This window comes from Rhodococcus sp. NJ-530 (assembly GCF_003860625.1).
GTDB lineage: Bacteria > Actinomycetota > Actinomycetes > Mycobacteriales > Mycobacteriaceae > Rhodococcus_F > Rhodococcus_F qingshengii.
Map to the genome: position 1 here is coordinate 2259231 of NZ_CP034152.1, position 57671 is coordinate 2316901.

The window sequence follows — 57671 nt, forward strand, 5'->3', positions numbered from 1 at the left end:
TCTTGAGATGCGCTCGGAGGTCTTCGGTCGAATCGAATTTCAGAGGTTCCGAAGTCTCGATGTGTGTGCCGTCTGGATCGAGTCCCATTCGGGTGGTGGTGAACTCGCCCACCTCGAATCCTGTGTGCAGAGTGTCATGGCGACTGATGAACAGGCGCAGCGCGAGATCGAGTGCAGGCCGATTCAGTTCTCCGGGAAGGTCGAATGCGGCTGCCATCCACACACTCCGGCCCATGCCGTGTGTTCGCGCAGTCTCGAGGTGAAAATGCTGGTTGTACGACGGTGGTACTTCCGACTCGGTGACGGCGCCGTCCGCGGGCTGAAGCGACCATTCGGTGACGATTCCGGGGTCGAGTCCGTATCGATCGATCGAGGTGACATGCATCAGGCCACTCCCTCTGGTGCCACGAACGAGTAGTCGCCTTGAGCTGCAACAGTTTTGATGATCTTCGAGACATGCTCGGCGAAGCGGGTGGCCGATTCGTGGGCAATGGGGGTGTCGGGGTGAGACACGGCGATCCAGGTTCCGGTGTGCATCCGGTTGATCCACATCGACGCGATTTGAGTCTCTTTGCCGCCGACGATTCCCGTTGCCTTCGTCTCGGCGTAACTGTATGGATCCGGCATGCGTCGGCCGTCGATGTACGAGACGATCGGCGGCGGGGTGAGCGTCTTCGACAGTCCGCCGGGTGGGGAATCCGACTCGGCCAAGCTCGACAGAACCAGATCGATGACCTGCTGCACAGAGACATCGAGGAGTGCCTTGCCGTCGTGGTACCCCTGCTGCCCGAGCTTTGCCAACTCGGTGAAGCGTCGCTTGTCGTCGACGTCGATGCCGACCGGGATCAGGTTGATGTACCAGCCCTGTGCAAACGAGTCGGCCTCGGTTCGTGTGCTGACCGGCGAGAGGGCGATGTACTTGTCGCGCCCGGCCAGTTCGAATTCCGCAATCGCGAGCGCGGTGAACATTCCGCCGATGAAGTTGGCGCCGTTGGCTTTACAAACCGCACCGAACTTCTCGCACTCGATGTCGTCGGCCAGGTCGAAGCGTGAACCGATAGCCGGTTTGGGCGCGTCTTCGGCCCCGAGCGGGAGCGGAAATCCGGGGAACGAGCCGCCGCTGCGCATGAGGTAACCGAGCCACTGGTGCACTTCGGGTGACTGCATCGTCAGTTCGGTTGTCCGTGCGCGCTCGACGCGACCGAACTGTGCGTAACTTCCGGCCGGCCCGAGCTCGGGATGCGATCCGGTCGTTTCCGCGGCGTAGAGCTGACGCAATTCTGCGTACATCAGCACCATCGAGTTCATGTCCGAATGGGCGTGGTCGACTGCATGGAACAGGGTGAAGCTCGGATCGGCTTCGAGGTCGGCATGGTGGTGCTCGACGGCGCCGAAAACGAATGCCGGCCACTGCAGCGCGCTGGTTTCGGTGGCGAACTTGGTCGCGACGAGTGCGCGGATCGCCTCGGATTCGGAGACGTCGTCGCCGACGCGGTACTCGAGTTCGATGCTTTCGACCGGCACCACGTGTCGACGGACCTCGAACGAGGTGTCCGCAGCGTCGGTGGTTGCTTCGTCGAACGAGAACCAGCTGTGCAGCGTGTCGTGGCGACGGATGTAGCGCTGAAGGGCTCGCGTCATGGCGTCGCGGTCCAGTGTTCCTGCGAAATCGAAGGCGATACCGATCCACGGAGACTGCGGATCGCCCTTCTCTGCGGTGACGCGGGCGCGTCGCAGGTGGCGATCCTGCATCGTGGTCGGGGGTAGTTCTCGGTCGATCTCGGCTTCGGCGGCTCGTTGAGCGGAAGCATGCGTGACGCCCCATTCGATTACCCGCCCAGGAAGCGGGTGCCAATGGGTGATCAAGTTCAGATCCATCGAGTAGAACTCCTGCGTGTGTCGTCGAGAAGCCTGCTCTGAAAATGGGCAGACGACGAACTATCCCATCTGGGGGACTGAATTGTCCGAAATACTACAATCTAAACAAGAACAGGTTCTAGAAGCGTTGTGTTCGATTAGGATCATTCGGTGCTTCCGGACCCTTTAGGTGACGCTGTCGGCGCCGACCACAAGGGCGGGCGGCGAGCTGGTTCTCTGACGCCCTGGCTCGGGTTGGCGACGAGTCTGGCGGCGGCATTCATGCAATTGCTCGACGCGACCATCGTCAACGTCGCGCTTCCGAGTATCGCCGTCGATCTTCAAGCAGGCGTATCGGCGCAGTTGCTCATGGTCAGCGTGTACATCCTGGCTTTCGCGTGTTCGTTGATCACTGCAGCGCGGCTGGGGGACCTGTTCGGCCGTAGAGTTGTTTTTCTGACCGCCTTGTCCGTATTCGTGGTTGCCTCGTTGCTGTGCGGGCTCGCGCAGAGCGCGACGATGTTGATCGTCTTCCGGGGTCTGCAAGGATTGGCGGCCGGTTCGATGTCCGCCCAGACGTTCGCCATCATCTCGGGTCTGTTTCCGAAGGCCAGGCATCCGCGAGTCTTCGGGATCTACGGTGCGACCATCGGGCTCGCAACGGTCAGCGGGCCTCTGATCGGCGGGCTGCTGATCGAGTGGAATCTGTTCGACTGGGGCTGGCGCCTGATCTTCTTCGTCAACATCCCGATCGGCATCGCCGCCTTGATTCTCGGATATTTCCATCTCGTCGATGCTCGCGCTGAGCATGTGCGCTCACTGGACCTCATCGGCGCCGCACTGTCATCACTGGCGCTGTTCCTGCTGATCCTTCCCCTGGCCGAGGGAAGGGCGCGCGGATGGCCCACAGGTCTTGTCGTAATGCTCGCGATGTCGGCGCCGGTGGCAGTGGCGTTTGTGCTCTACGAATCGCGTTTGGCGAAACGAGGCGGCGATCCGGTCCTTCGTCTCGAGCTTTTCCGCGACCGAGCCTTCACAATCGGCGCGGTTCTTGCGTTCGTTTTCTTCGGAACTCTGACTTCCTTGATCTTCACCATCAGTCTCACCCTTCAGTTCGGCTTCGGGTTCTCCGCATTGCGAGCGGGCGTCATGACGCTGCCGTGGGCCGTCGGAATGGGCGTGGCGGCGGTTCTCTCATCGGCGGTGTACCGGATGCTCGGAAACCGTGTTCTGATCCTGGGGATGGTCGTCTTTGCCGGCTCGCTGATCGCGCTGTCGATCATCCTCGAACGCGAAGGAACCGATCCACGCTGGCTCGCGCTCGCCGGTCCGCTGCTTCTCGGGGGCGCAGGTCTCGGACTGTTCGTGGCACCACTGCAAACCGCGATCCTTGCGACGGTCGAACCCGCGCACGCGGGTTCGGTGTCGGGACTGCTTCCTACCGTTCAGCAGGTTGGCAGCTCCATCGGACTGGCCTTGATCGGAGTGGTGTTCTTCTCGCTCGTCGCGGGGCAAGCTCCGCAAGCAGTGCAGGGGGAGCGGCCCGAGTACGTTGCGAACCTTGAAGCTGCCGGCGTTGGTCCCGGCCTGATCGACATCGCCGAAAAGGCCTTTGTCGATTGCGCAACAAGCCAATTGGCATCCGGAACACCGATGGAGGTGGCGCCGGAATGTCGCCGGGACGGCTCCGCCGGTGCCGGGGGTCAATCCGTTCAGGTGGCAGTTGATGCCGCGTACGCATCGACTCGCGCGGCGGCCGGCGAAGCATTTCTCCAAGCGCAGCGCCGTGTGCTCGCGATCATCGCAGCAATTGCGCTCGGTATCGGATTGGCGTCGACTGCTCTGCCGCGGGTCAATTCGCCGGTCTGAAAATTGCCCTTGACTCGAACGGGTGTTCGAGTACCCTGTATGCAGGGGATCGGGGGATTCAATGAGTGTCTTGTTGTCGGATGTGGTGTCTGGTTCTGCGGTGGGGTTACGTGGACGTCTGTGGCAGTTGTCGGCTGCTGAGTTACGTGCGGCTGCGGTGTCGGCGAGCGCGGAGATTCTTCGTCTCGAGGCTGTGCGGGTGGCTGTGGTCGACGAACTCTCGTTGCGGCCGGATGATCAGGTGATCGCCAGTCGCGGGGTGGGGTCCTGGTTGGCGGCTAACACGATGTTGCAGGTTCGGGACGGGAAGAAGATCGCCGCGTTGGGTGCGCCTTTGCGGCCGTTTCCGGCGGTGGCGGCTCGGTTCGATGGCGGGGATTGCTCCTTCGATCATGCCGTGTTGATCGTGGCGTTCTGTGAATCACCACCGAAGGGGATGCCGGAGGACGCGCTACCGAAGTGCATCGATTTGTTGCTCGCTGCTGCGTCGGGTGTGGAGGCGACGACGACGAAAGTGCGGAACGTGATCGCGACCTTGGAGCGGTTGTTCGAATCGGATGAGATCCCGCCCGCTGAAGATGTCGATCTCAATGAGTTGCGGATCGCGTCGACGCTCAATGGTCGGGTGGTGGTGCGTGGGGATTTCGATGCCCTCACCGGGGAAATGTTGCTGTCGGCGTTGTCGAATCTGACGATGCCGACCCCGGCACCGGACGGGACTCCCGATGCTCGGTCGGCGGCGAAGCGGACTGCGGATGGGTTCACCGAACTGATCCGGCGTTATCTCGATTGCGCCAAGACTGGTACCGATGGTGGTCAGCGTCCGCATGTGAACGTGCACATCAATGCTCGTGATTTGGCTGAGCATCGGGATTGTGCCGCACAGTCTTCGGATTCGGGTGATGACGGCTCACTGGAGCTGTCCGATCTTGATGTCGGGCACATGCCCTGGCTCGGGCCACTCTCGGTCTCGCAGACCCGACTCCTCGGGTGTGATTGTTTCCTCTCCACCGTCCTGCTCGACGATCACGGCGCGCCGCTCGATGCGAAACCAGGGAAGAGGTTGGTCACCGCCGAACAACGAGTGGCGTTGATTGCCCGAGACAGAGGCTGTGCGTTCCCGGGTTGCACATGTGTACCGGCGTGGACCGATGCGCACCATATCCGGCACTGGGCGAACGGCGGCCCGACGGTGATGAACAACCTGGTCCTGCTGTGCCGTTCGCACCACCGGTTGATGCACCGGAAATCAGGGTTCGTCGGGAAGTGGGCGATTCGGATCGGTGTCGACAACAAACCGTGGTTCATTCCGCCGCCCTCGATCGACCCGCAGCAGCAACCGAGGCCGGCGAACACCACCTTCAAAACCTGAAAGGTCAAACCTTTTCGGTGACAACAAAAACGACCAGCTTCGCATCGGCATGGACCCGATGCGGGGCTGGTCAGTGGTGCTTGGAGAAAACGTGCTTGGAGAAAACGTGCTTGGAGAAAACGCGTCAGAAGATGCTCTGCGTGCGCCAGAGATCCGAGACGGAAACCCCGACACGCTCGAGAAGTGTTCGTACCAAAGGTAATCCGATACCGATAACACTCGAGGGATCACCCTCGATCCTCTCCACGAACCAGCCGCCGAGACTGTCGAGCGTGAATGCTCCGGCGACTTGGAGCGGCTCGCCCGTTGCCAGGTATGCCTCGAGATCCTCGGTGGACGGTTGCGCGAAATGAACCACTGTTGCGCTGTGATCCGAGGCCATGCGGACGATGCGGCCGTCGGCGACGCGTAGGACACAGTGCCCGGTCAAGAGAGTGGCGCTGCGTCCGGCCATTGCGGCCCATCGCTTTCGGGCGATCTCGACGCTGCCCGGCTTGCCTTGAAGTTGCCCGTCGATCAGGAGCATCGAATCGCACCCGACAACGACTACGTCGGTGAGATTGTCGGCGGCGAGGCCGGGGACGATTTCGGCGGCCTTGGCCTCCGCCAGCACCGTCACGACTTTTTCGGGGGCGGCGTCGGGTCCGAGGTTGTCGGCGATCTTGTCCTCGTCGACGCCGGAGACACGCACAAGCGGCGAAACCCCGGCCGCCCGCAGAACTGCGAGGCGAGCCGGGGACGCTGAAGCTAGAACCAGTTGAGTCACGTCAGCAGAGTGATCGTCAGCTGCGACGGATCGCGGGGTTCAGGTACGCGTACGGCGAGAACGGCGCACGCGTGCGGTGGAACTGAGTCGGATCGCCCCAGGTCTCCGCGGGAACGTTCGACTCGGGAGCTTGACCGCTGCCGGCAGCCGCAGCAAGCACGCTGACCAGTGCCGCGATCTCGACGTCCGTGGGCGAACCCTTGACGATCTTGATGACCGACGCGTCGGAGGTCGACGTCTCGGTCAGCTCCGTGAGCGAAGCATCCGTCGCGGTTCCCTCGACGACCGCACCGTTGGTCGGTGCGGTCTCCGCCAGTGCGACATCTTCGCTGAGAATGTCCTCGGTGGTTGCGGTCATAGGGGAATGTTCCCATGCTTCTTGGGCGGAAGGGAAACGGCCTTGCGCTCTAGCAGTCGCAATGCGGAAACGATTTGTCCGCGGGTGTGCGACGGAGGAATGACAGCGTCGACGTATCCGCGCTCAGCGGCGACGTACGGGTTGACGAGTGTGTCCTCGTACTCGTTCTGCAGCTTGAGGCGCAGTGCATCGACGTCTTCGCCGTTCTTCGCGGCTTCGAGAAGCTGCTTGCGGTAGACGAATCCGACTGCTCCGGATGCACCCATGACGGCGATCTGAGCGGTCGGCCATGCCAGGTTCACATCGGCGCCCATGTGCTTGGAGCCCATGACGTCGTACGCTCCGCCGTAAGCCTTGCGGGTGATGACCGTGATCTTGCCGACCGTTGCCTCGCCGTACGCGTAGAGGAGCTTCGCGCCGCGACGGATGATGCCGTTGTATTCCTGCTCGGTTCCGGGGAGGAAACCGGGAACGTCGACGAGGGTGATGATCGGGACGTTGAACGCGTCGCAGGTACGCACGAAGCGAGCGGCCTTCTCCGAGGCGTCGATGTCGAGGCAGCCCGCGAACTGGGTGGGCTGGTTGGCGACGATGCCGACCGAGCGTCCGTCGACGCGACCGAAACCGACGATGATGTTCATCGCGCGCTCGGCCTGGACCTCGAGGAACTCGTCGTCGTCGAGGATGCGACGGATGACCTCGTGCATGTCGTACGGCTGGTTGGCCGAGTCCGGGATGAGGGTGTCGAGTTCGATGTCCTCGGCGGTCAGGCTGTCTTCGATCGAACCGACGATGGGGTCGGTGATCTCGCCGCGGGGAGCCGCTGCCTGGTTGTTGGACGGCAGGTAGCTGAGCAGGTCCTTGACGTAGTCGAGTGCGTCCTGCTCGCCGGAAGCGACGTAGTGGGCGACGCCGGACTTGACCATGTGGGTGCGAGCACCGCCGAGGTCTTCCATCGTGACGTCTTCACCGGTGACCGTCTTGATGACGTCGGGGCCGGTGACGAACATCTGGGAAGTCTCGTCGACCATCACGACGAAGTCGGTCAGTGCGGGGGAGTACACGTGGCCGCCGGCGGCGGGTCCCATGATCAGTGAGATCTGGGGGATGACACCCGAGGCCTGGACGTTGCGGTGGAAGATCTCGCCGTAGAGGCCGAGCGAGACGACGCCTTCCTGAATGCGCGCGCCTGCACCTTCGTTGATGCCGACGAGGGGCCGTCCGGTGCGGATCGCGAGGTCCATGACCTTGACGATCTTCTCACCGTAGATTTCGCCGAGCGATCCGCCGAAAACGGTGGCGTCCTGTGAGAAGACACAGACGTCGCGGCCGTCGATGGTGCCGTAACCGGTGACGACGCCGTCGCCGACCGGGCGGTTGTCAGCGAGACCGAAGTTCACACTTCGGTGCCGTGCCAGTGCGTCGAGTTCGACGAAGGAGCCCTCGTCGAGGAGGGCGGTGATGCGCTCGCGGGCGGTCAGCTTGCCTTTGGCGTGCACCTTGTCGATGGCGGCTTCGCCGCTCGGTGCCTGCGCCTGGGCTTGGCGATTCCGCAGGTCCGCGAGCTTTCCCGCGGTCGTGTGGATATCGGGTGCGGCCGCCGCCTCCGGCGCGTTCGGCTCTTGGACAGTGGTCATGGACGTGAGCTTAACGAGAGTGCGTGGGGGGCTTCGAAGGCAGGTCCGATTGTCGCTGTCTTGCAGGCTCAAGCTACTGACCAGTACATTCTTGCCGTCGTCATAGGCTGGGGCTATGTGGACCGACTTGAACCGACCGCCCCTCGACGGCAATGCCCTGCGACGCGCACTCGTGCGCAGTGACAACGACGACGCGCGCGTTTTCTGGAACCGCCTCGACGTTGTCGAGGAGACCGGTTCGACGAACGCGGATCTCCTTGCGCGAGCGGCAGATCCGGATGCCGACCGTCACGTTCTGATCGCCGAATATCAGGCGAGTGCCCGTGGCCGTCATTCGCGCACGTGGGTGAGTCCGCCGCAAGCGCAGATCTCGATGTCGGTTCTGCTGTCGATGCCCGGAATGAATCTCGCGGACATGGGTTGGCTCCCGCTACTGTCGGGAATCGCGGTCGTCGACGCGCTGCGCAACGTGGCCGAAGTACCCGCAGAACTCAAGTGGCCGAACGACGTTCTCATCGGTGACAAGAAGGTCGCCGGCATTCTGGCCGAGGTGGCGAGGACGGCGCCCGATCCCGCGGTGGTGGTGGGGATCGGGCTGAACGTGAGCCTCGGCGTCGAGGAGCTGCCCGTCCCGACCGCTACGTCACTGCTGATCGAAGAAGCATCGACTGTCGACCGCGACACTCTCGTTCGCGCAATCGCCCGTGAATTGGCGACGCAATTCCGTGCTTGGGAATCGTCGAAATGGGATACATCTGTGTTGGCTGCCGAATACCGGCAGCGCTGCGGGACGCTGGGCAAACGAGTCCGCGCGGTTTTGCCGGGCGACAAGGAGGTGTTCGGTATCGCGACCGACGTCGACACTTCCGGACGCGTCGTCATCGAAATCGAGGGAACAGATGGGGAGACCTTTGCGGTCGCAGCGGGTGATATCACGCACCTTCGCGCCGCCCCGGTCACCGAATCGTGAACGTTGCCGGATTTTCTGGCACCAAAGTGCTAATTTTTGGCCCGGACCGGTTTTCGAACCAACCGTCCGTCCTTCATTTCACTCAACTGCGGGATTTACCGAGCTGCCTAGGGGCGTCATGACCACACCGATCGTTGTTCCGACCGAAGCCGAGACGGCCGAGAGCGCTCGCCGCGTACTCACCGGCGTGACGGTGCTGCTCGGTGTCCTCACATTGGGACTGGGTATCGCGGTACTCGCGTGGCCGGATGCCACGCTGTTCGTGGTCGCGGTTGTCATTGCGATCCAGTTGTTCGGATTCGGAATCGTTCAGATCATCCGTTCGTTTGCGGACGTGACGGCTTCGGGTGGAACTCGCACGCTCGTCGCGATCTCCGGCGCGTTGGCAGTGCTCCTCGGATTCCTGGTTCTCCGTAGCCCTTTGCAGACGGTGGTTCTGATCGCGTTGGTGATCGGTGCCTGGTGGGTATTCCGTGGCGTTCTCGATCTGGTCGACGCGGCGTCCGGGCACACCGTCGATCGCGGTCTGTCGATCGTGCTCGGAGTCATCAGCATCGTCGCGGGTGCAATCGTCCTTCTGCAGCCCGAACTTTCGCTCGACGTCTTCCGCATCGTGGTCGGCGTGTGGATGGTGCTGTACGGCATCATCATCGTCGTGACCCCGTTGGTGCTGCGAAAGATCGCGCAGCCCTGAGCGTTGCCCTGAAGACGGGTGTGCCTGAAAGTCGGTGTGCCTGAAAGTCGGTGCGGGGTGGCAGACTTCCCGTCATGGGATATCCCGAAGACGCCCTCGCTCAGGACGAGGAACTGATACTGCATCGCCATCCTCATTGGAAGATGTTGGTGCTTCCGGCGCTGACGTTCGTACTTGCGACGGCCGTCGCCGGGTTCTTGCTGGGCCTCGCACAGACGAGATTGGACGGCACGGCTCGCACCGTGTCGTCCATTGCCGTCGGAATCATCTGGCTCGGTGTCGTGGCCTGGCGGTCGGTTGCGCCCTTCACGGTTTGGAAGTTCACGCATTTCATCGTCACCGATCGGCGAGTGCTCATCCGCCACGGAGTGCTCACGCACACGGGTATCGACATTCCCATGGGGCGGATCAGCAATGTTCAGTTTCGTCACGGCCTGATCGATCGAATGCTCAAGACCGGAACTCTGGTCATCGCATCTGCCAGTGACGATCCGCTCGAGTTCGACGACATTCCTGACGTCGAGCACGTTCACGCCCTGCTGTATCACCAGGTTTTCGATTCCATGCAGCAGCCACCCTCGCAGGCACCGCAGTGGCCGTCAGGTGAAAACGACGACCCGAACGATCGAAATGGCTGGTAATCAACGTGCAAAGGCGTGTTGTCCGTAGTCTGTTCGTGTGACTGCCGTATTGCTAGCCGAAGACGACGAGGCCATTGCTGCACCCCTTTCCCGCGCCTTGGGGCGTGAAGGGTATTCGGTGACGGTCGAACCGACCGGACCCGCTGCGTTGCAGCAGGCGCTCGAAGGTGATTTCGACCTGTTGATTCTCGATCTCGGCCTTCCGGGCATGGACGGCCTCGAGGTCTGCCGACAGATTCGTGCGCATCGCACCTCGCTCGCCGTGCTGATGTTGACCGCCAGGACCGACGAAGTCGACTTCGTGGTCGGGTTGGACGCGGGCGCCGACGACTACGTCAGCAAGCCGTTTCGTCTCGCCGAGTTGATGGCACGTGTGCGAGCACTCCTGCGTCGCCACGGTGGCCGCGAGGACACGATCGTCGAGGTCGGTGGCATCAGGCTCGAGCCCGCGGCACGACGCGTACTCGTCAACGGCTCCGAAATCGCCTTGGCCAACAAGGAATACGAGCTTCTGCGGGTCCTCCTCGAGCACGCCGGGGAAGTGGTCTCGCGCGATACGATCCTTCGTGAGGTGTGGGGCGACGTCGAGCTTCGTGGATCGAAGACGCTCGACATGCACATGTCGTGGCTGCGCCGCAAGATCGGCGACGAGGGCCCCGCAGTGGAACGCAGGATTGCCACCGTCCGCGGTGTCGGTTTCCGAATCAACACCGACTAACTTCTCGAGAATCAGGAACTGCCGGCATGCGGCGTCGCATATTGCAGTCGATTCTCGCTGTCGTGATCATGACGGCGTTGCTGCTGGGGGTTCCGCTGATCTACACGGCGTGGCTCTGGGTGGAGGACGTGACGCGAAGTGATCTCCGGGTGCGCCTCGACCGGATGGCCGCTGAGGTCATCGCGCAAGAGGGGACGAACGGACTCGTCGAAGGTGCGTTGAACACAGATTCGCTCAAGGTTCTCACCCCGAACGACGGGCGCCTCGTCGTCGTGTATCCGACCGTCGTCGACGGCGCTGCACGCGTCGACGTCGGTGAGGCGACGGTCAAGAACGCACTCGTCGAATCGCTCGCGATGGGAACGTCCGGCTCGTTGCGCCTCGAGGTGCCGTCGGAGAACCTGCGCACCCAGCAGAAACAGGCGGTGATGGCTGTCGGCGTGCTCGTGCTTCTGTCCATCACGGCAGGCACCGTGGTTGCTGTGGTCACTGCGCGTCGGCTTGCCGATCCGCTGCAGGATGTGGCCGACCGGGCGGCGCGCCTCGCCGAAGGCGACTTCCGGCCGGATCCTCGTCGGCACGACATCCCCGAACTCGACCGCGTGTCCGACGTCCTCGATGCGGCAACCGTGGAGATTTCGGTGCGGCTGCAACGAGAGCGCGCGCTGGTTGCGGACGTCTCGCATCAACTGCGCAGTCGACTGACTGCAGTGCGGCTGCGCCTGGACGAGTTGTCCGTTCACGAAGATCCTGACGTCGTGAACGAGGCCGAGGAAGCCATGGCGCAAGTGGACAGGCTCACCGACGGAATCGACGACCTGATTCGCTCGTCGCGCACCAGTGGGTCATCGGCGAGTCTGGTGTCGGTAGTCGGCGAGCTGGAACAGGTGACTCGCGACTGGCAGGCTCAGTTCGACGGAGAGGGACGCAGGCTGCGCCTACGCGGCGATCGCACGGTGATGGCTGCGACCACAGGTTCGCGTCTGCGTGAAGCTGTTTCCGTTCTGGTCGACAATTCGTTCGAACACGGTGAAGGCACGTGCACGGTGTCGGTGCGATTGATCGACGGTACGGGTCGCAGTTCGTCTCGCCGTGACTCGATGGTGTGCGTCGAGGTCACCGACGAAGGCTCCGGTGTGGAGAACGATCTGGCGCCGCACATCTTCGACAGAGGATTTTCGGGGGCGGGGTCCACCGGCGTCGGGTTGGCGCTCGCACGTGCACTGATCGAAGCCGACGGGGGCCGCCTGGAACTGCAGAGGCGTAAGCCTGCCTTGTTCGCCGTCTTCCTGCCGGTGGCCAACACGGCGCCGACCGCGGACGTCGTTCCGCACCGCGAACCGCGCTGACCGAAAGGTCGGCGCAGACGGAAAACTCAGGAGTGCCCGAGCTCCTCTTCGGCATCAGGAATTACCGGGTCAGGCGCCGTGGTTTCGGATAACGCTGTGGTTTCGGACAATCCTGTGGTGTCGGACAGCTCGAGCGGTTCCGGATTCTCGTCGGGAAACACGAACTTGCGGAAGGCCCAGAATCGGAACGCCATCTGCAGCAGGTTGCCGATGACATATGCACTGATGAAGTCGGCGATGTTCTCCGTCGCCAGGCTGACTTCGGGTACGCGCAGGTTGAAGACGTAACTGGAGATGTACAGCGGGATGAAGCTGATGACGACACCGATGGCGCTGATGATGAAGAACAGCGCAGCTTCGTGCGCTGGTTCACGGCCACCACGGTTCTTGAACGACCACTCGCGGTTGAGAATGTACGACGCGATCACCGCGACGACGCCGGCGATGATCTTGGCCGTGATCGGCTTGGATTCGAGGATCGACAGCTTGAGTGTGTAGAAGATGCCCGAGTCGATGAGGAAGGTCGTTCCGCCGACGATCGCGAATTTGATCAGCTCGCTGTGACGCAGAGCGATGTCACGAAACGGTTGGGGTATGCGGGCAATGACCCCGTCGACAAATGGCACAACAGATGAGTTTACGAAACGAAACCGCGTTACCACCAATTTGCCGCGGATTCATCAGCAGAATCACAGATTGGGAACGCTGAATGAACGGGCGAACGCGGCACATGACAACATAGAGAGCCGTGACCGGCAACAACGATCCCGCGCAGATCCCCGCCCGCCCGACCACCCCTCGACCGGCAAAAGCATCCATGCCCGTCGTCACCATGATCGGTGGCGGACAGTTGGCCAGGATGACTCACCAGGCGGCGGTGGCCCTGGGCCAGACGCTCCGAGTGCTCTCCGGGACTTCGGACGAGCCGGCAGCTCAGGTCAGCCCCGACGTCGTGCTCGGCAGCCACACCGACCTCGACGCTCTCCGCCGTGCAGCGGTCGGTTCCAATGCACTGACCTTCGACCACGAGCACGTGCCGACCGAGCACCTCGAGGTTCTTGTTGCCGAAGGCGTGAACGTTCAGCCGCCGCCGCAGGCTCTGATCTTCGCTCAGGACAAACTGCTGATGCGTCGCAAACTTGCCGAACTGGGCGCACCCGTACCCGCGTACGCCGAAGTAACGTGGGCGGAAGACGTCGTGCGTTTCGGCTCCGAACACGGTTGGCCGCTCGTCATCAAGGCAACACGCGGAGGCTACGACGGCCGCGGCGTCTGGATCACCGACGATCAGGACGAAGCAGAAGCCATCGTCACCGAGCAGCTGAACAAGGGTGTTCCGCTGATCGTCGAGGAAATGGTCTCGATGCGTCGGGAGCTGTCCGCCATGGTGGCGCGGTCGCCGTTCGGACAGGGCGCTACGTGGCCGGTCGTGGAAACGGTTCAGCGCAACGGCCAGTGTGCCGTCGTGATCGCACCTGCCCCCGAGCTTTCGAGTGCCGTTGCCGAGGAAGCTGAACAGTTGGCGCTGCGCATCGCGTCGGAGCTCGGTGTGGTCGGCTCCATGGCCGTCGAACTGTTCGAGACGACCGACGGCACTCTCGTGGTCAACGAGTTGGCGATGCGCCCGCACAACTCCGGTCACTGGACGATGGACGGCGCCCGCACCTCTCAGTTCGAGCAGCACCTGCGCGCGGTTCTCGACTACCCGCTCGGAGATACGTCGCCGATCGCGCCGGTCACCGTGATGGCCAACGTTCTCGGTGCGCCGGAAGCTCCCGAGATGACGATGGACGAGCGCGTCCATCACCTGTTCGCGCGGATGCCTGACGCGAAGATCCACCTGTACGGCAAGGGTGAGCGCAAGGATCGCAAGATCGGACACGTCAACATCGTGGGCGGCGCCGGATCCATCGACGATCCGAATTACGTTGCCGCAGTTCGGGAACGCGCCGAGCGCGCAGCACATTGGCTTTCGTACGCAGTTTGGACCGACGGATGGGATGTACACGGTGAGTGAGAGCGCGCAGGTCGGCCTGATCATGGGCAGCGATTCGGATTGGCCGACCATGGAAGCTGCAGCCGAAGCTTTGGCCGAGTTCGGTATCCGCTTCGAGGTCGGTGTCGTCTCGGCGCACCGCACGCCTCAGCGGATGCTCGACTACGCCAAGGAAGCTTCCGGCCGCGGAATCAAGGTCATCATCGCCGGTGCCGGTGGCGCCGCGCATCTTCCGGGCATGGTTGCCTCGGCCACGCCGTTGCCCGTCATCGGTGTTCCGGTGCCGCTCAAGTACCTCGACGGTATGGATTCGCTGCTTTCGATCGTCCAGATGCCGGCCGGCGTCCCGGTGGCGACAGTGTCGATCGGTGGCGCTCGCAACGCCGGTCTGCTGGCTGCTCGGATTCTCGGTGCTTCGGATCCCGCACTGCAGCAGCGGATGGTGGCGTTCCAGGAGAGCCTCGAGTCGATGGTGCTCGACAAGGACAAGGCGCTCCGCGAAAAACTGCTGGGCTGATCTTCTCGTGTGTGCACGACGCGGGCTGCCGCTGATCCGAGCGAGTCGGGGCAGCGCGCAGTCCGCGTTCGTCACCCGCGTCTCCCTGCTGTACGCCAGGATTCTCGGCGCGGACATCCGCTTCGACGACGAGTTCGGAATCTTTGTCGCCTCCGGACTGCGCTGCGGGTTCGCCAGAGGCGGAACAACTCTCGGTGGTGTATATCTCACGCGGCGGAACACGACTCGATCCGTCCTTCGTCACGAGGCCGTTCATGCAGACCAATGGGCCAGGTACGGAATCATATTCGGGTTGTTGTACCTGCGTGAGGAACTGCGTCATCGCGGGCCGCGCAACCGCTTCGAAATCGAGGCCGGTCTCGAAGACGGCGGTTACCGCACCTGAGTGAAAGCTCGTCAGTAAAAGCTACTCTTGGCGGCATGGCTCGTTTTCCGACTAGTGAACGCTTCGTCCGCTGGAGCGCGGAACATGCTCGCGGTGTGGACATCTGCATTGCGACGGTTGCTGCACTGTTCAGCGTTGTCGTTGCGGTCGAGGCGAGTCCGCTGGCGGTGTTCATCTCGCTGGGTATGACCGTTCCGTTGGCGTGGCGACGCTCGCGCCCCGAACTCTCCGGCATGGTGATCGCAGGGTTCGCAGTTCTACACGTGATCTTCATCGGCAACACACTGCTCGCATCGGCCGTTGTCGTCCCCATCTCCCTGTACGCGCTGGCCGCTTACGGCGCTCGGTGGAGTTCACTCACCGGGCTGGTGCTCGCGTTGCTCGGCTCGATTGCCGGGACTGTTCGATACTTCGGCTACGACGGAATCCCGGTGTCCTCGCAGGTCATGCAGTCCGTGGCCGTCATGATCTTCATGCTCGCGGTCTGGGCGTTCGGTGATTTGCGTCGAGTTCGCACCAAACAATTGGAAGGTCTGACCGAGCGCGCACGGTTGCTCGAACTCGAGCGTGCGCAGGAAGCGGAAATCGCGACGATCAGCGAACGCTCGAGGATTGCGCGCGAGATGCACGACATCGTCGCGCATTCGTTGACCGTTGTCATCGCTCAGGCCGACGGTGGACGCTACAGCGCGGCCAAGGATCCTCAGGCTGCAATTCAGGCACTCGAAACAATTGCCTCCACCGGCCGCCAGGCGTTGACCGACATGCGATCGCTGCTGTCCGTCCTGCGTGAGGACACGCCCCGTGATTTCTCGGTGATCCCGGGCGCCGGCGACATCGACAGTCTCTTCCACGAGTTACGCAGCAGCGGACTCGACATCGCCGTCAGTGTGACCGGGGAACCACGCGAACTCTCTGCGGGTGCGGGGTTGACGGCGTATCGCATCGTGCAGGAATCGCTGACGAACGTTCTCAAACATGCGGGGCCTGGAGCACAGGCGAGCGTCGAGATGACATGGGCTGAAACCGAACTCGTTCTCGGTATCGCCGACGACGGACGAGGTGGCAGCGCCGCGCTGGTCGAATCGTCACCAGGCGGACAGGGACTGATCGGAATGGCCGAGCGAGCCAAGCTGCACGGAGGCAAAGTGACCGCCGGACCGAAATCAGGCGGCGGATACAGCGTCCGGGCCGTCTTGCCGTACGAACGAACGTCTGGGTAGGTCTTGAAACGTCCGAAGGTCTTAAGGTGAGTGGCATGGACGAACACGTGGCTCCGATCGCAGTGGCACTGATCGACGATCAGCAGCTGGTCCGCGCAGGTTTTCGAATGGTCATCGACTCACAGCCGGATCTGTCGGTGGTTGTCGAGGCTTCGGACGGTCAGCAGGCGCTGACCGAGTTGGCCGCCCGTCATGTCGACGTCGTTCTGATGGATGTCCAGATGCCGAAGATGGACGGCATCGAGGCGACTCGTCGGCTCCTGGCCGACCCCGATGCGCCGAAGGTCGTGGTGCTCACCACCTTCGACAACGACGAGTACGTGATGTCGGCTATCCGGGCGGGCGCCAGTGGTTTCCTGCTCAAGGACGTGCCACCGGAGCAGTTGCTCGACGCCATCCGCACCGTGCACCGCGGGGACGCGGTGATCGAAGCCCGGGCCACTCGGCGACTGCTTCAGCACGTCGGGCCACTCCTGGAAGGCTCGGCGCCCGAAGCGCAGTTGCCCGAAGAGTTGACGCCGCGCGAGGTCGAGGTGCTCGAAGCCATGGCGTACGGGCTGTCGAATTCGGAGATCGCTGCGAAATTCCACGTCTCCGAGACGACAGTGAAAACCCATGTCGGACGGGTTCTTTCAAAGACTCATTCTCGTGATCGTGTACAGGCAGTCGTCTTCGCCTTCCAGATCGGACTTGTCCGGCGCGCAGATCTCCTCGGCACCGAGGGCTGACACGCCGCCCTGTCCAGTCCTACCCCGGGATGACACCGGGCTCTCCAAGATCGCCCCGCACTCCGACGCGGAGACCACTTGCGCTGCAATAACGTCGATTCCGTCATAGCGAGAAGCTTTACGGAGGGCAAAAAATGCATGCGCACACCACGACGGAACCAGCCGCAGTGCCGGCGATCACTGCCCGCGGTGTCACCAAGGTGTACGGCACCGGTGAGACCACGGTTCACGCGCTCGGCGGAGTCGACGTGGACTTCGGTCGCGAGCGGTTCACCGCGATCATGGGCCCGTCCGGCTCCGGAAAGTCGACGCTCATGCACTGCCTGGCCGGACTCGACACGGTCTCGGGTGGGCAGGTTTTCCTGGGCGACACCGAAGTCACGAAACTCGGCGACACGGAGCTCACCGAACTGCGACGCGAGCGGATCGGATTCGTCTTCCAAGCGTTCAACCTGCTACCGGTGCTCACTGCTCGGGAGAACATGCTGCTGCCGATGAAGCTGGCAGGTAGTGAACCCTCGTCCGAGTGGATGGACGAGGTGATCGGAAAGCTGGGCCTGTCGCAGCGCCTCGACCACCTGCCGCACGAGTTGTCCGGCGGTCAGCAGCAACGTGTAGCTGTCGCCCGTGCATTACTGCCCCAGCCCGACGTGATCTTTGCCGACGAGCCTACCGGCAACCTGGATTCCCGTTCCGGGACAGAGGTTCTGGGACTCTTGCGCACCAGTGTCCGGGAGACCGGTCAGACGGTCGTGATGGTGACACACGATCCGGTGGCGGCGTCGTACGCGGATCGAGTCGTGTTGATCGCGGACGGGCGTATTGCCGGAGAGATCGACCATCCCACCGTCGACTCGGTGATCGGTGCCATGCGAGCTCTCGGTGCCGACGACCTGGCCGATGTTCCTGCAGTTTCGGGTGCACTGCGATGAGAGGTCTGGCCTTTGCGCAGGCGCGGGCACATGCCGGGCGCTATGTGGCGTCGATACTCGCGGTGGTGATCGCCGTCGGATACATCGTCGCGACTTTGACCTTGAGCTCGACGGTCGACGCGAGTGTGAGCAAATCACTTGCGACGCAATACGAAACCACAGATGTCGTCGCGTCCGGTCCAGGCGTGACAGAAGCACTGCTGAGCGCGGTGCCGGGCGTCTCGGCGGTGGCCGACGACGTGTCGACCTATGTTCGTGTCGACTCCGAGGCAAAGGGCGCGTCCTACGGGGATGCGCTCTCGATTGCCGACAATCCCGAATTGCGTTGGGAGAAGGTGTCGGAGGGATCGATTCCGGCCGGTCTGGGGCAGGTGTTGGTGAGCGCGGACTCCGGGATACCGATCGGTGCCCGAATCACAGTCACGGCACGGGATTCGACGGTCGGCGCCGCCGCACCCACCGCGGAGGTAGTCGGACTGGTCGACCTCTCCGGTTCGGCGCAACGACTGGGCGGGATCAAGATATTCACCACCGCCGAGCAGGTGAGCGCGTGGGCCGGTGACAGTGCCGAACGTGAGTTCCGTGTCGCCGGTGACGGTTCACGCTCTCAGCAACAACTCGTGGATTCGATCGCGAGCGCGTTGCCCGCGGACTCCACCGTGCTGACCGGCGAAGAAGCCACAGACAACGCCGCAGCCGAATACATGGGCGGCACCAAGATCCTCAGCACGGTGTTGCTCGCCTTCGGCGCCATCGCCGTTGTTGTTGCCGCGCTGGTGATCGCCAATACATTTGCCGTGCTGCTCGCGGCGCGCACTCAGGAACTTGCGTTGCTGCGATGCGTCGGCGCCACGGCCAAACAGGTTCGCCGGAGCATTCGCAGTGAAGCCGCGGCGGTCGGCGTGATCGCCTCGGTGATCGGCGTCGGACTCGGTGTCGGACTTGCCTGGGCAATCGGTCGCGTAGCAACGGCCGCAGATGTGCCGGTTCCTCTTTCGTCACTGAGCGTCACCCCGGTGACCGTGCTCGTCGGTCTTGCCGTCGGCATCGTGATGACGATGCTCGCTGCATCTGCGCCCGGGCGGGCGGCAACGAGGCTCTCCCCGCTGGCAGCACTGCAGCCGATGGAGTCCAAGCCTGAGAGCGTTCAGGTATCGGTGGTGCGCCGGGTTCTCGGCGTCGTGACCCTGCTCGCGGGCATAGCGATGACCGTCCTGGGAGTGACGAATCAGCAGGTGCCGGCGGCAACCGCCGGTGGACTGTTCTCGTTCCTGGGGATCGCGGCACTGTCCGGTCGAATCGTGCCTGCACTGATCAATGCGGCCGGCGGAGTGTTGGCGAGACTGATCGGTCCGGTGGGAAGCCTGGCAGCAGGCAACGCCGGTAGGAACCCACGCCGCACCTCGGCGACGGCCACCGCATTGTTGATCGGTGTTGCCTTGACGAGCACGCTCGTCGTGGGAATCGCGACGGTCAAGGAAGCCGCACCCGCGGCGATGGACAGTCAATTCCCCGTCGACGTCATGGTGAGCAGTTCAGGTTCGGCACCGCTTCCCGCAGGGTTGGGCACAGACATCGCCGCGGTCAACGGTGTCGGCGCGGTGAGCGGTCTGGACAAGGCCGAACTGACGATCGACGGGCGCGGTTCGTTGGCCGGATTCGGCGTCGACGCTGCTCGGGTGAAAGATGTTCTGCGTACCGAGATCTCGGTACCCGCGGCCGGTCAGTTGGTGCTCTCGCCCGCTGACCTGACCGAATACAAGCTCTCGGCGGGCGATACGGCGACGGTGCGTGGGGATCGCGGCGTCGTGAACGTCAGCGTGGTCGAGGGCGTGAAAGGTCAACCAGCACTACTGGATCGAGGCGATCTCGGTGCAGCGGCCACCGTGCCGACCACCGATTCGTACTGGGTAAGGCTGGGGACGGATACTGACGAACAGGCTTTGGCCGCCACCGACCGCATCACCGAACTGGCACGCCAGGAAGCGCCGGGCAGCGATGTTCAGGGCATGACCGAGATGCGTTCAGCTCTCGATTCGATCCTCGACACCATGCTCATGGTGGTTGCCGGATTGCTGTCGGTAGCGGTGTTGATCGCTTTGATCGGCGTCGGAAACACCATGGCACTGTCCGTTCTCGAACGGCGCCGCGAATCCGGACTGCTTCGCGCACTCGGTCTGACCAAGAAGGGAATTCGAGCCATGTTGATCTGGGAAGCGCTGCTCGTCGCAGGAGTCGCATCGGTGATCGGAGTGCTGTTCGGGATGGTGTTCGGTGTAGCCGGTACCGCATCGGTTTTCGGGATCGAGGACGTCGCCCTCAGCGCAGTGCCGTGGGTGCAGTTGGTAGCCATCGTGTTGATCGGCGGAATCTGCGGTGTGATCGCGTCACTGCTCCCCGCTAGGCGGGCGGGGCTGGTGTCACCGGTGACAGCTCTCGCGAGCTAGCGTTCAGAACTGTTTCGTGACCTTCTCGGTGCCCACTCGGCGCGCGGTAGCTTCCGCGTCCGGGTGGGCCACCTGCACGAGTGAGGCACCCGCGGCGAGAACTGCCAGAAGCCCGTCGATCAATTCGTCTGCCGTGTCCCACGTGCGACTGGAGAGGACACGATCCGTCGACACCAATTCGACGTTCTTCGCCGATGCCCGTGCCGCGTCGATCGTGTCCGCTACGGACCGGCCTTCCAGCGCCGAACCGGCTCCGGCGCTACGGAACTGGTCGCCGTGCACACGGATGGAGGTTGCGTAGTCGGCGACGCCGAGCGGAAGATCGCTCAAACCTTTGCCGAACGCGTCGAGGGAGAGTGCGGCTACCTCCGGTACGTCCGCAACATCGTCCAGTCGGTCGGCAGTGACAAAAGCCAGTTCGGCGTCGGCGTCGGGGGAGAGGACCACCTCACCGCCTGCCCACCACACACCCAGCAAGACGGCGACGCTCTGCCAGTGCGCGGGAAGCAGCACGGCAACTTTGCCGCCCGGCTCGAGAGCGAACTCGTCGCGAACCATGTTCGCTGTCTTTGCCGCCCAGTTGGCCAGAGTGCTCGCAGACAATTCGATGCGCTCGCCGGTGGCGTCGTCGTAGTAGGTCACGCGAGGGCCGGCCGGGTCGGCAGCCAGGATCGGTCCGAGGAGGGCGTCGGTCAGGTTGTCTACAGGCGAAGGCACCTAATCAGCTTACGCAGCGGTTCAGTTCACACAATTTTTCAGTTGACACAGCGCGGGCCGTTGGAGGCCGCGTCGATCGGCGGACCGGGAGGGGCGGGAGTGGGGCTGGTCTCGGTGGTGCTCGACGATTCAGTCGTGCTTGTCGCTCCTTCGGGCGGGGATACCGCGTCCGCGGACTGCGGGCCGCTGTAGTCCTCGGCAATGACAACCCGAACCTTGCCCGAGGACAATGACGAATCCGCCTTGACCGTCAGACCGCCGAGTGCCTCGGCCACCGCGAGTGCTGCGTCGTCGTCCGCGGACTTTGCGAACACCGTCGATTCGGTGACGTCGGAGCCGGTGTTGTTGCCGACCTGACCCTGCTTGTATCCGAGGGCACTCAACGCTTCGGAAACCCCGCTGGCCAACCCTGCGATGTCACTGGCGTTTGCGACGTCGACAGTGATCGAGGACGCATTCACCGTGGTCGGTGCTTCGGAGGTCTCCTCCGAGTCCTCGCTGTTGGCGCCGACCAATCCCGCGATGTACTTCTTGACGGCCTTGGGATCGACCTTGACGATGGACTCGCCGTAATCGGTCATGCCGTTGATGTCGAGAACGGGAATTGTCTCGAATTGCACCTTGCCGCCGGCCAGATTCTGCAACTGCTTGGCGAACTCGATGATGTCCCAGTCGTCGTCGATCACGACGGAACGCTGGACAGCCGAGGTCAGCTGACTGAGCTTGCCGGGGTCACTGAGGGTTTTTGCGCTGAGTACCTTGCTGACGAGAGAAGCCATGAACACCTGCTGGCGAACGATCCGGTCCAGGTCGCCGCGAGGAAGATCGTGTCGTTGTCGCACGAAGCTCAGCGCGTCGGCACCGTCGAGTGTCTGTTTCCCGGCCGCGAAATTGGCTCCGGACATCGGTTCGTCTACCGGCGCGTTGAGGCACACGTCGACTCCGCCCACTGCGTTGGTCAGCAGGACGAATCCGAGTAGTCCGACTTCGGCGTAGTGATCGACGGTGATGCCGGTCAGATTCGCCACCGCTCCGATGAGCGCGGTCCGGCCGGCTTCCGTCGACTTCTTGTCTGCGTCGCTGTCGGACGACCCGTTGTTGACCAACTTCAGCCGCTCGGTTTCCTTGGTGGCACCGAACGCGGCGTTGATCTTCGACATACCGATACCCGGGACGTTGACGTACGCGTCGCGGGGAATCGAGATCGCGGTCGCGGAACTCCCGTCGTTGGGGACGCGGATCAAGATGATGGTGTCGGTATTGGACGCAACTTCCTCACCTGCGCGCAACGAGTCGAGCTCGCTTTGTGAGAGCGGGTTGCCGTGCGCGTCGGTTCGACTGTCCGTTCCCACCATCAGAATGTCGATTGCTCCGTCCTTGCCGCCACCGAGGCCGAGTCCGCTGGCAGTGGCAAGGCTGTTTCTCAACGAGTCCACACCCCGCCATGCGAACCCGGTGACCAGCAGTACGAGCACGGACAGCACCGCGACCGCTATGCGAGCCGGGCTCGTCTTGGTCCGAATCGGCGCAGGTCGTGGACGCGCGCGGCGCTGCGGTTGCTGGTGGGACACCCCTTCAGGTTACTGGTCCGATGCTCGGCCGCGGGTACCTCGACGCGGCGTGCCAGACTCAACCGTGTGACGAATATCCTGCTCACCGGCGCCCGAGGGCAGCTCGGAACACGTATCGATGCTCTCGCAACGTCGGCGGGTCACACTGTGACGGCCGTCGGTTCCCGCGAGCTCGACATCACCGACAGCCGCGCGGTTGACGACTTCGTCTCGCCTGGTTCGGTGCTGATCAACTGCGCTGCGTACACGGCCGTCGATGCTGCCGAGACCGACCAGGAGGCGGCGAGGGCGGTCAACGAGATCGGACCGCGGAATCTCGCGCAAGCCTGTGCGCGGGCGGGTTCGCGGTTGATCCACGTTTCGACGGACTACGTCTTTCCGGGCGATGCAAGCTCGCCATACGACGTCGATGCACCGACCGGTCCCGCGACGGTCTACGGCCGAACCAAACTGGACGGCGAGATCGCTGTTCGAGAGTCGGGGGCTGACGCGGCCGTTGTCCGCACCGCGTGGGTGTATTCCGGTGTCGGCACGGATTTTGTCGCCACGATGAGAAGGCTCGAAGCCGAACGCGAATTCGTGAACGTCGTGGACGACCAGATCGGGTCACCCACGTACAGCGTCGATCTGGCCGGCGGCATCGTCGAACTCGCGCTGCTGGACTTCGCGGGTGCGTCGACATTCCACGTGACGAACGGCGGGCAAGCAAGTTGGTACGAGTTGGCGCGAGCTGTTTTCGAGGAGATCGGAGCAGACCCTGCTCGGGTGCGCCCGTGCAGTAGTGCGGAGTTCGTACGCCCTGCCCCGCGCCCGGCATATTCGGTCTTGTCCGAGCGGGCGTGGGTTACCGCGGGAATGACGCCGCTGCGTCCGTGGCGAGAGGCTCTGCACGCCGCTCTGGCGTGAGCATTGTTCGGGACAGTGGCCGCGGACGGCTAGGCTGACCGGCGTGAGTCCCAAGCTGGCCGTGGTAACGGTGACCTACTCGCCAGGCGAGCATCTCGAGAATTTCTTGAGCACGCTCGCTGTGGCGACGACAGAAAAACCCCAGGTCATCATGGCCGACAATGGGTCGACCGATGGTGCCCCCGAGGCCGCCGATGCCAAGTACGAGCATGTCCGTCTGCTTCGAACCGGCGGAAACATCGGGTACGGGGGAGCGATAAATCGGGCTGTAGCGGAGATCGATTCGTCGATCGAATTCGTCGTGATTTCCAACCCGGACGTCCAATGGGCACCCGGTTCACTCGACGAATTGGTGGCTGCGGCAAATCGGTGGCCAAGGGCCGGTGCACTGGGGCCGAAGGTCCTCGAACCGGACGGCAGTGTCTATCCGTCGGCGCGAACGGTGCCCGACATCACCTCGGGCGTCGGGCACGCGTTGCTCGGTACCGTATGGCCGAAGAACCCGTGGACTGCTCGTTACCGTCAGGAGAACGAGGCCGTCACCGAGCGTGCAGTGGGGTGGCTTTCCGGGTCGTGCCTGCTGGTGCGACGCGACGCCTTCGACACCATCTCCGGTTTCGACTCTCGTTACTTCATGTACATGGAGGACGTGGACTTCGGTGACCGCCTCGGAAAAGCCGGGTGGCTCAACGTATTCGTCCCCTCGGCCGTCGTCACCCATGCCAAAGGCCATGCGGCAGGACGTCATCCGGAACTGATGTTGCCTGCCCATCATCGCAGTGCGTACCAGTTCCAGGCTGATCGCCATCCGCACTGGTGGCAGGCTCCGCTACGACTTGCCTTGCGCGGTGGCCTCGCGGTGCGATCCAAGATCGCCGTAGCTTCTGCAGTTCGCGAGCGCGCTCGCACCGACAACTCGACCGACAACCCATCAGTTTCGAACCACGGGGGAAAATGATGTCCGATCCGAATCCGACCGACGCCGTAATCCTGGTAGGCGGCAAAGGCACTCGGCTGCGTCCGTTGACGCTGTCGGCGCCCAAGCCGATGCTTCCGACAGCCGGCCTTCCGTTCCTGACGCACCTGCTCGCCCGCATCGAGGCAGCCGGAATCAAGCACGTCGTGCTCGGAACGTCCTTCAAGGCAGAGGTATTCGAGGACTACTTCGGCGACGGCTCCAAGATGGGCCTCGAGATCGACTACGTCTTCGAGACCGAACCGCTGGGCACCGGTGGCGGAATCCGCAACGTGCTGCCGAAGTTGCGCGGTGACAACGTCATGGTGTTCAACGGCGACGTGCTCGGTGGCACCGATCTGAACGGCATTCTCGAGACCCACGAGAAGACGGACGCCGACGTGACCCTGCATCTGGTTCGTGTGGGAGACCCGCGAGCATTCGGTTGTGTTCCGACCGACGAGGACGGACGAGTCTCGGCATTCCTGGAGAAGACCCAGGATCCGCCGACGGATCAGATCAACGCCGGCTGCTACGTCTTCAAGCGCGAAATCATCGAACAGATCCCCGAAGGACGACCGGTATCGGTCGAGCGCGAGGTGTTCCCGAATCTCCTGGCCGAGGGCAAGCGGGTGTTCGGCCACGTCGACTCGTCGTACTGGCGTGACATGGGAACCCCCGAGGACTTCGTTCGCGGTTCCGCCGACCTGGTGCGAGGTATCGCACCTTCGCCGGCTCTCGAAGGTCCGCGCGGCGAGTCGCTGATTCACCCCGGAGCCGGAATCGCGCCGGGCGCTGTCCTGATCGGCGGCACGGTTGTCGGTCGAGGCGCAGAAGTTGGTGCAGGCGCTCGCCTCGACGGTGCAATTCTCTTCGACGGCGCCGTTGTGGAAGCCGGGGCGGTGGTCGAACGATCGATCCTCGGATTCGGCGTCCGTATCGGACCCCGAGCGCTGGTCCGCGACGCTGTCATCGGAGACGGCGCGGACATCGGTGCGCGGTGTGAATTGTTGCGCGGCGCACGCGTGTGGCCGGGGGTGACGCTGCCGGACGGTGGCGTGCGCTTCAGCACAGATGTGTGATCGTTAGCTGACCTACTGGAATACTGGCGGGTATGACTTCTCTTCCGAGCCGTTACGTTGCCCTCGGTGACTCGTTCACCGAGGGCGTCGGCGACGCCGACGAACGATTCCCCAACGGTCTGCGCGGGTGGGCAGACCGAGTGGCCGAGCAGCTGGCGGTGAACAATCCCGACTTCCGCTACGCCAACCTGGCGATTCGTGGTCGCCTACTCGGACCGATCATCGACGAGCAGTTGGAACCCGCTCTGGCGTTGAAGCCCGATCTGGTGACCATCTACGCCGGCGGAAACGACATGATGCGTCCGAAGCTCGACATCGATGCGATGGTCGCCCGCTACGATTCGGCAATCGGTCAGCTCACTGCATCCGGCGCTCGGGTTCTGATGTTCACCGCGTACGACACCGGATGGTCCGCCTTCTTCGGCAAGCTCCGCGGACGTCTGGCGATCTACAACGAGCTTGTTCGCGAGGTGGCGGACCGCCACGACGCGACCCTCGTCGACTTCTGGCGATTCTCCGAATATCAGGACCTTCGGATGTGGGACTGGGATCGCCTCCACATGTCGCCCTCCGGGCACGAGAACATGGCGACGCGTGTGCTCGACGTGCTCGGCGTCGAACACGGATTGACCCCGCCCGATCTCGGGCCTGCGCCGGTCCTCACGAAAGCCGAAACTCGTCGCGAGGATCGTCAATGGGCGCGAGAGTTCTTGGTGCCGTGGGTAGCTCGGCGCGTGAAGGGAACATCGTCGGGCGACGGCGTGAGCGCCAAGCAGCCCCAGCTTTCTCCGATTCAGTCCTGATTCTTGCGCTGACGGGCGAGCGCGACCAGGTGGTCGATGGTCTCGCGTTCCGCTGTAGGTGGGAGCGCGTCCACCGGCCACCATCTGAGGTCGGTGGACTCTGCGCTGCGGACGATATGTGAATTGTCCGGCGCCACAACAAGAAACCGTAGATCGAGATGGCGAGTCGGTACTCCGAGTGAGCACGTGATCGGATGCGTGTGGGCGGAGAGTAGGTCCGCGTCTATCTGAACGTCGTGAATTCCGGACTCCTCGCGAGCTTCCCGCAATGCCGCATCTACCACCGTCTCGTCGTCGGGCTCACAGTGGCCGCCGAGCTGAATCCACCTGCCCACCTTGGGATGCAGGGTCAGCAAGACGTGGCAGCCACTCTCGTCGAGAACGAGAGACGACGCGGTGATGTGTCCCGGTGCGTGGCGACGAAGGCAGCCGTCCGGAGCCGAATCGAGGAACGCGAGCATCGTGTGCCGCAATGATTCGTCCGCTTCGGAGGACGTCTCCCAGCCCTCCAGGACGCCCTTGGCGGAGGCGTGCAGCGATTCGGCTGACATGGGACCTACAGCTCCACCAACGCGTCCCCGGGGGCGGAGACAGAGCGCGGAGTCAGTGGTTCGAGGGGGTGCCCGATTGCGATGGCACCGAGTGGCTGCCAATCCGCCGGGAGATCGAGTTGTTCGCGTACGAGATCGGCGGCGAAGATCGTCGATCCGATCCAGCAGCTTCCCACGCCGCGGGTGGCCAACGAGACCAGCAGTCCCTGCACTGCCGCGCCGGCGGCGACCGTGAACATCGTCGACTCCGCCGCGGTTCGTCTGGCATCCGGATAACTGTGTGCGCCATCGGGCACGCAGAAGGGAATGACGACCTCGGGGGCGTCGAACAGGATGTTTCCGCGGGCAACCCGGGCCTCGACGGATTCGTCACTGCGACCGTCGGCGCGAAGATCGGCGGCCCACTTCTCGCGCATCTGCTCGAGAAGAGCCGTGCGGACCGACTCCGTGCGTAGCCACACGAATCGAACCGGTCTCGTGTGGTGCGGTGCGGGAGCGGTGAGTGCCTCGGCGATCGAGCTGCGAATGATCTCCGCGTCGACGGGATCACTTGCGAACTGTCGGACCGATCGACGCAACAGCAGCGCCTGGCCACGGCCCATCGCCGTAGCTTCCTCGGTGCCCAGCCAGAACAGATCGTCCGGGCCGCGGCGAATCAGATCCTGGCCACTCGAACCGTCGTCCTCGAACCGAAGCCCACGAACGACGGCGACGGGAACGCCGCCCAGCTTTCCCTTGACCAAGTCGCCCGCAGCGGCGATTTCGTCCGCGATCGCGATCTCGGTGACGATCAGATCGTTGCCCTGACTGTCCTGTGCTCCGAGGTAGCCGTGCAGGACCGGAATGCCGGAGGAACCGATTGCGGCGTCTGTCTGCCCGTTGCGCCACGCACGACCCATCGTGTCGGTGACGACGACGGCGACGGACTTGCCCGTGCTCTCGAGAATTCGGGCGCGCAGACCCGCAGCGCTCGCATCCGGATCCACGGGGAGCAGCGCCAATTCGGCACCGTCGACGTTGGAGCCGTCGATGCCCGATGCGGCCTGCACGATTCCGAGTTTGTTCTCGGTGATCAGAGTGCGGCCCTTGCGTGCCACGACGCGGACGGCTTCCTGATCCACCAGGAGGCGTCGTGCCGCGTCGCGCTCTTCCGGATCGGTCGGTGAGGAAACGATGCGACCCTCGACTTTGGAGAACACCTTGCTCGTGACGACAACGACGTCGCCGCTCTCGAGCCACGGCGTCGCGTCGACGACAGCGGTGGCCAAGTCGTCTCCGGGCCGGAACTCGGGAAGCCCGAGCACGGGAATGACTTCGATTGCGGCGCCGGGGGAGTGATCACCGGGAGAGTGATTTCTGTCGCGGCTTGCTTCGGTTCCGGGCTCGGTCACAGTTCGACTCCGGCGATCTCGAAAGCCGTGCGAACCATTTTCGCGGTCTCTTCGGGGGACGTCATCAAAAGTGGGATGCTTCGCACGTCCACCCCGTCGATGTCGGCCGTGTCACCTTCGTCGACGAGCCAGCCGTCGAGAATGCCGTTGATCGAACGAGCTCCGTAGTGGCGACCGATCGCCTCCGAAGTCGTCTCGACCCCGATCACCTCGAGGCACTCGTCAGCCATGCCGCGCAACGGTTTTCCGCCGATGACGGGGGAGAGGCCGACAACCTTGGCCGCGGTTGTTCGCAGGGCACCGCGAATGCCGGGCACCGCGAGGATCGCGCCGACGCTCACGACGGGATTGGACGGTGCGATCAGCACGATGTCGGCACCGTCGATCGCCTCGACCACCCCTGGCGCGGGCTTGGCCTGCTCGGCGCCGACGTGAGCGAAGCTGTGCGTTTCCACCTGTGCCCGATGGCGTACCCACCACTCCTGGAAATGAATCGCCTTCTGCTCACCGTCTTCCGGATCGGTGATCACGACGTGTGTTTCGCTGCGGTCGTCGCTCACGGGAAGCAGTGCGACACCGGGATTCCAGCGATTGCACAACGCTTCGGTGATCGCGGACAACGGATATCCCGTGCGGAGCATCTGGCTGCGAATCAAATGCGTTGCGATATCGCGATCTCCGAGGCCGAACCAGTCCGGCTTCGCTCCGTATGCCGCGAGTTCTTCTTTCGCATTCCAGGTTTCGCCGGCGTGCCCCCACCCGCGTTCGGTGTCGATACCGCCGCCGAGTGTGTACATACAAGTGTCCAGATCGGGGCAGATGCGCAGACCGTGCATCCACACGTCGTCCCCGACGTTGACGACGGCCGTGATGCGATGTGGGCCTTCGTATTTCTCGAGGGATTCACCACCGGCGATTCCGAGCGCGTTTTGAACACCTTGAAGGAAACGGGCCCCGCCGACGCCGCCAACCAATACAGTCACGTTCACGACAACAGAGCCTAGGCGGTCGGCGCGTCGTCGTGTCTGGCGGGCAGAAGGTCCCGTCAATTGAGGGCCGGAATACTAATGGATTCATCTCGTTTAGCTTGACCGCGACACGCTGGACGTGTGTAATCTCAAATGTGTCATTCCAACCGCTACTTGTGAGTTCACTTGCAGCGGGGCCGGTTTCGAACACAGTTTCGAACGGTCGACGGGGTGGGGTTGAAGATGGAGTGAAAATTCTGCGCTATTACAGGTGAGGAGGCGGAACGATGCCCAATGAAAATGTCGAGATCAGTTCTCTCGCAATGACAGTAAGCGACGAACCGCAGACCGATTCCCGAGCAGGCGCAGCAGAAGGTGCCTGCAGCAGTGAGTTCGACGGTATGAGTACTCGGCCAGTGCTGAGTCTCGTCACCGGCTTCGAAGAATTGTTCGACACCATCGAGGATCAGTGGCAGGAGCGTGCTCTCTGCGCGCAGACCGATCCCGAAGCGTTCTTTCCTGAAAAGGGAGGATCGACGAGGGAAGCAAAACGGATCTGCCTCGGTTGTGAAGTTCGTGACGAGTGCCTCGAGTACGCGCTCGCGAACGACGAACGGTTCGGAATCTGGGGAGGGTTGTCCGAGCGCGAGCGTCGGCGACTCAAGCGGGGGATCATCTGATCTGCTGCTGAATCGGTTCTGTCAGCGTCGGGGCTGACGGGCGGTCTTCGAAAGTCTGACCTGCAACGGGGAATTGCAGGTCAAGCAACGACTGTTTTGTTCTTCGTGTGGATTTACTTCTTCGTGTGACATCAGTTTTTTCGTCTGACAGTGCGTCAGTCCTCGTCGGGCAGTATCAGTCCTCGTCGGGCAGCGTGGGGTCGATGACCTGTGGGTCGACGCCCAGATACGTGCCGACTTGATGGACCAACACGTCGTGCACCAGATCCGTGAGTTCTTCCGGATCCTTCGCTCGCTGCTCCAATGGGCGGCGAAACAGCACAATTCTTGCGCGAGTCGTATTTCCGTGACGGTCGATTCCGGCCGGAATCAGTCGTGACAGTGGAACCGGGCCGTCTGCGATGACCTCCGGCGGCCATGTGACGGACTCCGGATCGTGCGCGTGAATCTTCGGAACTTCGTCCACTGCGATGTCGAGTTTCGTCAGCCGGTCGTGCCATGCGAGGTCGACGGGAGAGAAGGCGTCGAGCACCAGGAGATCGAACTTCTCCGCGCGGGTACGCCTGGCGGGCACCTCCGGGGGAAGTAGCGGTCCGCGCAGGCCACGGCCGTGTCGCTCGATGGAACGAGTAGTGACCGAGCGTCGGCGGCGGGCTTGTGGCATGGCGCCAGATTACGACAGGAGAAACTGCTCGGTGTGTCCGAGTAGGTTCCGGACGTGGGGAGGGCTAGGCTCCGTACCTGTGAGATCTCTGCGTCGCTGCTGCCGCCCCGGGTGCAAGAACCCCGCCGTCGCGACGCTTACGTATGTCTACTCGGACTCCACTGCGGTTGTCGGGCCGCTGGCAACCGTCGCCGAGCCCCATTCATGGGATTTGTGTGACACTCACGGCTCTCGAATCACCGCCCCCAAGGGGTGGGAACTCGTCCGCCACGAAGGCGGATTCGCGTCGAGTACTCCCGACGAAGACGATCTGACCGCTTTGGCTGAAGCTGTACGTGAGGCCGGTCTCGGAGATCGCAGCAAGTCCAACGTCGATGCAGATGAGGACATACGTCCCGCAGCTCCGAGTACTGCCCGTACAGGGCGTCGTGGACACCTACGCGTTCTGCCCGACCCGTCCAACTGACGCGAGATTCGTCGCCGTAGACGCTAGGCTCGACCGAGTACTTCCACACCCGAGTACTGCGAATCTCCGGACGCCATGCGCCCGGACGTTCCCGTCTGTGAGGGTGCATGCACAAGGAGAGTTTTCAGTGGGGCGAACAGCCGAGTCGGTTGCTGCAATCATCAAGGCGTACGACGTACGCGGTGTGGTCGGTGAGCAGATCGACGAAGATTTTGTCCGCGACGTCGGTGCGTCGTTCGCCCGCCTGGTCCGCGACGAGGCCGGCGCCGCCACGACGGTTGTGATCGGCTACGACATGCGCGCATCGTCGCCCACACTGTCTTCGGCTTTCGGTGACGGCGTGCTTGCTCAAGGGCTCGACGTCGTCTACATCGGATTGGCGTCGACCGACGAGCTCTACTTTGCATCCGGTTTGCTGAACTGCCCGGGCGCGATGTTCACGGCGAGCCACAATCCCGCCAAGTACAACGGCATCAAGATGTGTCGGGCCGGCGCCAAGCCGGTCGGTCAGGACACCGGCCTCGCAGTCATCTCCGCCGAGGTCGTCTCGGGTGTTCCCGCGTACGACGGACCGGCAGGCACCGCCAGCACCAAGGACGTCCTCGAGGAATACGCGAGCTACCTCCGCGGATTGGTCGACCTGGCTGCGTTGCGCCCGCTGAAGGTCGCAGTCGATGCAGGCAACGGTATGGGCGGCCATACCGCGCCGGCCGTATTCGGGCCGATGCCCCTCGACGTCCTGCCGCTGTACTTCGAGCTCGACGGCACGTTCCCCAACCACGAAGCCAATCCGCTCGATCCGGCCAACCTCGTCGACCTGCAGGCCTACGTGCGCGAAACCGGAGCGGACATCGGCTTGGCGTTCGACGGTGACGCGGACCGTTGCTTCGTCGTAGACGAGAAGGGCGACCCGGTCTCGCCGTCCGCGGTGACGGCACTTGTCGCCAAGCGCGAACTCGCGAAGGAACCGGGCGCGTCGATCATCCACAACCTGATCACGTCACGGGCAGTGCCCGAACTGGTCGAAGAACTCGGCGGCGTCGCTATTCGTACCCGAGTCGGCCACTCGTTCATCAAGCAGGAGATGGCCGAGACCGGTGCGGTGTTCGGCGGCGAGCACTCCGCTCACTACTACTTCCGCGACTTCTGGGGCGCCGACTCCGGCATGCTCGCGGCGCTGCACGTACTCGCCGCACTGGGCGAGCAGGATCGTCCGCTCTCCGAGTTGATGGCGGAGTACACCCGCTACGCGGCCTCGGGCGAGATCAACTCCACCGTGGCTGACGCGGCAGATCGTACGGCCGCTGTACTGGCGGCATTTGCCGACCGCACCGAGTCGGTGGATCGCCTCGACGGTGTCACGGTCAGTCTCGAGGGAAATGCCTGGTTCAACTTGCGCGCGTCCAACACCGAACCACTGCTGCGACTCAACGTCGAAGCACCCACGTCCGCCGATGTCGACGCATTGGTGAACGAAATTCTGGCGATCGTCCGGGCTTGAATCCGAGTCTGATCGGTTTGTCGGTGAGCCGAAGCCCTGGGATAGTTGGGGGACTATCTCAGGAACGACGGCCTCGGGAACGAGGGCTTTGCCACCACGGACCGCGTGGAGCTGGAATGCTGGATGGTGCGGGAACTGCTAACGGAGAAGGGGGTGCGGTGAGATGACAGCGCCGATGCCGCTTCTCGACCTCGACGACAGCGAGGGTTTGTCAGCTGCCGATTCGGAGGGGCTACTGCGGTCTGTAGCCATGGGCGGCGCACAGATTCGGGCCACCGCGTCGGCCGTCGGTGAGGGTGTGATCTCCCGATTGGCCGGTCTGCGTCCGCGCAGCGTCGTACTGATCGCCGGCGCGGGTGGCGCCCGGCACGGAGCCAGGATCGCGCTTGCTCTCGTCGGAGATTCGGTCGGTTGCCCGCTCCTCGTTCTCGACCGGACGCCGTCGTGGGCCGGGCCGTTGGACGTGATCGTCGTCGCCGGTGACGATGCCGGTGATCCACGCCTCGTCGAATCCGTTGACAGTGCCGTACGCCGCGGCGCCGAGGTTGTTGTCGCCGTTCCCGACGAGGGGCCCATGCGAGCCGTGGCGGCCGGGCGCACCATGCCCTTGCCACCGCGGCTCTACGCCTCGCCCCGGCACACGATGACGCGGTTCCTCGCCGTCTTCCTCGCGGTTGCCGCCGAAATCGAGGGCAAGGGATCGATCGAGGACCGTTCGGCGGTGCTCGGTCGAATCGCCGACGCAGTTGATGCGGAGGCGCTGCGGGACGGACCGGCCAACGAGGTATTCCACAACCCGGCCAAGTCGTTGGCCACCAGGATGAGCGGCCGACGAGTCGTTCTGTGTGGAAGTGGTTCCGTGACAACAGCACTCGCAGAGTTCTCGAGCGTTGCGCTGATGAGCTCCGGCCTGAACGCCGCTGCCGCCGAGATGTCCGAGGTGATTCGTTCGGCGCGGGCACTGTTCGCGCCGGACGCAGCTTCACGTGATTCGGTGTTCCACGACCCCTTCTTTCACGATCCGCAACTCGACGGCGCGCTGCCGACCCCGCCGGCGCGGGCGTTCGTCTTCGCGACCGAATCCACGCGCGGGGAGGCGAGGCGCCGGATGGACGCACTGGCTGACGCCGACCTGGTGGTCGCGGCAGACGAAGACCAGACCAACGTGGTCATATCGGAGATGGAGCAGGTATTCGTGTTGGCGTCTCGAGTAGACATGGCCGCGGCGTACGTGCAGTTGACGGGCGGTGCGAAGTAAGTGCGTGAACTCGAAGGTGCACTTCGTTCTTACGCGTGGGGCTCGCGAACGGCAATTGCCGAACTACGCGGTCTTTCGACTCCGTCGAATCATCCCGAAGCGGAATTGTGGTTGGGCGCGCACCCGGGTGACCCGGCGCGCGTGATCACCGAATCCGGAAGCGAGTCGTTGCTCGAGGTCCTGCACCGCGAACCCGAACGCGAACTCGGCCGCGAGAACCTCGAGACATTCGGTGAGCGACTCCCATTCCTGCTCAAGCTGCTTGCGGCGGAAGAACCGCTGTCGCTTCAAGCGCACCCCAGCGCCGTTCAAGCCGACGAGGGTTTTCGTCGTGAGAACGCAATCGGCGTTCCCATGGAATCGCCGATTCGCAACTACAAGGACGGCAGCCACAAGCCCGAACTCGTTGTCGCGCTGAGCAGATTCGAAGCGCTTGCCGGATTCCGCGAGCCGACGCGGACTGTCAAACTGCTGCGCGCTCTGGCCGTCGACGAGTTGGAGCCGTACATCGGTCTGCTCGAAGGCCAACCCGATTCCGACGGACTGCGGGCGTTGTTCACGACATGGATCACGCTGCCGTCCACGGTGCTCGGGACCTTGCTCCCTGCCGTACTTGCCGGGTGCATCACCTACGTCGCGCACCACGACGCCGAATTCGTGACCGAGATCCGCACCGCGCTGGAATTGAGCGAGGCGTACCCCGGCGACGCCGGTGTTCTGGCGGCACTGCTGCTCAACCGCGTCACCCTCGAGCCCGGCCAAGGACTGTTTCTCGCTGCCGGCAATCTCCACGCGTATCTCCATGGACTCGCGGTCGAGATCATGGCCAACTCCGACAACGTGCTGCGCGGTGGGCTGACACCGAAGCACGTCGACGTGCCCGAATTGCTGAGGGTTCTGGACTTCGTCGGGGCCGATATCGAAGTGCTCGATCCGGCCCCGTCATCTGGATCAGGTCAGTCAGGATCAGGTAGATACGAGTACGTCACGCCGGCGCCCGAATTTCGTTTGACGCGTCTGGAGTTCGACGCGAATTCCACGGACATCGTCGTCGACGCTTCAGGCCCGCGGATTCTGATCTGCACCGACGGCGCGGTCACTGCGACGTGCGGCACTGACACTCTCGACCTCGATCGAGGCCGAGCGGCGTGGATCGCTGCCGACGAGCCCGCGATACACCTGAGCACACGGACCCCGACTGCGCAGGTTTTCAGTGCCGTAGTCGGAAACTAGGAGACATTGTGTCGGCTCATGGTGGCAAGAAGGCAATTCTGGCGGCCCTCGGAGCCAATGCCGGAATTGCCGTAGCCAAGTTCGCCGGATTCTTGATCACCGGATCGTCGTCGATGCTCGCCGAATCGGTGCACTCGGTGGCCGACACGTCCAATCAGGGTTTGCTGCTCCTGGGGCAGAAGAAGGCAGAACGTGACGCGGATCAACTGCACCCGTTCGGCTACGGGCGCAACCGATACTTCTATTCGTTCGTCGTTGCACTGGTGCTCTTCACCCTCGGTTCGCTGTTCGCGATCTACGAAGGTATTCACAAGATTCAACATCCGGAAGAACTCAATTCGGCTTTCGTGGCAATCGCTATTCTTGTCATAGCGATTTGTCTGGAGGGCTACAGCTTCCGGACCGCAGCGAAGGAATCACGACCGCTCAAGGGAAATGCGTCGTGGTGGAACTTCATCCGAACCTCTCGTAGCCCGGAACTCCCGGTTGTGCTGCTCGAGGACACCGGCGCATTGATCGGTCTCGTCCTTGCACTCGGCGGCGTCGGTCTCACGATGGTGACCGGAAATCCGGTCTTCGACGGCATCGGAACTCTGTGCATCGGTGTCCTGCTCGGCATCATCGCGGTCATTCTGATCATCGAAATGCAGTCGCTGCTGATCGGTGAGGGCGCAACGGCGGTGGAGACCGAACTGATCCTCAACGCCCTGGTCGACGGAACTCGTATCGAACGCGTCATTCATTGCAAGACGCAGTACCTCGGTCCCGAGGAGATCCTTGTTGCTGCCAAGGTTGCGGTGCCGATCGGATCGACGATCTCGGACGTGGCGACGGCGATCGACGAGGCCGAGTCTCGCGTGCGCGCTGCAGTGCCTGCGGCGCGGGTGATCTACCTCGAGCCGGACCTGGATCGTCTCAGCGCAGGAGATCGCCCTGAAACAGATCTACAGGCTCCCGACAAACCCTGAACAAAGCTGCGCCTGCGGGCTTAGGCTGATGCCATCTCTCTACTTGCCCATGGTGGGACCTGCTGGTCCCCAGCAAGGAGGCGGCAATGGCTGTCAAGGACGAGCAGGCCGGATCTGGACGGTCGAAGCTGTTTCGAACCAAATCGATCGAGCAGTCCATCAAGGACACCGACGAGCCGGAAACCAAACTCCGGAAAGAACTGAACTCGTGGGATCTCACGGTGTTCGGTGTCGCAGTCGTCATCGGTGCGGGCATCTTCACACTCACGGCTCGGACGGCGGGAAATGTCGCCGGGCCGTCGGTCTCGCTCGCGTTCGTCATTGCCGCCATCGCCTGCGGACTGGCAGCGCTGTGTTACGCCGAATTCGCGTCGACGGTCCCGGTTGCCGGAAGCGCGTACACGTTCTCGTACGCGACGTTCGGCGAATTCGTCGCCTGGATCATCGGCTGGGATCTCATCCTCGAATTCGCCTTGGCGTCTTCGGTGGTCGCCAAAGGCTGGTCGCTGTACCTCGGCGAAGTGATGGGCTCACGCAGCCCGATCGTCGAGTTGGGGCCGATATCGTTCGACTGGGGTGCGGTGCTGGTGATCGCTGTCATCACGATCCTGCTCGCGACCGGCACAAAACTCTCGTCGAGGGTGTCACTGGTGATCACGGCGATCAAGGTCGCGGTGGTGTTGCTGGTGATCATCGTCGGTCTGTTCTACATCGACACCGACAACTACTCGCCGTACATTCCGCCGTCGGAGCCGGGCTCGACGGGAGAGGGCATCCACCAGTCGTTGTTCTCGTACGTGACCGGGGCCGGTGGCAGCACGTTCGGGTGGTACGGATTGCTCGCGGCAGCCAGTCTGGTGTTCTTCGCGTTCATCGGCTTCGACGTCGTCGCCACGACGGCGGAGGAGGCGAAGGAGCCGCAGAAGGCGCTGCCACGCGGCATCCTGGGTTCTCTCCTGATCGTCACGGTTCTGTACGTGGCGGTGACACTGGTGCTGACGGGGATGGTGAAATACACCGAGCTCGAGGGCGATACCTCCAACCTGGCAACGGCATTCGCTTTCCACGACATCACGTGGGCGAAAAACGTCATCTCGTTCGGCGCTTTGGCCGGTCTCACGACAGTGGTGATGGTGCTGATGCTCGGGCAGACCAGGGTGCTCTTCGCGATGGCACGCGACGGTCTGATGCCACGACGCCTGGCACCGACCGGCAAGCACGGAACCCCTGTGCGGATCACGATCTTGGTCGGCGTCGTGGTCGCGGTGCTCGCCGGCGTTTTTCCGATCGGCACCCTCGAGGAAATGGTCAACATCGGCACACTGTTCGCTTTTGTTCTCGTGTCGTTGGGGGTTCTCGTGCTTCGTCGGACGCGGCCGGACCTACCTCGCGGGTTCAGGGTGCCACTGGTCCCGCTGATCCCGATCCTGGCTGTCCTCGCGTGTCTCTGGTTGATGTTCAACCTGTCGGTGGAGACCTGGATGAGGTTCGTGGTCTGGATGGCCCTCGGCGTTGTCATCTACTTCGCCTACAGCAGGCAGCACTCGTTGATCGGGAAGCGTGAACGCGGCGAAATCGAGTAAATGTACAAAGATTGTAATTTGTCTATCAATTGTACAAAATCAGTAGTACTGTCTACCTCATAGTGAACTGACTCACAGTTTTCGGGTCGGTCCGAATCGAGGAGGTAGACCGTGTCGACGCACGTGGACTCGCAATCCGGCCAGACGCTCCCGCCCGAGCAGTGGCGTGACAAGAAGAGATACCTCTGGCTGCTCGGCCTCGTGCCGCCGACGGCGGTCTTCATCGCCGTCGGATTGGTCGCGTTGTTCAACAGTCTCGGATGGAATGCGGTCTCGCCGGTGTGGTGGTGGATCGGGCCGCTTCTCGTCTACATCCTGCTCCCGATCCTCGACATCTTCTTCGGCCCGGACGGCGAGAATCCGCCGGACGAAGTGATGGAGCGCCTCGAGAACGACAAGTACTACCGGTATTGCACCTACATCTACATACCGTTCCAGTTGGTCAGCCTGGTCCTGGCCTGCTACCTCTGGTCGGCGACCGATCTGTCCTGGCTCGGAATCGACGGGGGACTTGGGCTGATCTCCAAGATCGGTCTGGCGATCAGTATCGGTTGTGTCGCAGGAATCGGGATCAACACCGCACACGAGCTCGGTCACAAGAAGGACGATCTCGAACGCTGGTTGTCGAAGATCACTCTGGCGCAGTCGTTTTACGGCCACTTCTACATCGAGCACAATCGTGGACACCACGTGCGCGTCGCCACGCCCGAGGATCCGGCGTCGTCTCGCTTCGGTGAGAGCTTCTGGACCTTCCTGCCGCGCAGTGTGTGGGGATCTCTGCGCTCGTCGTGGTCCCTGGAAAAGGCCAGACTCGATCGACTGGGTAAGAAGCCGTGGACAATTCGCAACGACGTCCTGCATTCGTGGTTGATGTCCGTCGTACTGTTCGGTGTCCTCGTCGCCGTCTTCGGCCTTTCGGTACTGCCGTTCCTGGTGCTGCAGGCCGTGTTCGGATTCTGTCTGCTCGAAACCGTCAACTACCTCGAACATTACGGACTGAAGCGTCGTCGTCTGGACAGCGGGCGGTACGAGCGTGCAGCACCGGAGCACAGTTGGAACAGTGATCACATCTGCACCAACATCTTCCTGTATCACCTCCAGCGTCACAGCGATCATCACGCGAACCCGACGCGTCGTTATCAGACGCTTCGAAGCATGGACGGTGCGCCCAACCTGCCCAGTGGGTACGCGAGCATGATCATCCTCGCCTACGTTCCACCGCTGTGGCGAAAAGTGATGGATCCCAAAGTCCTTGCGCACTACGGCGGCGACATCACCCGCGTCAACGTTCAGCCGTCCAAGCGTGATCGCATCCTTGCTCGGTACGGAGCAGCGTGATGAGCAGGTATCGATGCCCGGTCTGTGAATACGTCTACGACGAATCGAAGGGTGCACCACGAGAAGGGTTTCCGGCGGGCACGCCGTGGGATGCCGTGCCGGACGACTGGTGCTGTCCGGACTGCGGCGTGAGGGAAAAGCTGGACTTCGAGCCGATGCCGGCAACGGCGGGGAGTGAATCATGAACGACTACAAGCTGTATCAGTGCGCGCAATGCGGCTTCGAGTACGACGAGGCAGTCGGCTGGCCGGAGGACGGTATCGAACCGGGCACTCGCTGGGACGACATTCCCGAAGACTGGAGTTGCCCGGACTGCGGGGCGGCGAAGAGCGACTTCTTCATGGTTGAGGTCGAACGACGGTGAGATGCGTCGGCGTCGAACGGACCTAGGTGCGGCGGTAGTGTCGTCACCATGACTTCGACGCCCACTCGTCTGCCGCAGAAAGAAGCGTCGCGCCTGCTGCTGCGTACGTCGGTGCTCGATTCGATGCGTGAGTTGTTGACCGAGCGCGACTGGTCCGAGGTGACGCTGACGGTTCTGGCCAAGCATGCCGGTGTGAGTCGTCAGACGCTCTACAACGAGTTCGGCTCGAGGCAAGGGCTTGCCGAGGCGTACGCGCTTCGCCTTGCTGACGGCTTCGTCGACGCGGTGGACGAGGCCATGGTGGCGAACGACGGACGTGCAGTCGAGGCGTTGACGGCGGGTTTCGGATCGTTTTTCGCCTCCAGTGCAACCGACCCGTTGGTGATCTCTCTGCTCACCGGTGAGGCCAAGCCGGACCTGCTTCGCCTGATCACCACCGACAGTGCGGTCATCATCGAGCGCGCGTCGTCGCGGCTTGCGGAGAGTTTCCAGCGAGGGTGGATTCAGGCGTCACCCGCCGACGCCGGAATTCTGGCCAGGGCGATTGCGCGTCTCGGGCTGAGCTACATTTCGATGCCGCCGGAGTCCGAGGCTTCGGTGGCGGAGGATCTGGGCATACTGCTCGGGCCGTTCATCGACGTGGCGCGCGAGGGCCGCGCAGTAGAGGGGCGGGCGGGAGAGGGCGTCTAACCGATAGCCTGGTACACCGATAGGCTTGTGCAGAGTATGCACGTCAACCAGGAGAGGCAGATGACGACCTCAGTTTCAACAACGCCCGTGGCCGAGAGCCGTAACGGCATCGACTTCAAAGTTGCAGATCTTTCGCTCGCGGAGTTCGGTCGCAAGGAAATCCGTCTGGCAGAGCACGAGATGCCCGGCCTCATGGCGCTTCGTCGCGAATACGCAGAGGTGTTGCCGCTCAAGGGCGCTCGCGTTTCCGGCTCGCTGCACATGACCATTCAGACCGCGGTGCTGATCGAGACGCTGACCGCGCTCGGCGCCGAGGTCCGCTGGGCTTCATGCAACATCTTCTCCACGCAGGATCACGCTGCCGCCGCCATCGTCGTCGGTCCGCACGGCACCCCGGAAGAGCCCAAGGGCGTTCCGGTTTTCGCCTGGAAGGGTGAAACCCTCGAAGAGTACTGGTGGGCAGCCGAGCAGATGCTGACCTGGCCGGGTGAGCCTGCCAACATGATTCTCGACGATGGCGGCGACGCCACCATGCTGGTGCTCAAGGGCGCACAGTTCGAGAAGGCCGGCGTCGTCCCGCCGACGGACGACGACCAGGATTCCGACGAGTACAAGGTCTTCCTTGCACTTCTGCGTCAGTCCCTCGAGTCCGACAAGGGAAAGTGGACGGCAATCGCCGAGTCCGTCCAGGGCGTCACCGAGGAGACCACCACGGGCGTTCTGCGCCTGTACCAGGTTGCCGCTGCCGGTGAACTCACGTTCCCCGCTATCAACGTCAACGACTCGGTCACCAAGAGCAAGTTCGACAACAAGTACGGCACGCGCCACTCGCTGCTCGACGGCATCAACCGCGGCACCGACGTTCTGATCGGCGGCAAGGCTGCGCTGGTCTGCGGTTACGGAGACGTCGGCAAGGGTTGTGCCGAGGCACTTCGCGGCCAGGGCGCTCGCGTCGCGGTCACCGAGGTCGACCCCATCAACGCCCTGCAGGCGCTCATGGACGGCTTCGAGGTCAAGACAGTCGAGCAGGCCATCGGCTGGGCCGACATCGTGATCACGTCCACCGGTAACAAGGACATCATCACGTTCGAGCACATGAAGGCCATGAAGCATCAGGCCATCCTGGGCAACATCGGTCACTTCGACAACGAGATCGACATGGCCGGCCTCGAGAAGTCCGGCGACGTCACGCGGATCAACATCAAGCCGCAGGTCGACGAGTTCACGTTCGCCGACGGCCACTCGATCATCGTGCTGTCCGAAGGCCGCCTGCTCAACCTCGGCAACGCGACGGGCCACCCGTCGTTCGTGATGAGCAACAGCTTCTCCAACCAGGTCATCGCGCAGATCGAACTGTGGACGAAGCCGGACGAGTACGACAACGAGGTCTACCGCCTCCCGAAGCACCTCGACGAGAAGGTCGCCAAGATCCACGTCGAGGCACTCGGTGGCACGCTGACCAAGCTCACGAAGGATCAGGCAGAGTACATCGGCGTCGACGTCGAAGGCCCGTACAAGCCCGAGCACTACCGCTACTGACCCGGTGATTCGTCGCTGAGGATGTAGCGTCCGCCGTCCCCCGGTCTGCGCAAGCAGGCCGGGGGATAGGCTTGTCCGCCGTGGGAACACTGGTGGCATTGGAAGGCCTCGACGGCGCTGGAAAGCGAACGTTGATCGGCAAAGTGGAGAGCGAACTCCGCCGCGGCGGCACGTCGATCGCGACTCTGGATTTTCCGCGGTACGGGAAGTCGATCCACGCGGATCTTGCTGCCGAGGCACTCAAAGGATCGCACGGAGACCTGGCTGAATCCGTGAACGCGATGGCAGTCCTGTTCGCCCTGGACCGCGCGGGTGCGGCGGATCGGATCTCGGACCTGTTGTCCGCCAACGACATTGTTCTCCTCGACCGCTACGTGGCGTCCAACGCCGCCTACAACGCGGCGCGCGCGCATCAGGGCGTGGACGGCGAGATGGTCGCCTGGGTCCGTGAATTGGAGTTGGGTCGACTCGCTCTTCCCGCTCCCGATCTGCAGTTGTACCTCGACGTACCGGTAGCGCTGGCCGAGCAGCGTGCCCGCTCGCGTGAGGCCGAGGACGCGTCGCGTCAGCTCGACGCCTACGAGCGCGACGGCGGCCTGCAGGCCAGAACCGGTGAGCTCTACAAGCAGTTGGCAGCGACGGACTGGGTCTCGCCCTGGTGGATCGTGGGGCCGGAGACGGACCCGGCCGAACTGGCGCGCAGGCTCGCGGATTTCGCGTGATCGGTCACCCTTGCGGCCGGGATTCGAACTTTCCGGCACAGTAGAGGGAAAGACGCGGCACGCCGCACGGCCTCGTAACGGTCTGATTCATCGCTCCGAGATGCAACGATAGGGATATGAAACCAAGGATTCTGGTTGTCGACGACGAGACGGCACTCGCCGAGATGCTCACGATCGTGCTGCGTGGTGAGGGTTTCGATCCCTACGTGGTAGGCGACGGAACCCTGGCGCTCGCGGCAGTGCGTGAGACCCGGCCCGACCTCGTCCTGCTCGATCTCATGCTTCCCGGAATGAACGGGATCGACGTATGCCGAGTTCTGCGTGCGGATTCCGGCGTGCCCATCGTGATGTTGACGGCCAAGACCGACACCGTCGACGTCGTACTCGGCCTCGAATCCGGTGCGGACGACTACATCATGAAGCCGTTCAAGCCGAAGGAGCTGGTGGCGCGGGTGCGTGCTCGCCTGCGCCGCACGGAAGAGGAGCCGGCCGAGCTGCTGAGCATCGCCGACATCGTGATCGACGTTCCGGCACACAAGGTCAGCCGCGGCAGCGAGCAGATCTCGCTCACACCACTAGAATTCGACCTGCTGGTCGCATTGGCGCGCAAGCCGCGCCAGGTGTTCACCCGTGAAGTCCTCCTCGAGCAGGTGTGGGGATACCGCCACGCCGCCGACACCCGCCTGGTGAACGTGCACGTTCAGCGTTTGCGCGCCAAGGTCGAAACTGATCCCGAGAATCCCGAAGTGGTTCTGACGGTCAGGGGGGTCGGCTACAAGGCCGGACCGCCGTGAGCGGAGTTTCCAGGTGGCGTCGTCGTCTCAACCGACGGCTGACGCCATTTCTGCGGTGGTGTCACTCGATGAGCAACACCCTCGCGCACACGTGGCGACGCTCGCTCCAACTGCGAGTGGTCGTCTCGACTTTGACGTTGTCCTTGATCGTCATCGTCATTCTCGGTGTCGTGCTGACCAGCCAGATCACCGATCGGCTGTTGGAAACGAAGATCACCGCGGCGACCGAGGAAATGGACCGAGCCCGCGGCATCGTCGAAGACCAACTCGCGGGCGTCGACGATTCGACGGCGCTCAACGTTCAATTGGAAAGCGCTGCATCCGGACTGACGAGCCGTCGAAACCAGACCTCGGGCCAGGCCTCCGGGTCGGCCGGCACCTTCGACCCGGTGCTCATCGTGCCAGGGGACGGGCCGCGCCAGCCGACGAGTTCGGGACCGGTCGATCAGATCCCCGACAACCTTCGCGAGTTCGTCAAACGCGGCCAGATCAGTTACCAATTCGCGACGGTGTCCAACCCGAACGGTTACTCCGGTCCAGCGCTGATCATCGGTAGCCCCACCGCGTCGTCGATATCGGGACTCGAGCTGTACCTGATCTTCCCGCTCGCCAGCGAAGACCGGAGTCTGTCGCTTGTTCGAAGCACCCTGCTGATCGGTGGAGCCGTGTTGCTGGTGCTCTTGGCGGCGATTTCGCTGTTGGTTGCCAGGCAGGTCGTGCTTCCTATCCGATCGGCCTCACGAATCGCGGTGCGTTTCGCAGACGGCCGACTCAAGGAACGAATGCCGGTCCGCGGCGAGGACGACATGGCGCGCCTGGCCATGTCCTTCAACGAGATGGCCGAGAGTCTGTCCAAACAGATCACCCAGCTGGAGGAGTTCGGCAGTCTCCAGAAACGCTTCACCTCCGATGTCAGCCATGAACTGCGCACACCTCTGACCACGGTCCGGATGGCAGCCGACCTGATCTACGACGGCAGCGAGAACCTCGACCCGATGCTGCGTCGGTCGTCGGAACTGCTTGTCGCCGAGCTGGACAGGTTCGAGGGACTTCTGGCGGACCTCCTCGAGATCTCCCGCCACGACGCCGGTGTCGCGGAACTCGCATCCGAACAACTCGACGTGCGTATGTGTGCGCGAGCGGCCGTTTCCACAGTTCGCCATCTCGCCCGCGAATCCGGCACCGAACTGATCGTGGACATGCCCGACGAGCCCGTCATGGCAGATGTCGATCCGCGCCGCGTCGAACGCATCCTGCGAAATCTCCTGGCCAACGCCATCGACCACGGTGAGGGGAAGCCGATTCTGCTTCGCCTTCGCGCCGACGACAATGCCCTCGCCTTCATCGTCCGCGACAGTGGCGTCGGGTTGCGTCCGGGCGAGGAGAAGTTGGTCTTCAACCGGTTCTGGCGATCGGACCCGTCCCGCGTGCGCCGCAGTGGCGGCACCGGACTCGGCCTCGCGATCAGCGTCGAGGACGCGAATCTGCACGACGGCAAGCTCGAGGCCTGGGGCGAACCGGGAGTCGGAGCCTGCTTCCGGCTGACGCTCTCGCGCACCCGTGGCAAGAAAGTCGTGTCGAGTCCGCTGCCACTCAAGCCGACGACCACCAAATTCGTCCGCGCGCCGAGCGAAGCCGACATCGTCGCCGATACCGTCGGCGAGGTCACATCGTCCTTGCCGACTCCGCGCGAAACTGACTCACGGAACGAGTCCAACGGTGGGGATCGATCATGATCGGAACCCGCCGTCGTCTGGGACTTCTCGCAACAACCCTGAGCGTTCTGTTGCTGACCGGTGCATGCGCGAGTTTGCCGGAGTCCTCGTCGCCACAGGCAATCGGAACTCTGGCGACAGCCGTGCCCGGAACCTCCGTCGAATCACCGGCATCGGGGCGAGAGCCGGACCTGCTGGTACGTGACTTCGTAAAGGCGAGTACCGATCCGTCCAACCGGCACGCCGCAGCCCGTCAGTACCTGACCAAGGACGCTTCGGCGCGTTGGGACGACGCGGCAAGTGCTGTCATCGTCGACAAGGTCGATGTGCTCTCGGTTTCTCGAACCAGCACCGAAGCCGTCTACACGATTCGTGTGAACAAGGTCGGTCGCCTCGACCCGGGAGGACTGTACGTTCCCGAAGAGGGCAGCTTCGAAGCGAGGATGACCCTGGCGTTGACCGACGGCGAATGGCGGATCAGTGATCTGCCTCCCGGCGTGATCATGGAGCGTCCGCAGTTCCTCGGCGCTTACCAGCGGAAGTCGTTGTTCTTCCTCGACCCCACCAGCCAGACGGTCGTCCCCGATCTTCGCTGGATCTCCGGCGGGCAGGACCAGGTGGCGGCTCAGCTGATCGGTCTGATGATCGACGGACCGAAGGCAGCGCTGGCGCCGGCTGTGCGAAACGAACTGGGCAATGGCGTGTCGGTGATCGGTCCGATCACCAAGGCCGACGGTAAGCCGGGGCAGGTCGGAGTCGGTCTCGGTGGTGTGCGCATCAACTTCCGCCTTGACAACCCGATGGATGCTGCTACTCGCGGTTTGTTTGCAGCACAGGTCATTTGGACGCTCGCCAACGCCGATGTGGCAGGGCCGTACGTTCTGGAGATCGACGGCGAACCGCTGGACGCGGCTCATGCCGACGGCTGGACCACCGCCGACGTCGCATCCACCAACCCACTGGCCACCACGAGTGCAACCGTCGGACTGCACGCACTGCGCAACGGTTCACTGGTGAGTGTCACCGAGCAAGAGGCGACTCCGGTGCCCGGTTTCGCGGGCAATGCGGGCAACCTCACGGCGGCTGCTCTCTCACGGGACGGCAAGTTGGTGGCAGCCGTCGCGGACACCGCTCGGCCGGATCCCGGCACAAGATTCGACTTGTCGCTCGGGACATACGGCGAAGGGTCCGTTCCGGTACTCGAAGGCAGCGCCATCACCAGGCCTTCGTGGGAGTTGGACAACAACGCGGTCTGGACGGCTGTGAACGGCAATACCGTCGTTCGGGTCGTCCGTGAACCAGGCACCGGCCGGGTGTCGGTCACCAACGTCGACGTCGGGGCCTTGACGTCGGTCGGTTCCACGATCTCGGAACTGCGTCTGTCGCGGGACGGCGTGCGAGCGGCGATGATCATCGACGGCAAGGTCTACCTGGCTGTGGTCGTGCGCACCGCCAGCGGGGTCTACGCCCTGACGAGTCCACGCGCAGTGGCCTCCGGCTTGGGCAGTACCGCGCTCTCACTCGACTGGAGCAACAGCGACACCATCGTGATCGCGCGCAGTGGAGCCGACATACCGGTCGTCCAGGTCGCGATCGACGGCTCACGGATGGACGCGCTGCCGAGTGGAAACCTGACCGCTCCCGTCACCTCCGTGGATGCGTCGCCGACCACCGAGTACGTCGCCGACGCGCGTGCGGTGTTCCAACTGAACAACAACGACCCCGCCGGGGATCGCCGCTGGCGTGAGGTGACCGTGCTGACCGGACAGAAGGCGATTCCGGTTCTGCCTGGCTGACGTCTCTGCGCTCTGGTGAATGTCTGCGCTCTGATGCATGTCGGTGCTCAGGTTCATGATTCGGCCATGGGGGACAAGAAATTCGGTGCCGGTCTGCTCGACCTGCTGTTGCCACGCGAGTGTGGTGGGTGTGGCCGCTCGGGGACTCTGTGGTGCGGTGAGTGCGCGGAACTGCTGCGCGATCATCCGCTTCAACTGAGTCCGCGCGTGGATCCGGGCGTGCCCGTCTGGGCACTCGGCCGCTACGACGGCCCCAGGCGGCGCAGTGTGATCGAGATGAAGGAACGGGGTCGTCGGGACCTCGCGATGCCTCTGGGGATCGCTGTGGCCGACGCGTTGGCCACTCTGGAACGGTGGGGCGAGCTCGGCAGCGGGGGTCGTCCGCCGATCGTGCTGGTGCCGGCTCCCACGCGCGCCCGAGCGGCGCGATCTCGCGGGGGTGATCCGGTTCGCCGGATAGCCGAAAGTGTGCGCGGAAAGCGGGAAATTGGTTCTGTCGCGGGGCGTCCGGTACGTGTCTGTCCGATTCTCCGGATGACGCGAGGTGTACGTGACTCGGTGGGACTGTCCGCGGCCGACCGGGTGACCAACGTGAACGGTCATGTGTCTCTCGACACCACTGCGATCTCTTCGATTGCCGGGGACAGTGACATCGTCCTGCTCGACGACGTCCTCACCACGGGAGCGACTGCGGCAGAGTCGGTTCGGGCCCTCTCGCTCAGTGGGATTCGGACAACTCTCGTGCTTGTCCTTGCAGGGGCTTAGATGAATTTCGTTGGAACAGTGGCACTCGCGCGCGTTACGTACTAGCGTCGGCGGCACACCCGAAAATACTGGTAGGAGGTGGTACTTCGATACTGGTGCCGGGCGGATCCCCTCTCGGTACTTGCAGAATTTGCCGCCGCCCACCGTGGGGCGGGGCCGTAATTGGGAGGTACGAGTGACGACCCCTTCGCAAGCCTCGTTTTTCATCGAGGACGCCACCATCGAGCGTTCCGAGAATGCCGCAGCTCCGAGATCCGACGTCGTAGTCAAGGGACGAAATGTCGAGATCCCCGATCACTTCCGAATCTACGTTTCGGAAAAGCTGGCGCGACTCGAACACTTCGACCCCTCCATATTCCACTTCGACGTGGAACTCCAACATGAACGCAACCGACGACAGGCCAAGAGTTGCCAGCGCGTCGAGATCACCGCTCGAGGTAAAGGCCCGGTGGCCCGAGCCGAAGCGTCCGCAGACAGCTTCTACGCCGCCTTCGAATCGGTGATCGACAAGCTCGAGAGTCGCCTCCGTCGAACCAAGGACCGCAAGAAGGTCCATTACGGCGACAAGCGACCGGTGTCCGTCGCGGAGGCAACCGCCTCCCTCGTCGACGCAGACTCACTCGGAGTCACACCGGACATTTCGCTGAACGGTCAAGAGCCGGACGAGTACGACGGCCCGGGACGCGTGGTCCGCACGAAGGATCACCCGGCCGAGCCGATGACCATCGACGACGCTCTCTACGAGATGGAACTGGTCGGACACGACTTCTTTCTCTTCCATGACAAGGAGTCGGACAAGCCGTCCGTCGTCTACCGTCGTCACGCTTTCGACTACGGATTGATCCGCCTGACATGACCCAATCGGTGGTGGGTTTGCTCGCTCGCCGCCGGTAGCGCCTACCATGGAATCCGGCCGGAGTTTTCGGACCCCGGCCGGATTTTCAGTGTGTGACCCCCTGTCGCCGAAGATTGAGGACGAAGAAGACTGTGCCGTCGCTGTCGCTATCGAAGCTGCTCCGTGTTGGTGAAGGTCGCATGGTCAAGCGGCTCAAGCACATCGCCGAGCATGTGGAATCTCTGTCGCCCGATGTCGAAGGCCTGACAGACGAGCAACTCAAAGCCAAGACCACCGAGTTCCGTGAGCGCTATGCCGCCGGGGAAACTCTCGACGAGTTGCTGCCCGAGGCATTCTCGGTTGCCCGCGAGGCGTCGTGGCGCGTGATCGACCAGAAGCACTTCCACGTGCAGATCATGGGCGGCGCGGCCCTGCACTTCGGCAACGTCGCCGAGATGAAGACCGGTGAGGGCAAGACCCTGACCTGTGTTCTTCCGGCTTATCTCAACGCGATCGCGGGTGACGGCGTCCACGTGGTGACGGTCAACGACTACCTCGCCAAGCGCGACTCCGAGTGGATGGGCCGCGTTCACCGCGCCCTCGGCCTCGAGACCAGCGTGATCCTCTCGGGTATGACGCCGGCCGAGCGCCGCGTCGCCTACGCAGCCGACATCACCTACGGCACCAACAACGAGTTCGGGTTCGACTACCTGCGCGACAACATGACGCATTCGTTGGACGACCTGGTCCAGCGTGGCCATGCGTTTGCCATCGTGGACGAGGTCGACTCGATCCTCATCGACGAAGCTCGAACCCCCCTCATCATCTCGGGCCCGGCCGACGGCTCCAGCAAGTGGTACAGCGAGTTCGCGCGCATCGCGCCGCTGCTGAAGAAGGACGTTCACTACGAGGTCGACATCCGCAAGCGCACCATCGGTGTGCACGAGGCGGGCGTCGAACTGGTCGAGGACCAGCTCGGTATCGACAACCTGTACGAAGCCGCGAATTCGCCGCTGGTGAGCTACTTGAACAACGCGATCAAGGCCAAAGAGCTCTACACCAAGGACAAGGACTACATCGTCCGCGACGGTGAGGTCATCATCGTCGACGAGTTCACCGGCCGCGTGCTGGTCGGCCGCCGCTACAACGAGGGCATGCACCAGGCGATCGAGGCCAAGGAGAAGGTGGAGATCAAGGCGGAGAACCAGACCCTTGCCACCATCACCCTGCAGAACTACTTCCGTCTGTACGACAAGTTGTCGGGCATGACGGGTACCGCCGAGACGGAAGCTGCCGAGCTTCACCAGACTTACACGCTCGGTGTGATCCCGATCCCGACCAACCGTCCGATGGTCCGAGTCGACAACGGCGACCTCATCTACAAGACCGAGGAAGCCAAGTTCGACGCGGTGGTCGACGACGTCGTCGAGCGCCACGAGAACGGCCAGCCCGTGCTGATCGGTACCACCAGCGTCGAGCGCTCGGAGTACCTGTCCAAGCAGTTCACCAAGCGCGGCGTTGCCCACAACGTCCTCAATGCGAAGTTCCACGAGAAGGAAGCGACCATCATCGCCGAGGCCGGTCGCTCCGGTGCGGTCACCGTCGCGACCAACATGGCCGGCCGCGGTACCGACGTCGTGCTCGGTGGTAACCCGGACATCATCGCGGACATCGCGCTGCGCAAGAAGGGCCTCGACCCGGTCACGACGCCGGACGAGTACGAGGCAGCCTGGGACGCAGTCCTGGACGAGGTCAAGGCTGAGGTCAAGGCAGACGCCGAGAAGGTCCGCGATGCCGGCGGCCTGTACGTCCTGGGCACCGAGCGTCACGAATCGCGCCGAATCGACAATCAGTTGCGTGGTCGTTCCGGACGTCAGGGTGATCCCGGCGAATCGCGGTTCTACCTTTCGCTCGGTGACGAGCTCATGCGCCGCTTCAACGGTTCGGCACTCGAGTCGATCATGACGCGCCTGAACCTGCCCGACGACGTCCCGATCGAAGCCAAAATGGTCTCGAAGGCCATCAAGAGCGCTCAGACCCAGGTGGAGCAGCAGAACTTCGAAATTCGCAAGAATGTCCTCAAGTACGACGAGGTCATGAACCAGCAGCGAACGGTCATCTACAAGGAGCGCCGCCAGATCCTCGAGGGTGAGGACATGGAAGGCCAGGTCGAGCAGATGATCACTGACGTGGTCACCGCCTACGTCGACGGTGCCACCGCCGAGGGATACGTCGAGGACTGGGATCTCGAGCAGCTGTGGACGGCGCTGAAGACGCTGTACCCGGTCGGCATCGATCACAAGACGTTGGCCGGGGAGGACGGCGCAGGCATCAACAGTGACCTGAGCCGTGACGACCTGCGAACCGCTTTGCTCGAAGACGCCCACGCGGCGTACAAGAAGCGCGAAGCCGAGATCGATGCGATCGCCGGCGAAAACGGTATGCGTGAACTCGAGCGTCGTGTCTTCCTCTCGGTCCTGGACCGTAAGTGGCGTGAGCATCTCTACGAGATGGATTACCTCAAGGAGGGAATCGGTCTGCGTGCGATGGCCCAGCGCGATCCGCTGGTCGAGTACCAGCGCGAGGGTTACGACATGTTCATCGGCATGCTCGACGGATTGAAGGAAGAGTCCGTCGGATTCCTCTTCAACCTGCAGGTCGAGGCAGCTCCGGCGCAGCCCGCAAGTGGAATTTCCGTCACCGCGGGCTCTGCCGCCGCGGCGTCCGCCACGGCGCCCAAGCCGCTCCCCACGCAGGAGGCCGCGGTCAGGACAGCCGGAACTGCCGCCCCGACGGCGTTGCGCGCCAAGGGACTTGACGACGAAGGTCCGTCGCGTCTGACGTACACCGGCCCGGACGAGGACGGCAAGGCAAAGGCAACACGTGACTCGGCTGCCGACACCGGCGACGGTGCCGCCTCTCGTCGCGAACGTCGTGAAGCCGCACGGACGCAGTCGAAGAGCAATCGAGCTCCGAAGTCCAAGCGCAAGCGCTGAGGTATTAGCGCAGTCAGTACTCGGCAGGCTGGACGGTCACACCACGTGTAGTGCGGTGACCGTCCAGCCTGTTTCGTCTGTGTGGTCGATCCGGCCTGCGACGGCAAAAGTCTGCGTGCCTCGTGTGTACGTCGCACAGACTTCGGCGGTACTCTCCGACACTGCTTGAACGTGGGTGCGGTGAACGGCCGCGCCGCCCAGCTTCCGGGCCGAGAAATCCGAAGTGTAAAGTCTCGCAACAACTTCCAGGACGGACGGCGTCAACACGCCCTTGAGCTGCCGTGGATTTCGTCGTCGGTCGACGGTTTCGAGAACCAGACGTAGTGATCGGTTCCAGAAGATGTCGGCACCTACCAGCCGCGGTTCCGGAGCGTGAGTGAACCCGGTACTGGGCGACGTTCCGTTGTGTGGCGTCTTTCGCGGGCGACGCAGCATCCGGTCTGTTCGGCACTGCGTTCGGTCTGGCCGGCACTGTGGCCGCGACAGCACGACGGTATGCGGGTGAGGCTCGAATTGCGGCGCCGGCTCGAGAACGATCTTGCAGTCCTGCTCCATGACATCCCCCCGGATGATCCTGCGTCCGAGACAGCTGTCTCGGACTTCGCTCCCCCGAGCGATGGTGAGAAGCATGACACGAATCGCTCGAGATGTCGCCGTGATCACCATCGCGACTTAGGGTGATGGCGTGCGGGGACTTCTGTTGGATGTCGGTGGCGTGCTGTTCGGTCCGGGATCGGATCTCGACGGCTTGAGCGCGGTCGTGCGCGCGGTGAAGGCCCGCGGAATCGTGACGGGAATCGTCAGCAACGATCCCGGCGGCGCCAGTGCTCAGTGGTTGCGGGATCTCGGCGACGGGGTCTTGGTCGACGACGTGATCTTGTCCGGTGATGTCGAGATGGCAAAGCCCGACGCCGAGATCTATCTGTTGGCAGCGAGTCGTTTGGGCGTCGAGCCGGAGGATTTCGTTTTCGTGGATGATCTCGAAATCAACGTCCGGGCGGCTGTGGCCGTCGGGATGGTCGGGGTCCATCACGTCGGCTCGGAATCGACCATCGAGGAGTTGTCGATTCTGTTCGATCTCGGCGAAGGAGGGGACACGAAGCCATGGTGAACAGACTGACGACTCAGGATGCCGCTTTCTACTTCCTCGAAGCCGGGACGACGCCGATGCATGTCGGCTCGTTGGGGATCTTCAGGCAACTGCGAAACGGGATCGATCACGAGGAGTTGCTTCGACTTGTCGAAGAGCGGCTCGGATCGGTTCCGCGGTACCGACAGAGAGTTCGCGAGGTGGCGTTCGGTCTGGCCCGCCCGGTATGGGTGGACGACTCGGATTTCGACATCACTTATCACGTTCGCCGATCTGCTCTGCCCAAACCGGGTTCCGACGAACAGCTGATGGATCTGATCGCGCGGCTGACGTCGAGACCACTCGACAGCACGAGGCCGTTGTGGGAGATGTACCTGGTCGAGGGGCTGACCAGAAACAGATTTGCCATCTTCACGAAGTCTCATTCGTCGTTGGTGGACGGCGAGGCGGCTCCAGAGATCAGTCAGGTGATCTTCGATCCGGAGAAGAATCGAGCGCCAGGCCCCGAAGAATTGTGGATGCCCGCCAGGCCGCCGAGCGATACCAGCTTGTTGGTCAGTGCACTGGCGGATCTCGTGACGAGCCCGGGGGAGGGGATCGCACGGGCGCGTGCAGCGTTCAACGACGTGACCACATCCGTCACCGAGGCTGTGAGTGCACTCGGGAAACTCGCGGAAGTGGTTCGAACGGCGACGCAGGTAGCCCCGTCGAGCCCGCTCAACGCCACCATTTCGCGCAATCGACGCCTTGCGGTGGCCAAGACGTCTCTGGAGGACTATCGACGCATTCGTGCGCGGTACGGGTGCGAGATCAACGACGTGATCCTGACCGTCATCGCGGGTGCGATGCGGAACTGGTTGCTCTCGCGCGGTGAACCGGTGACCGAGGCGACCATCGTGCGAGCGATGGTGCCCATGTCGGTCTACACCGACGGCCCGGAGAGTCCTGACGTCGACGATCCGCAAGCGCCCGGACATGTTTCCTCGTTCCTCATCGACCTGCCTGTCGGTGAACCCAACGCGGTGGTTCGGCTCTCGCACGTGGCCCATGCGACGGAGGCATTCGCGCGTCAGGGTCGGCGGGTCACCGCGCAGACGATGGTGCGAATGTCCGGGTTTGCGCCGGCGACGCTGCATGCGATGAGCTCGCGTGCGGCCAGCAGTCTGTCGCAGCGAATGTTCAACTTGATGATCACCAATGCGCCAGGGCCGCAATTTCCGCTCTACCTCGGTGGGGCTCGGATGCTCGAGATGTATCCCGTGTCGCCACTACTCAAGAATCAGACACTCAGCATCGCCCTGACGTCGTACGACGGGAATGTCTACTACGGTTTGAATGCCGACCGTGACGCGATGTCGGACGTCGACGTCGTTCGTTCGCTGATCTTCGAGTCACTCGAGGAATTGACGTATGCGAGTCGGTGACGAACGAGCATGAAGGTGGTCTCATGAGGGTGTACGTACCGGCGACGGTCGAGATTTTGCAGCAGTTGGTCGCAGATCAGGAGTTCGACCCTATGAGCCGGACGGCTTTTGCGGTCACCCCGACTCTGCGTGAGTCGTACGCGGCGGGGGACGACGACGAGTTGGCCGAGGTCGCCATGGGTGAGGCTGCGCGTGCGTCGCTGCGGCTGATCGCCGGAACCGAGGGTGACGTCACCTTCCGGCGTGCTGTCGTTGCCGCCGACGTCGACGATGCCGATGTGAAGTTACGGCCCGATCTCGACGATTCGGTAGTCCGATTGGCGGGTCCTGTCACGATGGCTCAGGTTGCATCTGTGCATGTCGACCTCGAACAGGCAGAATCGGACATCGAGCGCGCTGCTGGCATAGTCGACGCGGCGGATCTCGGTGACGCCGATGCCGAGTTCACGCTCGGTGACGCGGAGGACCACGAGTTGGCGTGGTACGCCGCGCAGGAGTTGCCGTTCTTGCTCGACCTGCTGTGAATGTGCTTACCGTGAAGTAACCTACGGTACCGTAACCTGATAACCTACGGTACCGTAGGCAGTGGGTTCGGAAGGTGAGAGGTGGAGGTCTGATGGGTCTGAAGGACTGGATCGAGGCACCGGCAGCGTCGGTAGTTCCGGCAGCGCGGTCGAAGCTCAATCTGCTTCGCGGTGCGGCGGCTCGGCTGACCACACCATTGCTTCCCGACGACTATCTTCACCTCGCGAATCCGTTGTGGTCCGCGCGCGAGCTGCGTGGTCAGATCGTCGAAGTCCGGCCCGAGACCACGGACTCGGCGACCATCGTCATCAAGCCGGGTTGGGGATTCGACTTCAACTACCAGCCGGGGCAGTACATCGGCATCGGTCTGCATATCGACGGCCGTTGGCATTGGCGGTCGTACTCACTTACCTCGCCTCCCAACTGGGAGAACAAGCGCATTTCCATCGCGGTCAAGGCCATGCCCGAGGGCTTTCTCTCGAGCCACCTCGTCAGCGGGGCCGTGCCGTCGGGAACCATCGTTCGACTGGCCACGCCTTCGGGCAACTTCGCGTTGCCGGATCCGCCACCGGAGAAGATCCTGTTCATCACTGCCGGCAGTGGCATCACTCCGGTCATGGGCATGTTGCGGACGATGAACCGGCGCGGTCAATTGCCCGACGTCATGCACATCCACTCGGCTCCGACGGAATCCGACGTCATGTTCGCCGACGAACTCACAGCACTGCACGCCGAGCACGAGGACTTCGTGAGCCACGTTCAACTCACGCGCCGTGACGGAAAGTTCAAACTCAGTTCTCTCGACACGGTCTGCCCCGACTGGCGTGAGCGCCACACCTGGGCGTGCGGGCCCCTCCCGTTGCTCGACGAGCTCGAAGACGTCTGGAAGGCGGAAGGCATCGAGGATCGACTCCACATGGAGCGGTTCGCCGTATCGCGCATCGACGCTTCGGCCGACGGTGGCACGGTCACGTTCGAGAAGTCGGGTAAGACGATCACCGTCGACGGTGCGACAACGCTTCTGGAGGCAGGCGAGCAGTCCGGTGCCTTGATGCCGTTCGGTTGCCGCATGGGCATCTGCCAGACGTGTGTCGTACCTCTCGTTGCCGGCCACGCGATCGATCTACGCTCGGGGAAACAGCACGCGGAGGGCGAGCGCATCCAGACGTGCATCTCCGCCGCCGCCGGCGACTGTACGCTGGACGCATAGCTTCTAGGCACACGGAGGACCACGGTGGCCATCACCGATATCAAAGAGTTTTCGCACCTCACCGAGGCCGATGTCGAAGCTCTCGGACGTGAACTCGATCAGATTCGACTCGACATCGAAGACTCTCGTGGGATCCGGGACGCCCGCTACATTCGTCGCGTCATTCGCGTCCAGCGGGCGTTGGAGCTCGGCGGGCGTATCGCATTGTTCGGCAGTCGGTACCGACCGGCATGGTTGGTCGGCACGACCCTGCTGAGCCTGTCGAAGATCATCGAGAACATGGAGCTCGGGCATAACGTCATGCACGGGCAATGGGACTGGATGAACGATCCCGAGATTCACTCCGTCTCGTGGGAGTGGGATCAGACCGGTCCTTCCGAGCATTGGAAGCGCGCCCACAACTACCAGCACCACACGTACACCAACGTCGTCGGTATGGACGAGGATCTCGGTTTCGGGATTCTGCGTATGACTCGTGACGAGCCGTGGAAGCCGATCAACCTCTTCCAGCCGATCGCCAACGTGATCTTGGCGGCCACGTTCGAGTGGGGCATCGCGCTGCACGACCTCACGGCGGCAGCCGAGTTGGAGGGCGCGGAAAAGGGGCAGCTGAACTCGCAGGCGAACAAAGACTTCGCGCGCAAGATCTTTCGTCAGGTGGGCAAGGACTTCATCTTGTTCCCGGCGCTGACGGGGCCGGCGTGGAAGTCGACCATGTCGGCCAATGCGACCGCGAACCTCGTGCGCAACCTGTGGGCGTACGTCGTCATCTTCTGTGGCCACTTCCCGGACGGTGCCGAGAAGTTCACGGTTGCCGAATTCGAGCAGGAGACTCGTCACGAGTGGTACCTGCGCCAGATGCTCGGTAGTGCGAACTTCAATTCCGGCAAGCTCATGGGACTCATGAGCGGCAATCTGAGCTACCAGATCGAGCACCACGTGTTTCCCGATCTGCCGAGCAACCGCTATCCCGAAATCGCTGTGAAGATGCGTGCATTGTGCGAGAAGTTCGATCTCCCGTACACCACCGGTTCGCTCTTCAAGCAGTATCTTCTGGCTCTGCGCACCATCCACAAGTTGGCTTTGCCGGACAAGTGGCTGACCGCAACCTCGGACAATGCTCCGGAAACGTCTTCGGAACTGCGGTTCCGCGACTCGGGATTCCGGGACGCAGCCATGGCGATGGTCGAGGACCTTCGTACCGATCCGATCACCGGTAAGCGTCTCGGTTTGTTGACCGCACTCAAGTCGCAGGCCCGTTCCCGCATGCCGAAGCGCCGGAAGTGATATAGGTTACATCGGGAAAAACCTAACCTACGGTGCCGTAAGTTACACTACAGTAGGTGCAGTTGATCTGAACGATTGGAATCGATGATCGTTCTGCACTTACTACTTTGCGCCTAACTCACTGCTAGGAGGCTTTCCATGGCGATTGCAGATGTCAAGGAATACGCACATCTCACGGACGCCGACATCGAGGCGCTCGGCCGCGAACTCGACGCGATTCGTCGCGACATCGAGGAGTCGCGCGGCGAGAAGGATGCGCGATACGTGCGCAACGTCATTCGTCTGCAGCGTTCGCTCGAAATCGGCGGCCGCGCAGTGCTTTTCGCGAGCCGTCGTCGTCCGGCGTGGCTCGCCGGAGTTGGCCTGCTGACGCTCTCGAAGATCATCGAGAACATGGAACTCGGGCACAACGTGATGCACGGGCAGTGGGACTGGATGAACGACCCGGAGATTCACTCCACCTCGTGGGAGTGGGACGTCACCGGCCCGTCTGCGCACTGGAAGCAGACCCACAACTACCTGCATCACAAGTACACCAACGTCCTCGGAATGGACGACGACGTCGGATACGGACTCCTCCGCGTCACCCGCGATCAGCGCTGGAAGCCCTTCAACGCCGGCAACCTGGTCTACAACACGCTGCTCGCGCTGTTCTTCGAGTACGGCATCGCCGCTCAGCACCTCGAGCTCGGCAAGGTGGCCAAGGGCCGCGCCGACAAGGAAGAGACGCAGCGCAAGCTCCGTGAGGTCGGCGAGAAGATCGGCAAGCAGGTCCTGCGCGACTACGTCATCTACCCGGCCATCACCGGCCCGGCGTGGAAGAGC

At 63.0% G+C, this 57671-nt stretch carries 56 protein-coding genes (2 of these 56 cut by a window edge); 43 read left to right on the plus strand and 13 right to left on the minus strand.

Annotated features, from left to right (window positions below):
- Both EHW12_RS10515 and EHW12_RS10520 read right to left on the minus strand, forming a co-directional pair.
- Window positions 1-385 carry the beginning of a condensation domain-containing protein gene (locus EHW12_RS10515; protein WP_050654892.1) on the minus strand. Its footprint begins 1079 nt before the window's first position, so 385 of the gene's 1464 nt are visible here — the first part of the coding sequence; the start codon lies at window positions 383-385; the stop codon falls past the left edge of the window.
- Complete coding sequence (locus EHW12_RS10520; RefSeq protein WP_125050586.1) at window positions 385-1878, minus strand: condensation domain-containing protein; 1494 nt, start codon at window positions 1876-1878, stop codon at window positions 385-387. Before EHW12_RS10520 ends, EHW12_RS10515 begins: the two co-directional genes overlap by 1 nt.
- Window positions 1879-2028: 150 nt before the next feature.
- Here EHW12_RS10520 and EHW12_RS10525 point away from each other — a divergent pair, with 150 nt between their 5' ends.
- The gene (locus EHW12_RS10525) at window positions 2029-3726 is read left to right on the plus strand and encodes an MFS transporter (protein WP_003940674.1); all 1698 of its coding nucleotides are present in this window, start codon (window positions 2029-2031) and stop codon (window positions 3724-3726) included.
- Between the two features lie 61 nt (window positions 3727-3787).
- Window positions 3788-5098 (plus strand): HNH endonuclease signature motif containing protein, encoded by a 1311-nt coding sequence (locus tag EHW12_RS10530; protein ID WP_125050588.1) that lies wholly within the window; start codon window positions 3788-3790, stop codon window positions 5096-5098.
- 124 nt (window positions 5099-5222) lie between these two features.
- On the opposite strand, the gene EHW12_RS10535 is transcribed toward EHW12_RS10530, so the two are convergent.
- From EHW12_RS10535 to EHW12_RS10545, 3 genes are read right to left on the minus strand one after another with little or no spacing between them, the layout of a single operon-like run.
- Window positions 5223-5864: a nucleoside triphosphate pyrophosphatase gene (locus EHW12_RS10535; protein ID WP_047271716.1), complete on the minus strand. Its 642-nt coding sequence runs from the start codon at window positions 5862-5864 to the stop codon at window positions 5223-5225.
- 16 nt (window positions 5865-5880) lie between these two features.
- Window positions 5881-6222 (minus strand): acyl-CoA carboxylase epsilon subunit, encoded by a 342-nt coding sequence (locus EHW12_RS10540; protein WP_007731147.1) that lies wholly within the window; start codon window positions 6220-6222, stop codon window positions 5881-5883.
- The gene (locus EHW12_RS10545; protein ID WP_003940853.1) at window positions 6219-7859 is read right to left on the minus strand and encodes an acyl-CoA carboxylase subunit beta; all 1641 of its coding nucleotides are present in this window, start codon (window positions 7857-7859) and stop codon (window positions 6219-6221) included. Before EHW12_RS10545 ends, EHW12_RS10540 begins: the two co-directional genes overlap by 4 nt.
- A gap of 115 nt (window positions 7860-7974) precedes the next feature.
- On the opposite strand from EHW12_RS10545, the gene EHW12_RS10550 reads away from it, so the two are divergent.
- The 5 genes from EHW12_RS10550 to EHW12_RS10570 all read left to right on the plus strand — a co-directional run bounded on the left by EHW12_RS10550 (window position 7975) and on the right by EHW12_RS10570 (window position 12231).
- The gene (locus EHW12_RS10550) at window positions 7975-8829 is read left to right on the plus strand and encodes a biotin--[acetyl-CoA-carboxylase] ligase (protein WP_003940755.1); all 855 of its coding nucleotides are present in this window, start codon (window positions 7975-7977) and stop codon (window positions 8827-8829) included.
- Window positions 8830-8947: 118 nt separating this feature from the next.
- Complete coding sequence (locus tag EHW12_RS10555) at window positions 8948-9523, plus strand: DUF308 domain-containing protein (RefSeq protein WP_003941007.1); 576 nt, start codon at window positions 8948-8950, stop codon at window positions 9521-9523.
- Between the two features lie 74 nt (window positions 9524-9597).
- On the plus strand, window positions 9598-10164 hold the full coding sequence (locus EHW12_RS10560) for a PH domain-containing protein (protein WP_003941034.1): 567 nt from the start codon (window positions 9598-9600) through the stop codon (window positions 10162-10164).
- 37 nt (window positions 10165-10201) lie between these two features.
- Window positions 10202-10882, plus strand: coding sequence for a response regulator transcription factor (locus EHW12_RS10565; protein WP_003940916.1), 681 nt, complete (start codon window positions 10202-10204; stop codon window positions 10880-10882).
- 26 nt (window positions 10883-10908) lie between these two features.
- The gene (locus EHW12_RS10570; RefSeq protein WP_007731154.1) at window positions 10909-12231 is read left to right on the plus strand and encodes a HAMP domain-containing sensor histidine kinase; all 1323 of its coding nucleotides are present in this window, start codon (window positions 10909-10911) and stop codon (window positions 12229-12231) included.
- Between the two features lie 26 nt (window positions 12232-12257).
- On the opposite strand, the gene EHW12_RS10575 is transcribed toward EHW12_RS10570, so the two are convergent.
- Window positions 12258-12857 (minus strand): GtrA family protein, encoded by a 600-nt coding sequence (locus EHW12_RS10575; protein ID WP_007731156.1) that lies wholly within the window; start codon window positions 12855-12857, stop codon window positions 12258-12260.
- Window positions 12858-12979: 122 nt separating this feature from the next.
- On the opposite strand from EHW12_RS10575, the gene EHW12_RS10580 reads away from it, so the two are divergent.
- From EHW12_RS10580 to EHW12_RS10610, 7 genes are all read left to right on the plus strand, one after another.
- The gene (locus EHW12_RS10580) at window positions 12980-14248 is read left to right on the plus strand and encodes a 5-(carboxyamino)imidazole ribonucleotide synthase (protein ID WP_007731158.1); all 1269 of its coding nucleotides are present in this window, start codon (window positions 12980-12982) and stop codon (window positions 14246-14248) included.
- Window positions 14232-14744: a 5-(carboxyamino)imidazole ribonucleotide mutase gene (gene purE, locus EHW12_RS10585; protein ID WP_039973205.1), complete on the plus strand. Its 513-nt coding sequence runs from the start codon at window positions 14232-14234 to the stop codon at window positions 14742-14744. The genes EHW12_RS10580 and purE overlap by 17 nt, the downstream gene beginning before the upstream one ends.
- 7 nt (window positions 14745-14751) lie before the next feature.
- Complete coding sequence (locus EHW12_RS10590) at window positions 14752-15129, plus strand: hypothetical protein (RefSeq protein WP_125050590.1); 378 nt, start codon at window positions 14752-14754, stop codon at window positions 15127-15129.
- Between the two features lie 35 nt (window positions 15130-15164).
- Window positions 15165-16352, plus strand: coding sequence for a sensor histidine kinase (locus tag EHW12_RS10595; protein WP_042450121.1), 1188 nt, complete (start codon window positions 15165-15167; stop codon window positions 16350-16352).
- Between the two features lie 35 nt (window positions 16353-16387).
- Complete coding sequence (locus EHW12_RS10600; protein WP_003940960.1) at window positions 16388-17080, plus strand: response regulator transcription factor; 693 nt, start codon at window positions 16388-16390, stop codon at window positions 17078-17080.
- Between the two features lie 134 nt (window positions 17081-17214).
- Window positions 17215-18012 (plus strand): ABC transporter ATP-binding protein, encoded by a 798-nt coding sequence (locus EHW12_RS10605; protein WP_007731166.1) that lies wholly within the window; start codon window positions 17215-17217, stop codon window positions 18010-18012.
- Window positions 18009-20459, plus strand: a complete 2451-nt coding sequence (locus tag EHW12_RS10610; RefSeq protein ID WP_125050592.1) for an FtsX family ABC transporter permease — start codon at window positions 18009-18011, stop codon at window positions 20457-20459. Before EHW12_RS10605 ends, EHW12_RS10610 begins: the two co-directional genes overlap by 4 nt.
- Window positions 20460-20462: 3 nt before the next feature.
- Here the strand turns inward: EHW12_RS10610 and EHW12_RS10615 are convergent, their stop codons facing one another.
- Together EHW12_RS10615 and EHW12_RS10620 are read right to left on the minus strand one after the other, a co-directional pair.
- Window positions 20463-21176 carry a TIGR03089 family protein gene (locus tag EHW12_RS10615; protein ID WP_003940786.1) on the minus strand — a complete coding sequence of 238 codons (714 nt, stop codon included), beginning with the start codon at window positions 21174-21176 and terminating at the stop codon, window positions 20463-20465.
- Between the two features lie 38 nt (window positions 21177-21214).
- A complete protein-coding gene (locus EHW12_RS10620; RefSeq protein ID WP_125052565.1) occupies window positions 21215-22699 on the minus strand; it encodes an LCP family protein in 1485 nt (494 codons plus the stop codon).
- A 114-nt stretch (window positions 22700-22813) separates the two neighbouring features.
- Here EHW12_RS10620 and rfbD point away from each other — a divergent pair, with 114 nt between their 5' ends.
- From rfbD to EHW12_RS10640, 4 genes are read left to right on the plus strand one after another with little or no spacing between them, the layout of a single operon-like run.
- Window positions 22814-23653 carry a dTDP-4-dehydrorhamnose reductase gene (gene rfbD, locus EHW12_RS10625; protein ID WP_125050594.1) on the plus strand — a complete coding sequence of 280 codons (840 nt, stop codon included), beginning with the start codon at window positions 22814-22816 and terminating at the stop codon, window positions 23651-23653.
- A gap of 43 nt (window positions 23654-23696) precedes the next feature.
- Window positions 23697-24611: a glycosyltransferase family 2 protein gene (locus EHW12_RS10630; RefSeq protein ID WP_003940999.1), complete on the plus strand. Its 915-nt coding sequence runs from the start codon at window positions 23697-23699 to the stop codon at window positions 24609-24611.
- The gene (locus tag EHW12_RS10635; RefSeq protein WP_125050596.1) at window positions 24608-25690 is read left to right on the plus strand and encodes an NDP-sugar synthase; all 1083 of its coding nucleotides are present in this window, start codon (window positions 24608-24610) and stop codon (window positions 25688-25690) included. The genes EHW12_RS10630 and EHW12_RS10635 overlap by 4 nt, the downstream gene beginning before the upstream one ends.
- 32 nt (window positions 25691-25722) lie before the next feature.
- On the plus strand, window positions 25723-26493 hold the full coding sequence (locus EHW12_RS10640; protein WP_003940765.1) for an SGNH/GDSL hydrolase family protein: 771 nt from the start codon (window positions 25723-25725) through the stop codon (window positions 26491-26493).
- On the opposite strand, the gene EHW12_RS10645 is transcribed toward EHW12_RS10640, so the two are convergent.
- Genes EHW12_RS10645 through cofD form a run of 3 tightly spaced genes read right to left on the minus strand, consistent with a single transcriptional unit; the run spans window position 26484 to window position 29424 of the window.
- Complete coding sequence (locus EHW12_RS10645) at window positions 26484-27044, minus strand: NUDIX domain-containing protein (RefSeq protein WP_063316636.1); 561 nt, start codon at window positions 27042-27044, stop codon at window positions 26484-26486. The two genes, EHW12_RS10640 and EHW12_RS10645, sit on opposite strands and share 10 nt — an antisense overlap.
- A gap of 5 nt (window positions 27045-27049) precedes the next feature.
- A complete protein-coding gene (locus EHW12_RS10650; RefSeq protein WP_054187629.1) occupies window positions 27050-28435 on the minus strand; it encodes a coenzyme F420-0:L-glutamate ligase in 1386 nt (461 codons plus the stop codon).
- Window positions 28432-29424: a 2-phospho-L-lactate transferase gene (cofD, locus tag EHW12_RS10655; RefSeq protein ID WP_003940958.1), complete on the minus strand. Its 993-nt coding sequence runs from the start codon at window positions 29422-29424 to the stop codon at window positions 28432-28434. The genes EHW12_RS10650 and cofD overlap by 4 nt, the downstream gene beginning before the upstream one ends.
- A 380-nt stretch (window positions 29425-29804) precedes the next feature.
- Here cofD and EHW12_RS10660 point away from each other — a divergent pair, with 380 nt between their 5' ends.
- Complete coding sequence (locus tag EHW12_RS10660; RefSeq protein WP_020907098.1) at window positions 29805-30083, plus strand: WhiB family transcriptional regulator; 279 nt, start codon at window positions 29805-29807, stop codon at window positions 30081-30083.
- 175 nt (window positions 30084-30258) lie between these two features.
- On the opposite strand, the gene EHW12_RS10665 is transcribed toward EHW12_RS10660, so the two are convergent.
- Window positions 30259-30747, minus strand: a complete 489-nt coding sequence (locus tag EHW12_RS10665) for a metallopeptidase family protein (protein ID WP_003940797.1) — start codon at window positions 30745-30747, stop codon at window positions 30259-30261.
- Between the two features lie 79 nt (window positions 30748-30826).
- On the opposite strand from EHW12_RS10665, the gene EHW12_RS10670 reads away from it, so the two are divergent.
- The 18 genes from EHW12_RS10670 to secA all read left to right on the plus strand — a co-directional run bounded on the left by EHW12_RS10670 (window position 30827) and on the right by secA (window position 51310).
- Window positions 30827-31213 carry a DUF3499 domain-containing protein gene (locus EHW12_RS10670; protein WP_007731177.1) on the plus strand — a complete coding sequence of 129 codons (387 nt, stop codon included), beginning with the start codon at window positions 30827-30829 and terminating at the stop codon, window positions 31211-31213.
- Between the two features lie 127 nt (window positions 31214-31340).
- Window positions 31341-32714 (plus strand): phosphomannomutase/phosphoglucomutase, encoded by a 1374-nt coding sequence (locus tag EHW12_RS10675; protein WP_003941022.1) that lies wholly within the window; start codon window positions 31341-31343, stop codon window positions 32712-32714.
- 163 nt (window positions 32715-32877) lie between these two features.
- The gene (locus EHW12_RS10680) at window positions 32878-33972 is read left to right on the plus strand and encodes a hypothetical protein (RefSeq protein ID WP_030535017.1); all 1095 of its coding nucleotides are present in this window, start codon (window positions 32878-32880) and stop codon (window positions 33970-33972) included.
- On the plus strand, window positions 33973-35205 hold the full coding sequence (manA, locus tag EHW12_RS10685) for a mannose-6-phosphate isomerase, class I (protein ID WP_064112580.1): 1233 nt from the start codon (window positions 33973-33975) through the stop codon (window positions 35203-35205). It begins immediately after the preceding gene.
- Between the two features lie 8 nt (window positions 35206-35213).
- Complete coding sequence (locus tag EHW12_RS10690; RefSeq protein WP_003940794.1) at window positions 35214-36173, plus strand: cation diffusion facilitator family transporter; 960 nt, start codon at window positions 35214-35216, stop codon at window positions 36171-36173.
- Window positions 36174-36259: 86 nt separating this feature from the next.
- A complete protein-coding gene (locus EHW12_RS10695; RefSeq protein WP_019747776.1) occupies window positions 36260-37756 on the plus strand; it encodes an amino acid permease in 1497 nt (498 codons plus the stop codon).
- Between the two features lie 111 nt (window positions 37757-37867).
- Complete coding sequence (locus EHW12_RS10700; protein ID WP_030535014.1) at window positions 37868-39094, plus strand: alkane 1-monooxygenase; 1227 nt, start codon at window positions 37868-37870, stop codon at window positions 39092-39094.
- On the plus strand, window positions 39094-39279 hold the full coding sequence (locus EHW12_RS10705) for a rubredoxin (RefSeq protein ID WP_082900830.1): 186 nt from the start codon (window positions 39094-39096) through the stop codon (window positions 39277-39279). Before EHW12_RS10700 ends, EHW12_RS10705 begins: the two co-directional genes overlap by 1 nt.
- A complete protein-coding gene (locus EHW12_RS10710; RefSeq protein WP_003940894.1) occupies window positions 39276-39458 on the plus strand; it encodes a rubredoxin in 183 nt (60 codons plus the stop codon). The genes EHW12_RS10705 and EHW12_RS10710 overlap by 4 nt, the downstream gene beginning before the upstream one ends.
- 48 nt (window positions 39459-39506) lie before the next feature.
- Window positions 39507-40148: a TetR family transcriptional regulator gene (locus tag EHW12_RS10715; RefSeq protein ID WP_003941024.1), complete on the plus strand. Its 642-nt coding sequence runs from the start codon at window positions 39507-39509 to the stop codon at window positions 40146-40148.
- A 60-nt stretch (window positions 40149-40208) separates the two neighbouring features.
- On the plus strand, window positions 40209-41687 hold the full coding sequence (gene ahcY / locus EHW12_RS10720; RefSeq protein WP_003940766.1) for an adenosylhomocysteinase: 1479 nt from the start codon (window positions 40209-40211) through the stop codon (window positions 41685-41687).
- An 80-nt stretch (window positions 41688-41767) separates the two neighbouring features.
- On the plus strand, window positions 41768-42409 hold the full coding sequence (locus EHW12_RS10725; RefSeq protein WP_064112583.1) for a dTMP kinase: 642 nt from the start codon (window positions 41768-41770) through the stop codon (window positions 42407-42409).
- Window positions 42410-42525: 116 nt separating this feature from the next.
- On the plus strand, window positions 42526-43203 hold the full coding sequence (mtrA, locus tag EHW12_RS10730) for an MtrAB system response regulator MtrA (protein ID WP_125050598.1): 678 nt from the start codon (window positions 42526-42528) through the stop codon (window positions 43201-43203).
- A complete protein-coding gene (mtrB, locus tag EHW12_RS10735) occupies window positions 43200-44939 on the plus strand; it encodes an MtrAB system histidine kinase MtrB (RefSeq protein ID WP_064688948.1) in 1740 nt (579 codons plus the stop codon). The genes mtrA and mtrB overlap by 4 nt, the downstream gene beginning before the upstream one ends.
- On the plus strand, window positions 44936-46714 hold the full coding sequence (gene lpqB / locus EHW12_RS10740; RefSeq protein WP_042450111.1) for an MtrAB system accessory lipoprotein LpqB: 1779 nt from the start codon (window positions 44936-44938) through the stop codon (window positions 46712-46714). The genes mtrB and lpqB overlap by 4 nt, the downstream gene beginning before the upstream one ends.
- Before the next feature lie 33 nt (window positions 46715-46747).
- Window positions 46748-47479, plus strand: coding sequence for a ComF family protein (locus EHW12_RS10745; RefSeq protein ID WP_054826505.1), 732 nt, complete (start codon window positions 46748-46750; stop codon window positions 47477-47479).
- Between the two features lie 175 nt (window positions 47480-47654).
- On the plus strand, window positions 47655-48335 hold the full coding sequence (gene raiA, locus EHW12_RS10750) for a ribosome-associated translation inhibitor RaiA (protein ID WP_003940893.1): 681 nt from the start codon (window positions 47655-47657) through the stop codon (window positions 48333-48335).
- Window positions 48336-48466: 131 nt separating this feature from the next.
- On the plus strand, window positions 48467-51310 hold the full coding sequence (gene secA, locus EHW12_RS10755; protein ID WP_125050600.1) for a preprotein translocase subunit SecA: 2844 nt from the start codon (window positions 48467-48469) through the stop codon (window positions 51308-51310).
- Window positions 51311-51346: 36 nt separating this feature from the next.
- On the opposite strand, the gene EHW12_RS10760 is transcribed toward secA, so the two are convergent.
- A complete protein-coding gene (locus tag EHW12_RS10760) occupies window positions 51347-51865 on the minus strand; it encodes an Rv3235 family protein (RefSeq protein WP_228402140.1) in 519 nt (172 codons plus the stop codon).
- Between the two features lie 130 nt (window positions 51866-51995).
- On the opposite strand from EHW12_RS10760, the gene EHW12_RS10765 reads away from it, so the two are divergent.
- From EHW12_RS10765 to EHW12_RS10790, 6 genes are all read left to right on the plus strand, one after another.
- The gene (locus EHW12_RS10765; RefSeq protein ID WP_003940859.1) at window positions 51996-52421 is read left to right on the plus strand and encodes an HAD-IA family hydrolase; all 426 of its coding nucleotides are present in this window, start codon (window positions 51996-51998) and stop codon (window positions 52419-52421) included.
- On the plus strand, window positions 52415-53824 hold the full coding sequence (locus EHW12_RS10770; RefSeq protein ID WP_125050602.1) for a wax ester/triacylglycerol synthase family O-acyltransferase: 1410 nt from the start codon (window positions 52415-52417) through the stop codon (window positions 53822-53824). Before EHW12_RS10765 ends, EHW12_RS10770 begins: the two co-directional genes overlap by 7 nt.
- Before the next feature lie 23 nt (window positions 53825-53847).
- A complete protein-coding gene (locus EHW12_RS10775) occupies window positions 53848-54348 on the plus strand; it encodes a hypothetical protein (RefSeq protein WP_030535010.1) in 501 nt (166 codons plus the stop codon).
- A gap of 92 nt (window positions 54349-54440) precedes the next feature.
- The gene (locus EHW12_RS10780) at window positions 54441-55559 is read left to right on the plus strand and encodes a ferredoxin reductase (RefSeq protein WP_003940928.1); all 1119 of its coding nucleotides are present in this window, start codon (window positions 54441-54443) and stop codon (window positions 55557-55559) included.
- Between the two features lie 24 nt (window positions 55560-55583).
- A complete protein-coding gene (locus tag EHW12_RS10785) occupies window positions 55584-56846 on the plus strand; it encodes an acyl-CoA desaturase (protein WP_003940901.1) in 1263 nt (420 codons plus the stop codon).
- Between the two features lie 138 nt (window positions 56847-56984).
- On the plus strand, window positions 56985-57671 hold the 5' portion of the coding sequence (locus EHW12_RS10790) for a fatty acid desaturase (protein ID WP_003940700.1). 555 nt of this gene lie beyond the right edge of the window; the window shows 687 of its 1242 coding nt (coding positions 1-687); it begins with the start codon at window positions 56985-56987; its stop codon lies beyond the right edge, outside the window.

Coding starts and splice junctions, on each gene's coding strand:
- EHW12_RS10520 (WP_125050586.1), bottom strand. CDS start 1,878: ATGGATCTGAACTTGATCACCCATTGGCACCCGCTTCCTGGGCGGGTA.
- EHW12_RS10530 (WP_125050588.1), top strand. CDS start 3,788: ATGAGTGTCTTGTTGTCGGATGTGGTGTCTGGTTCTGCGGTGGGGTTA.
- EHW12_RS10540 (WP_007731147.1), bottom strand. CDS start 6,222: ATGACCGCAACCACCGAGGACATTCTCAGCGAAGATGTCGCACTGGCG.
- EHW12_RS10545 (WP_003940853.1), bottom strand. CDS start 7,859: ATGACCACTGTCCAAGAGCCGAACGCGCCGGAGGCGGCGGCCGCACCC.
- EHW12_RS10550 (WP_003940755.1), top strand. CDS start 7,975: ATGTGGACCGACTTGAACCGACCGCCCCTCGACGGCAATGCCCTGCGA.
- EHW12_RS10555 (WP_003941007.1), top strand. CDS start 8,948: ATGACCACACCGATCGTTGTTCCGACCGAAGCCGAGACGGCCGAGAGC.
- EHW12_RS10560 (WP_003941034.1), top strand. CDS start 9,598: ATGGGATATCCCGAAGACGCCCTCGCTCAGGACGAGGAACTGATACTG.
- EHW12_RS10570 (WP_007731154.1), top strand. CDS start 10,909: ATGCGGCGTCGCATATTGCAGTCGATTCTCGCTGTCGTGATCATGACG.
- purE (WP_039973205.1), top strand. CDS start 14,232: ATGTACACGGTGAGTGAGAGCGCGCAGGTCGGCCTGATCATGGGCAGC.
- EHW12_RS10595 (WP_042450121.1), top strand. CDS start 15,165: ATGGCTCGTTTTCCGACTAGTGAACGCTTCGTCCGCTGGAGCGCGGAA.
- EHW12_RS10600 (WP_003940960.1), top strand. CDS start 16,388: ATGGACGAACACGTGGCTCCGATCGCAGTGGCACTGATCGACGATCAG.
- EHW12_RS10605 (WP_007731166.1), top strand. CDS start 17,215: ATGCATGCGCACACCACGACGGAACCAGCCGCAGTGCCGGCGATCACT.
- EHW12_RS10610 (WP_125050592.1), top strand. CDS start 18,009: ATGAGAGGTCTGGCCTTTGCGCAGGCGCGGGCACATGCCGGGCGCTAT.
- EHW12_RS10635 (WP_125050596.1), top strand. CDS start 24,608: ATGATGTCCGATCCGAATCCGACCGACGCCGTAATCCTGGTAGGCGGC.
- EHW12_RS10640 (WP_003940765.1), top strand. CDS start 25,723: ATGACTTCTCTTCCGAGCCGTTACGTTGCCCTCGGTGACTCGTTCACC.
- EHW12_RS10645 (WP_063316636.1), bottom strand. CDS start 27,044: ATGTCAGCCGAATCGCTGCACGCCTCCGCCAAGGGCGTCCTGGAGGGC.
- EHW12_RS10660 (WP_020907098.1), top strand. CDS start 29,805: ATGAGTACTCGGCCAGTGCTGAGTCTCGTCACCGGCTTCGAAGAATTG.
- EHW12_RS10665 (WP_003940797.1), bottom strand. CDS start 30,747: ATGCCACAAGCCCGCCGCCGACGCTCGGTCACTACTCGTTCCATCGAG.
- EHW12_RS10680 (WP_030535017.1), top strand. CDS start 32,878: ATGACAGCGCCGATGCCGCTTCTCGACCTCGACGACAGCGAGGGTTTG.
- EHW12_RS10695 (WP_019747776.1), top strand. CDS start 36,260: ATGGCTGTCAAGGACGAGCAGGCCGGATCTGGACGGTCGAAGCTGTTT.
- EHW12_RS10705 (WP_082900830.1), top strand. CDS start 39,094: ATGAGCAGGTATCGATGCCCGGTCTGTGAATACGTCTACGACGAATCG.
- EHW12_RS10710 (WP_003940894.1), top strand. CDS start 39,276: ATGAACGACTACAAGCTGTATCAGTGCGCGCAATGCGGCTTCGAGTAC.
- EHW12_RS10715 (WP_003941024.1), top strand. CDS start 39,507: ATGACTTCGACGCCCACTCGTCTGCCGCAGAAAGAAGCGTCGCGCCTG.
- ahcY (WP_003940766.1), top strand. CDS start 40,209: ATGACGACCTCAGTTTCAACAACGCCCGTGGCCGAGAGCCGTAACGGC.
- mtrA (WP_125050598.1), top strand. CDS start 42,526: ATGAAACCAAGGATTCTGGTTGTCGACGACGAGACGGCACTCGCCGAG.
- lpqB (WP_042450111.1), top strand. CDS start 44,936: ATGATCGGAACCCGCCGTCGTCTGGGACTTCTCGCAACAACCCTGAGC.
- EHW12_RS10745 (WP_054826505.1), top strand. CDS start 46,748: ATGCATGTCGGTGCTCAGGTTCATGATTCGGCCATGGGGGACAAGAAA.
- EHW12_RS10760 (WP_228402140.1), bottom strand. CDS start 51,865: ATGGAGCAGGACTGCAAGATCGTTCTCGAGCCGGCGCCGCAATTCGAG.
- EHW12_RS10770 (WP_125050602.1), top strand. CDS start 52,415: ATGGTGAACAGACTGACGACTCAGGATGCCGCTTTCTACTTCCTCGAA.
- EHW12_RS10775 (WP_030535010.1), top strand. CDS start 53,848: ATGAGGGTGTACGTACCGGCGACGGTCGAGATTTTGCAGCAGTTGGTC.
- EHW12_RS10780 (WP_003940928.1), top strand. CDS start 54,441: ATGGGTCTGAAGGACTGGATCGAGGCACCGGCAGCGTCGGTAGTTCCG.